General features: G+C 66.1%; 53 protein-coding genes and 1 pseudogene (1 of these 54 cut by a window edge). 26 read left to right on the top strand and 28 right to left on the bottom strand.

Annotation, left to right across the window (positions count from 1 at the left end):
• Window positions 1-1,756: Hsp70 family protein (locus D6M19_RS24955; RefSeq protein ID WP_123027967.1), on the bottom strand; the 1,756-nt coding region annotated here is incomplete at its 3' end.
• A gap of 232 nt (window positions 1,757-1,988) precedes the next feature.
• On the opposite strand from D6M19_RS24955, the gene D6M19_RS24960 reads away from it, so the two are divergent.
• The 4 genes from D6M19_RS24960 to D6M19_RS24975 all read left to right on the top strand — a co-directional run bounded on the left by D6M19_RS24960 (window position 1,989) and on the right by D6M19_RS24975 (window position 7,342).
• Window positions 1,989-2,531, top strand: coding sequence for an Rv0340 family IniB-related protein (locus tag D6M19_RS24960; RefSeq protein ID WP_123027968.1), 543 nt, complete (start codon window positions 1,989-1,991; stop codon window positions 2,529-2,531).
• Window positions 2,532-2,799: 268 nt separating this feature from the next.
• Window positions 2,800-3,855 (top strand): hypothetical protein, encoded by a 1,056-nt coding sequence (locus D6M19_RS35140; RefSeq protein WP_123027969.1) that lies wholly within the window; start codon window positions 2,800-2,802, stop codon window positions 3,853-3,855.
• 82 nt (window positions 3,856-3,937) lie between these two features.
• Window positions 3,938-5,797 (top strand): isoniazid-induced dynamin-like GTPase IniA, encoded by a 1,860-nt coding sequence (gene iniA, locus D6M19_RS24970; RefSeq protein ID WP_123027970.1) that lies wholly within the window; start codon window positions 3,938-3,940, stop codon window positions 5,795-5,797.
• Between the two features lie 57 nt (window positions 5,798-5,854).
• On the top strand, window positions 5,855-7,342 hold the full coding sequence (locus D6M19_RS24975; RefSeq protein WP_123027971.1) for a dynamin family protein: 1,488 nt from the start codon (window positions 5,855-5,857) through the stop codon (window positions 7,340-7,342).
• Here D6M19_RS24975 and D6M19_RS24980 read toward each other — a convergent pair.
• The 7 genes from D6M19_RS24980 to D6M19_RS25010 form a co-directional block, all read right to left on the bottom strand.
• Window positions 7,339-7,842, bottom strand: coding sequence for a hypothetical protein (locus tag D6M19_RS24980; RefSeq protein ID WP_123027972.1), 504 nt, complete (start codon window positions 7,840-7,842; stop codon window positions 7,339-7,341). The genes D6M19_RS24975 and D6M19_RS24980 overlap by 4 nt on opposite strands.
• Before the next feature lie 19 nt (window positions 7,843-7,861).
• Window positions 7,862-8,356 carry a hypothetical protein gene (locus tag D6M19_RS24985; protein WP_234835038.1) on the bottom strand — a complete coding sequence of 165 codons (495 nt, stop codon included), beginning with the start codon at window positions 8,354-8,356 and terminating at the stop codon, window positions 7,862-7,864.
• A gap of 40 nt (window positions 8,357-8,396) precedes the next feature.
• Window positions 8,397-9,329 (bottom strand): LLM class F420-dependent oxidoreductase, encoded by a 933-nt coding sequence (locus D6M19_RS24990; RefSeq protein WP_123027973.1) that lies wholly within the window; start codon window positions 9,327-9,329, stop codon window positions 8,397-8,399.
• Window positions 9,330-9,368: 39 nt separating this feature from the next.
• A complete protein-coding gene (locus tag D6M19_RS24995) occupies window positions 9,369-9,590 on the bottom strand; it encodes a hypothetical protein (protein WP_123027974.1) in 222 nt (73 codons plus the stop codon).
• A 7-nt stretch (window positions 9,591-9,597) separates the two neighbouring features.
• Window positions 9,598-10,053, bottom strand: coding sequence for a DUF5709 domain-containing protein (locus D6M19_RS25000; protein WP_123027975.1), 456 nt, complete (start codon window positions 10,051-10,053; stop codon window positions 9,598-9,600).
• A gap of 65 nt (window positions 10,054-10,118) precedes the next feature.
• A complete protein-coding gene (locus D6M19_RS25005; protein ID WP_123027976.1) occupies window positions 10,119-10,664 on the bottom strand; it encodes a hypothetical protein in 546 nt (181 codons plus the stop codon).
• Between the two features lie 35 nt (window positions 10,665-10,699).
• Complete coding sequence (locus tag D6M19_RS25010) at window positions 10,700-11,755, bottom strand: aldo/keto reductase (protein WP_123027977.1); 1,056 nt, start codon at window positions 11,753-11,755, stop codon at window positions 10,700-10,702.
• Window positions 11,756-11,842: 87 nt separating this feature from the next.
• On the opposite strand from D6M19_RS25010, the gene D6M19_RS25015 reads away from it, so the two are divergent.
• The gene (locus D6M19_RS25015; protein WP_123027978.1) at window positions 11,843-12,433 is read left to right on the top strand and encodes a TetR/AcrR family transcriptional regulator; all 591 of its coding nucleotides are present in this window, start codon (window positions 11,843-11,845) and stop codon (window positions 12,431-12,433) included.
• Between the two features lie 9 nt (window positions 12,434-12,442).
• Here D6M19_RS25015 and D6M19_RS25020 read toward each other — a convergent pair whose 3' ends face one another.
• From D6M19_RS25020 to D6M19_RS25035, 4 genes are read right to left on the bottom strand one after another with little or no spacing between them, the layout of a single operon-like run.
• Complete coding sequence (locus tag D6M19_RS25020) at window positions 12,443-13,237, bottom strand: meso-2,3-butanediol dehydrogenase (protein WP_206428631.1); 795 nt, start codon at window positions 13,235-13,237, stop codon at window positions 12,443-12,445.
• Window positions 13,238-13,271: 34 nt separating this feature from the next.
• Window positions 13,272-14,309, bottom strand: a complete 1,038-nt coding sequence (locus D6M19_RS25025) for an ABC transporter permease (protein WP_206428632.1) — start codon at window positions 14,307-14,309, stop codon at window positions 13,272-13,274.
• A gap of 11 nt (window positions 14,310-14,320) precedes the next feature.
• Entirely contained in the window at window positions 14,321-15,835 is a 1,515-nt protein-coding gene (locus D6M19_RS25030) for a sugar ABC transporter ATP-binding protein (protein WP_123027979.1), read from the bottom strand.
• Window positions 15,836-15,842: 7 nt separating this feature from the next.
• Window positions 15,843-16,850 carry a sugar ABC transporter substrate-binding protein gene (locus tag D6M19_RS25035; protein ID WP_123027980.1) on the bottom strand — a complete coding sequence of 336 codons (1,008 nt, stop codon included), beginning with the start codon at window positions 16,848-16,850 and terminating at the stop codon, window positions 15,843-15,845.
• A 285-nt stretch (window positions 16,851-17,135) separates the two neighbouring features.
• Here D6M19_RS25035 and D6M19_RS25040 point away from each other — a divergent pair, with 285 nt between their 5' ends.
• A complete protein-coding gene (locus D6M19_RS25040; RefSeq protein WP_123027981.1) occupies window positions 17,136-17,921 on the top strand; it encodes an IclR family transcriptional regulator in 786 nt (261 codons plus the stop codon).
• A gap of 1 nt (window position 17,922) precedes the next feature.
• On the top strand, window positions 17,923-18,672 hold the full coding sequence (locus tag D6M19_RS25045) for an IclR family transcriptional regulator (RefSeq protein WP_123027982.1): 750 nt from the start codon (window positions 17,923-17,925) through the stop codon (window positions 18,670-18,672).
• Here the strand turns inward: D6M19_RS25045 and D6M19_RS25050 are convergent.
• The 3 genes from D6M19_RS25050 to D6M19_RS25060 form a co-directional block, all read right to left on the bottom strand.
• The gene (locus D6M19_RS25050; protein WP_123027983.1) at window positions 18,666-18,965 is read right to left on the bottom strand and encodes a NifU family protein; all 300 of its coding nucleotides are present in this window, start codon (window positions 18,963-18,965) and stop codon (window positions 18,666-18,668) included. The two genes, D6M19_RS25045 and D6M19_RS25050, sit on opposite strands and share 7 nt — an antisense overlap.
• A complete protein-coding gene (locus D6M19_RS25055; RefSeq protein WP_123027984.1) occupies window positions 18,958-19,968 on the bottom strand; it encodes an amidohydrolase family protein in 1,011 nt (336 codons plus the stop codon). Before D6M19_RS25055 ends, D6M19_RS25050 begins: the two co-directional genes overlap by 8 nt.
• A gap of 61 nt (window positions 19,969-20,029) precedes the next feature.
• Window positions 20,030-21,103: an NAD-dependent epimerase/dehydratase family protein gene (locus tag D6M19_RS25060; protein WP_206428633.1), complete on the bottom strand. Its 1,074-nt coding sequence runs from the start codon at window positions 21,101-21,103 to the stop codon at window positions 20,030-20,032.
• A 178-nt stretch (window positions 21,104-21,281) separates the two neighbouring features.
• Here D6M19_RS25060 and D6M19_RS25065 point away from each other — a divergent pair, with 178 nt between their 5' ends.
• The 7 genes from D6M19_RS25065 (at window position 21,282) to D6M19_RS25095 (ending at window position 28,973) form a co-directional block, all read left to right on the top strand.
• Entirely contained in the window at window positions 21,282-22,127 is an 846-nt protein-coding gene (locus D6M19_RS25065; RefSeq protein ID WP_234835039.1) for a transketolase, read from the top strand.
• Window positions 22,124-23,128, top strand: coding sequence for a transketolase family protein (locus D6M19_RS25070; RefSeq protein ID WP_234835040.1), 1,005 nt, complete (start codon window positions 22,124-22,126; stop codon window positions 23,126-23,128). Before D6M19_RS25065 ends, D6M19_RS25070 begins: the two co-directional genes overlap by 4 nt.
• Window positions 23,129-23,155: 27 nt before the next feature.
• The gene (locus tag D6M19_RS25075) at window positions 23,156-24,628 is read left to right on the top strand and encodes an NAD-dependent succinate-semialdehyde dehydrogenase (RefSeq protein WP_123027987.1); all 1,473 of its coding nucleotides are present in this window, start codon (window positions 23,156-23,158) and stop codon (window positions 24,626-24,628) included.
• 264 nt (window positions 24,629-24,892) lie between these two features.
• Window positions 24,893-26,755: a molecular chaperone DnaK gene (gene dnaK, locus D6M19_RS25080; protein WP_123027988.1), complete on the top strand. Its 1,863-nt coding sequence runs from the start codon at window positions 24,893-24,895 to the stop codon at window positions 26,753-26,755.
• On the top strand, window positions 26,752-27,384 hold the full coding sequence (gene grpE, locus D6M19_RS25085) for a nucleotide exchange factor GrpE (RefSeq protein ID WP_123027989.1): 633 nt from the start codon (window positions 26,752-26,754) through the stop codon (window positions 27,382-27,384). Before dnaK ends, grpE begins: the two co-directional genes overlap by 4 nt.
• Window positions 27,385-27,405: 21 nt before the next feature.
• The gene (dnaJ, locus tag D6M19_RS25090; RefSeq protein ID WP_123027990.1) at window positions 27,406-28,578 is read left to right on the top strand and encodes a molecular chaperone DnaJ; all 1,173 of its coding nucleotides are present in this window, start codon (window positions 27,406-27,408) and stop codon (window positions 28,576-28,578) included.
• Window positions 28,578-28,973, top strand: a complete 396-nt coding sequence (locus D6M19_RS25095; RefSeq protein ID WP_123027991.1) for a heat shock protein transcriptional repressor HspR — start codon at window positions 28,578-28,580, stop codon at window positions 28,971-28,973. The genes dnaJ and D6M19_RS25095 overlap by 1 nt, the downstream gene beginning before the upstream one ends.
• A 5-nt stretch (window positions 28,974-28,978) precedes the next feature.
• Here D6M19_RS25095 and D6M19_RS25100 read toward each other — a convergent pair.
• Together D6M19_RS25100 and D6M19_RS25105 are read right to left on the bottom strand one after the other, a co-directional pair.
• A pseudogene (locus tag D6M19_RS25100) lies at window positions 28,979-29,551 on the bottom strand (DUF222 domain-containing protein); the annotation flags it as partial.
• Between the two features lie 156 nt (window positions 29,552-29,707).
• The gene (locus D6M19_RS25105) at window positions 29,708-30,607 is read right to left on the bottom strand and encodes an aldose 1-epimerase (RefSeq protein ID WP_123027992.1); all 900 of its coding nucleotides are present in this window, start codon (window positions 30,605-30,607) and stop codon (window positions 29,708-29,710) included.
• Between the two features lie 48 nt (window positions 30,608-30,655).
• Here D6M19_RS25105 and D6M19_RS25110 point away from each other — a divergent pair, with 48 nt between their 5' ends.
• The gene (locus D6M19_RS25110) at window positions 30,656-31,096 is read left to right on the top strand and encodes a nuclear transport factor 2 family protein (RefSeq protein WP_123027993.1); all 441 of its coding nucleotides are present in this window, start codon (window positions 30,656-30,658) and stop codon (window positions 31,094-31,096) included.
• A gap of 15 nt (window positions 31,097-31,111) precedes the next feature.
• Here D6M19_RS25110 and D6M19_RS25115 read toward each other — a convergent pair whose 3' ends face one another.
• A complete protein-coding gene (locus tag D6M19_RS25115; protein WP_123027994.1) occupies window positions 31,112-32,278 on the bottom strand; it encodes an FAD-binding oxidoreductase in 1,167 nt (388 codons plus the stop codon).
• An 18-nt stretch (window positions 32,279-32,296) separates the two neighbouring features.
• Complete coding sequence (locus D6M19_RS25120) at window positions 32,297-33,313, bottom strand: ABC transporter permease (RefSeq protein ID WP_123027995.1); 1,017 nt, start codon at window positions 33,311-33,313, stop codon at window positions 32,297-32,299.
• Between the two features lie 101 nt (window positions 33,314-33,414).
• On the opposite strand from D6M19_RS25120, the gene D6M19_RS25125 reads away from it, so the two are divergent.
• A complete protein-coding gene (locus D6M19_RS25125) occupies window positions 33,415-34,047 on the top strand; it encodes a TetR/AcrR family transcriptional regulator (protein ID WP_123027996.1) in 633 nt (210 codons plus the stop codon).
• On the opposite strand, the gene D6M19_RS25130 is transcribed toward D6M19_RS25125, so the two are convergent.
• Window positions 34,042-34,713, bottom strand: a complete 672-nt coding sequence (locus tag D6M19_RS25130) for a GAP family protein (protein ID WP_123028051.1) — start codon at window positions 34,711-34,713, stop codon at window positions 34,042-34,044. The two genes, D6M19_RS25125 and D6M19_RS25130, sit on opposite strands and share 6 nt — an antisense overlap.
• Before the next feature lie 165 nt (window positions 34,714-34,878).
• Between D6M19_RS25130 and D6M19_RS25135 the strand changes: the two genes are divergently transcribed.
• Both D6M19_RS25135 and D6M19_RS25140 read left to right on the top strand, forming a co-directional pair.
• Window positions 34,879-35,373, top strand: a complete 495-nt coding sequence (locus D6M19_RS25135) for a nuclear transport factor 2 family protein (protein WP_123027997.1) — start codon at window positions 34,879-34,881, stop codon at window positions 35,371-35,373.
• A gap of 86 nt (window positions 35,374-35,459) precedes the next feature.
• The gene (locus D6M19_RS25140) at window positions 35,460-38,642 is read left to right on the top strand and encodes a multicopper oxidase domain-containing protein (RefSeq protein ID WP_123027998.1); all 3,183 of its coding nucleotides are present in this window, start codon (window positions 35,460-35,462) and stop codon (window positions 38,640-38,642) included.
• Here D6M19_RS25140 and D6M19_RS25145 read toward each other — a convergent pair.
• From D6M19_RS25145 to D6M19_RS25155, 3 genes are read right to left on the bottom strand one after another with little or no spacing between them, the layout of a single operon-like run.
• The gene (locus tag D6M19_RS25145) at window positions 38,639-39,610 is read right to left on the bottom strand and encodes an antibiotic biosynthesis monooxygenase (RefSeq protein ID WP_123027999.1); all 972 of its coding nucleotides are present in this window, start codon (window positions 39,608-39,610) and stop codon (window positions 38,639-38,641) included. The genes D6M19_RS25140 and D6M19_RS25145 overlap by 4 nt on opposite strands.
• Window positions 39,610-42,339, bottom strand: coding sequence for a molybdopterin-dependent oxidoreductase (locus D6M19_RS25150; protein ID WP_123028000.1), 2,730 nt, complete (start codon window positions 42,337-42,339; stop codon window positions 39,610-39,612). Before D6M19_RS25150 ends, D6M19_RS25145 begins: the two co-directional genes overlap by 1 nt.
• On the bottom strand, window positions 42,336-43,142 hold the full coding sequence (locus D6M19_RS25155) for an FAD binding domain-containing protein (protein WP_123028001.1): 807 nt from the start codon (window positions 43,140-43,142) through the stop codon (window positions 42,336-42,338). Before D6M19_RS25155 ends, D6M19_RS25150 begins: the two co-directional genes overlap by 4 nt.
• A 393-nt stretch (window positions 43,143-43,535) precedes the next feature.
• Here D6M19_RS25155 and clpB point away from each other — a divergent pair, with 393 nt between their 5' ends.
• Window positions 43,536-46,082, top strand: a complete 2,547-nt coding sequence (clpB, locus tag D6M19_RS25165; RefSeq protein WP_123028003.1) for an ATP-dependent chaperone ClpB — start codon at window positions 43,536-43,538, stop codon at window positions 46,080-46,082.
• Window positions 46,083-46,210: 128 nt separating this feature from the next.
• Here clpB and D6M19_RS25170 read toward each other — a convergent pair whose 3' ends face one another.
• Together D6M19_RS25170 and D6M19_RS25175 are read right to left on the bottom strand one after the other, a co-directional pair.
• A complete protein-coding gene (locus D6M19_RS25170) occupies window positions 46,211-47,551 on the bottom strand; it encodes an RNA-dependent RNA polymerase family protein (RefSeq protein WP_123028004.1) in 1,341 nt (446 codons plus the stop codon).
• The gene (locus tag D6M19_RS25175) at window positions 47,535-49,607 is read right to left on the bottom strand and encodes a hypothetical protein (RefSeq protein ID WP_123028005.1); all 2,073 of its coding nucleotides are present in this window, start codon (window positions 49,605-49,607) and stop codon (window positions 47,535-47,537) included. The genes D6M19_RS25170 and D6M19_RS25175 overlap by 17 nt, the downstream gene beginning before the upstream one ends.
• 19 nt (window positions 49,608-49,626) lie before the next feature.
• On the opposite strand from D6M19_RS25175, the gene D6M19_RS25180 reads away from it, so the two are divergent.
• Window positions 49,627-50,403, top strand: coding sequence for a ribonuclease T2 family protein (locus D6M19_RS25180; protein WP_123028006.1), 777 nt, complete (start codon window positions 49,627-49,629; stop codon window positions 50,401-50,403).
• A 6-nt stretch (window positions 50,404-50,409) separates the two neighbouring features.
• Here the strand turns inward: D6M19_RS25180 and D6M19_RS25185 are convergent, their stop codons facing one another.
• Window positions 50,410-51,222: an enoyl-CoA hydratase/isomerase family protein gene (locus D6M19_RS25185; RefSeq protein WP_123028052.1), complete on the bottom strand. Its 813-nt coding sequence runs from the start codon at window positions 51,220-51,222 to the stop codon at window positions 50,410-50,412.
• Window positions 51,223-51,311: 89 nt separating this feature from the next.
• On the opposite strand from D6M19_RS25185, the gene D6M19_RS25190 reads away from it, so the two are divergent.
• The 6 genes from D6M19_RS25190 (at window position 51,312) to D6M19_RS25215 (ending at window position 55,644) form a co-directional block, all read left to right on the top strand.
• Window positions 51,312-51,905, top strand: a complete 594-nt coding sequence (locus D6M19_RS25190; protein ID WP_123028007.1) for a type 2 periplasmic-binding domain-containing protein — start codon at window positions 51,312-51,314, stop codon at window positions 51,903-51,905.
• Entirely contained in the window at window positions 51,892-52,422 is a 531-nt protein-coding gene (locus D6M19_RS34950; RefSeq protein WP_234835041.1) for a RodZ family helix-turn-helix domain-containing protein, read from the top strand. The genes D6M19_RS25190 and D6M19_RS34950 overlap by 14 nt, the downstream gene beginning before the upstream one ends.
• Window positions 52,423-52,516: 94 nt before the next feature.
• Window positions 52,517-53,311, top strand: coding sequence for a trehalose monomycolate transport factor TtfA (ttfA, locus tag D6M19_RS25200; RefSeq protein ID WP_123028008.1), 795 nt, complete (start codon window positions 52,517-52,519; stop codon window positions 53,309-53,311).
• A 13-nt stretch (window positions 53,312-53,324) separates the two neighbouring features.
• Window positions 53,325-54,101 (top strand): SDR family NAD(P)-dependent oxidoreductase, encoded by a 777-nt coding sequence (locus D6M19_RS25205; RefSeq protein WP_123028009.1) that lies wholly within the window; start codon window positions 53,325-53,327, stop codon window positions 54,099-54,101.
• 6 nt (window positions 54,102-54,107) lie between these two features.
• Window positions 54,108-55,007 (top strand): hypothetical protein, encoded by a 900-nt coding sequence (locus D6M19_RS25210; protein WP_234835042.1) that lies wholly within the window; start codon window positions 54,108-54,110, stop codon window positions 55,005-55,007.
• Complete coding sequence (locus D6M19_RS25215) at window positions 55,000-55,644, top strand: TrmH family RNA methyltransferase (RefSeq protein WP_123028010.1); 645 nt, start codon at window positions 55,000-55,002, stop codon at window positions 55,642-55,644. The genes D6M19_RS25210 and D6M19_RS25215 overlap by 8 nt, the downstream gene beginning before the upstream one ends.
• On the opposite strand, the gene D6M19_RS25220 is transcribed toward D6M19_RS25215, so the two are convergent.
• On the bottom strand, window positions 55,528-57,114 hold the full coding sequence (locus tag D6M19_RS25220; protein WP_123028011.1) for an MFS transporter: 1,587 nt from the start codon (window positions 57,112-57,114) through the stop codon (window positions 55,528-55,530). The two genes, D6M19_RS25215 and D6M19_RS25220, sit on opposite strands and share 117 nt — an antisense overlap.
• Window positions 57,111-57,550: the 3' portion of a TetR/AcrR family transcriptional regulator gene (locus tag D6M19_RS25225; protein WP_123028012.1), read on the bottom strand. 103 nt of this gene lie beyond the right edge of the window; 440 of the gene's 543 nt are visible here — the last part of the coding sequence; its start codon lies off the right edge, out of view; the stop codon is at window positions 57,111-57,113. The genes D6M19_RS25220 and D6M19_RS25225 overlap by 4 nt, the downstream gene beginning before the upstream one ends.

The raw sequence follows: 57,550 nt of genomic DNA on the forward strand, positions 1-57,550 counted from the left end.
TGTGGTCAGATGTGTATATGAGGCAGGGTTCCGGTTTGGGTGCCGGCGGGGACGTCGTCGTTGTCGTTGTCGTCGTTGTGGTGGTGGTGGTGGTTGTGGTGGTCGTCGTCGTGGTCGTGGTGGTTGTCGGCGACGTGGTGGTGGTTGTCGGCGACGTGGTTGTGGTGGTGCTCGACGACGGCGGAGGCGGTGGCGGCGGGACGACACTCGTGGTCGCCTGGCCGTCTGACCCCGTCACCGTGACCGTCGTTGGCTCCGCGGAGGTCGGCGGTGGCCCCGACGTCGGCTCGAGCGAGAACGTCGTGCTCGTCTCCGTGACCGGACCAAGCACACCGCTGTTGCCCGTCAGTGTGATCGCCAAACCGCCGATCGCGAGCAGCACCGCAACTGCCGCCGCTCCGAACAGAATTGGTGGTCGCTTGTACCACGGCAGCGGCGGCGGCTCGGCCTCGTATTGCGGTTCTTGGTCAGGGGTGAACGCCACCTGTGGCCGAGCGTCGGTTGGCCCCGAGTAAACGTCGGCGCTGTAGTCCTCGCCGGTGTACGGCACCGGATCGGTGCCGCGGTCGTCGTCCTGCGACCACGCGAGGGCGCGGTAGGTCGCCGATGGGGCACCATCGGCAGCCGATTCGCTTGCCGCGAGACCGGCAGCTCCCGCTGCCCATGCCGCGGGCGCAATACCTGTTGGCACGTCGGCGGCGGCCGACAGTCCCGTCGGGGCATCGGCGGCCAGATCCCGGTCGGCGAGGAGCGCAGCACCCGCGGCCACGTTCAGTTGCGACTGGGGTGTGGTGATGACCGGGACGCGGAACTGTTCGGACAGACGTTGGGTGACCAGCGGGATGGCAGCGCCACCCCCGACGGTTGCCACCGCGACGAGGCTGGCCGGGGCGATGTTGTTGCGCCGCAACGTGTCTTGGATCGCCGACAGCAGGCCCGCAAGCGACCCGGCGACGAGGTTTTCGAGCTCTGTGCGGGTCAGCCGGACATCGGACCGGAACCCGGGCAGATCGACGGGCACCACGGTGGCCGTCTCCGCCGAGAGGCGCTCCTTGGCCTGCCTGATCTCGTCACGCAGGAGGTTCAGCGACCCGACCGCCGCGGTGCTTGCCGGATCGTTGTTGTTGGCATCGGCGACGCCGGCGAGCACGTGATTGAGGATCGCCTGGTCGATCTCGTCACCGGAAAAGTCACCGTACCTTACGGTTTCGCCGATCGGCGCGAGGTTCGTACCCGCATCGGCAAGCGTGATGCTGGTTCCGCTGCCGCCCAGATCGACAAGCGCGATGACACCTGCGGGCAATCCGGGCGCGGTCTGCAGCGCGGTCAGCGCCGCGAGGGAGTCCGGGATCAACGCGGCGGGTACGCCGCCCGGTGACAGGTTCGGTTTATCCCGCAGCGCTCCGCGTAGCGCCCCGACCGTCGCGGGTCCCCAATGTGCGGGCACCGCAATGGCGACCGGCTGGCCGCCGCCCGCCGTGGTTGCAAGCGCGTCGAGAGCTGCGACAAGTACGCGTTCGCCGCGGTGGGAGCTGCCGTCCTCGGCGACCAGCGGTACCGGATCGCCGACCCGTTCAACGAAGCCGGTCAGCACGACACCGGGCTGGTTGAGCGCCGGGTTCTCCGCGGCGACTCCGACCTCGGGTGGGCGGTCGGAGAACAGCGTCAGCACCGCGCGGCGCATGACGGGCGGGCGGCCGACGCGCGCTGCGACGAGGTTGGTCGCCCCGATGGACAACCCGAGAGGATCGCTCATGTCTCGGTTCCCACGCAGACTCCTCACATTCGGCCGTCCATCACGATAGCGGCCGATCACGCGTCGAACAGGCAGATCCCCCTAACGGCGCAAAACCCCTAACGCCGGGTCCCCTAACGCCCTGGCGGCGGGGGCGGGTTTCGCACCGATCACGCCACACCTGCACCTGGATAGCATCGTTCTAACCGGCGGGCCGTCGCCCGAAGTATCCGCAAAGGAAAGAAGGTGTGTCATGGCAAACCCGCTACTCGACTTTGTGATGTCGTTGGTGCGGGACCCTGACGCTGCTGCCCACTACGCCGCTGACCCGGCGCAAGCCATCCACGCCGCCAACCTTACCGACGTGACCAGCGCAGACGTTAACGCGCTCATCCCGGTGGTATCGGAGTCGCTTTCGACGGCAGTGCCGAGCAGCGGGACGGACCTTCTCGACGGCGATGCGGGTGGCAACGTATGGAGCAGTGGGGCCGCGACCGCGGCATTCGACGCATTCGATGACCATGCGTCGATCCCCACGATCGACGACGGGCACAGCCTCGCGACAAACGTCATCCAACAACCCGACGATTCGCTACACGCGGGTCTGGACGCCCTTCACGACGCCGATGTCCCGGCGGTCGCGGACTTCGACGATCCGTCCGCGCAGCTCACAGGCGGAATCATCGACGATGCGCCGCTCGTGGGCGACGCCGGCGACCCCGACTGGCAGTCCCTCGTCGACGACGCCCAGCACCATCTGGACATCGGCGACACGGGATTCGACGTCTTCGACTAGATGCACAAGCACGTCCAAAACGGCGCGGCCACTCACGGCCGCGCCGTTTTCGTCTGCAGAAACACCGCTGACCTGGCTGAATGCCGCCATCCCCGACCATCCCCTAATCCCCTAATGGGGGATCCCCCAAGATCCCGGCATGGGGTCCCGTAGGGATAGGTGTCGACCCCGTTTCCGAGGGGTTGCCGGGTCCATAACGTAGTCCCCAGATCGCCGGACAGCCGGTGACGACCACAACAGAACACACCACTCACCGAAAGGCACTCCGATGACCAACCCCATCTCCTTCCTCTTCGACTGGCTCCTCGGCCTGACCCGCCCGGGCGCCGATCCCGCCGATGTCCGCGCCTTCGTCGCCAACCCGACGCAGGCGGCCTCGCAGGCAATGGGCACCGCGGTGACCCAGGCCCAGCTGACGCAGGCCGCTTCCGCGGTTGTCGCGCCGGCAGCCCTCTATGGCGGCGGCAATGCGGTCCAGGCTCTGCAGCACACGGTCGCCGACAACAACGGCCTGACCTTCGCGCCGCAGCGGACGTTCGCCCCCGAGACGGACTTCGCCAGCCACAACGACACCGCTTTCGCCAGCGGCAACGACATCGGCAGCCCGCGGGCCGGCGAGGACGTTCAGCAGGGCGTCGGCAACGTCGACCTGAGCTTCGGCGACTTCACCTTCGGTGACAAGAACACCGCCTCCGACGGCAGTGTGATCAACACCGGCAACGCCGGCGACATCGACAACACCAACGTCAAGGGCGACGGCAACATCACCGGCGACGACAACGACGGCAACAACACCGGCAATGTGCACGCGGGCCAGGGCTCCAACGTCAACGCAGGCGGCATCAACAACGACATCGATGACAGCGGCAACGACGTCAACACCCAGGCGGGTGGCGACGTGGCCACCAACACCGGCAGCGGGCAGAACACCCAGGTCGGTGACATCGACACCAGCGGCGGCGGCGCCGCGGGCGGTCACGGTGGCCACGGCGGCGGTGGCCTCATCGGTATCGGCAACGATGGCGGTGACGGCGGCGCGGCAGCAGGCGGTTCCGGCGGTGGCGTGATCATCGCCCCGACGCAGACCAGCAACAGCAACAACCAGTCCAACAGCAACAACCAGTCGGCGGGCGACGACATCAACAACGTCGACGCGGGTCATTCGCACGCTCCGGTGTCCGTCGGCAACGAGGACAACGACAGCACCGCCCTCGGCGGCGACGTGACGCACGTCGATCACGTGAGCGGACCTGTTGACGCCAGCCACGACGACAACTCGACGCACCACCACGTCGAGACGAACATCGACGCCGGCCTGTTCTGATCGGCAGCCTTAACCGCATAACACAACTGGCGGGGATCGAACTTCGATCCCCGCCAGTTGGCACGTCTACCGTAGGGGCACCATGACGCAACCCAATGACCCACGCAAGGTCAACGTCATCCTCGAGCTGATCGACCACACCCGCAAGATCGCCGACGCCAATGAGCGCGGGGACTTGGCCGAGCGGCTCGACAAGGCCCGGGTGCGCATCTCCGATCCCCAGATCCGCGTGGTGATCGCCGGTCAGCTGAAGCAGGGCAAAAGCCAGTTGCTTAACTCCTTGCTCAACGTGCCGGTGGCCCGTGTCGGCGACGACGAGACGACGGTGCTCGCCACCGTGGTGTCGTATTCGGAGCAGGTATCGGCCCAGTTGATCGTCGCCTCGCCCGATGGTGCCGAGCCCTCGGTGATTCCCATCCCACCCGCGAACCTCCGCAACGATCTGCGACGCGCGCCGGAAGCCGGTGGCCGTGAGGTGTTGCGGGTAGAGGTCACCGCCAGCAGTCCGCTGCTCAAGAAGGGCCTGGCGTTCATCGACACCCCCGGGGTCGGCGGCCACGGGCAGCCGCACCTGTCGGCCACCCTCGGCCTGCTGCCCGATGCCGACGCGATGCTGATGATCAGCGACACCAGCCAGGAGTTCACCGAACCCGAGATGAGGTTCATCCGGCAGGCCCAGGAAATCTGCCCGGTGGCGGCCATCGTCGCGACGAAGACCGACCTCTATCCGTACTGGCGCGAGATCGTGGCGGCCGACCAGGCTCATCTGCAGCGGGCCGGCCTTTCGCTTCCGGTGATCCCAGCCTCGTCGCTGTTGCGCAGCCACGCGCTGCAGCACAACGACAAGGAACTCAACGAGGAGTCCAACTTCCCGGCCATCGTCAAGTTCCTCAGCGAGAAGGTGTTGTCCCGTGAGGACGACCGGATCCGTGACCAGGTGCTCGCCGAGGTTCGCTCGGCCGCAGAGCATTTGACGCTGAGGGTGGAGTCCGAGTTGTCCGCGTTCAACGATCCAGACGCGCGGGACCGACTGAAGGACGAGCTGGAGCGGCGCAAGGAGGAAGCCCAAGATGCGCTGCAGCAGACGGCATTGTGGCAGCAGGTGCTCAACGACGGAATCGCCGACCTGACCTCCGATGTCGACCATGACCTGCGCGCCCGCTTCCGCGCGATCACCCAGCACACGGAGAAGGTCATCGACGACTGCGACCCGACCAATCACTGGGCGGAGATCGGCACGGAACTGGAGGACGCGATCGCCACCGCCGTCGGCGACAACTTCGTCTGGGCCTATCAGCGCGCCGAGGCGCTCGCCGAGGAAGTGGGCCGCACGTTCGTCGAGGCCGGACTGGACGCGGTCAAGATGCCGCAGATCGACGCCAGGGAGATGGGCGCCGGTTTCGGCGAGCTCAAGTCGCTTGGCCGGCTGGAGGCCAAACCGATCAAGGCCGGGCACAAAGTGGTCACCGGCATGCGCGGCTCCTACGGCGGCGTGCTGATGTTCGGCATGCTGACGTCGTTCGCCGGCCTGGGCATGTTCAACCCGCTGTCGCTTGGCGCCGGACTCCTGTTGGGCCGCAAGGCATACAAGGAGGACATGGAGAACCGGATGCTGCGCGTGCGCAACGAGGCCAAGATGAACATGCGCCGGTTCGTCGACGATGTCGCCTTCGTGGTCGGCAAGGAGTCGCGCGACCGGCTGAAGGGCGTTCAGCGCCAGATTCGCGACCACTACCGCGGCATCGCCAACCAGGCCACCCGCTCGCTCAACGAATCGCTGCAGGCGACGCTCACCGCCGCCAAGCTCGAGGAGAACGAACGCAACAGCCGGGTCGGCGAGCTGGAACGCCAGCTCAACATCCTTGGCCAGGTGACCGACCACGCGAACAAGCTGGCGGTGGCCGCACCAGAGCCGGCGCCACAGCCCGTGGGCAGGACCTAGCCTCGCCAACCCCATCAGCGGTGTTCAGCCCCGGTGAATAAGCTGATTGACACCGATATGAGCACGAGCGATCAGGTGCGCGCCATCCTGGGCGGCACGATTCAGGCCTACAGGGCTGATCCGGCGTACCGTCAGCGCCCCGACGTGCACAACGAGCTGGATCGGATCGGCCGCCGGCTCAACCAGCCCATCCGCATCGCGCTGGCCGGGACGCTGAAAGCCGGTAAGTCGACTCTGGTGAATGCGCTTGTCGGTGAGGACATTGCACCCACCGACGCCACCGAGGCCACTCGAATCGTGACCTGGTTTCGCAACGGCCCCACCCCCAAGGTCACCGCGAACCACCGCGGCGGCAGAAGATCCAACGTTCCGATCGCCCGCAACGGCGGTCTCACCTTCGACTTCGCCACCCTCGATCCCGAGGATGTCCTTGACCTCGACGTCGAATGGCCGGCCGCCGAACTGATCGACACCACGATCATCGACACCCCCGGCACCTCGTCGTTGTCGCGCGACGTCTCGCAGCGGACGCTGCAACTCCTGGTCCCCGAGGACAGCGTTCCCCGCGTCGACGCGGTCGTGTTCCTGCTGCGCACCCTGAACGCCGCCGATATCGCGCTGCTCAAGCAGATCGGCGAACTCGTCGGCGGTTCGGCTGGGGCGCTCGGCGTCATCGGCGTGGCGTCGCGTGCCGACGAGATCGGCGCGGGCCGGATCGACGCGATGCTGTCGGCGCGCGACGTCGCCAAGCGGTTCACCTCGGAGATGGACAAGACCGGCATCTGTCAGGCCGTCGTCCCGGTATCGGGGCTGTTGGCGCTGGCCGCGCGGACCCTGCGGCAGAGCGAGTTCGTGGCGCTGGAGAAGCTCGCCGCGGTGGACGCCGCCGAACTGGCAAAGGCGATGCTCTCGGTCGACCGCTTCGTTCGCGAGGACAGCGAGCTGCCGGTCGACGCCGCCACCCGCGCGGCGCTGCTGCACCGGTTCGGCATGTTCGGTCTGCGGATCTCCATCGCCGTGCTTCGGACCGGCGTCACCGACTCCGTCGGGCTGGCCGACGAACTGCTCGAGCGCAGTGGCCTCGTCGCGCTGCGTGACGTCATCGACCAGCAGTTCGCTCAGCGCTCGGATCTGCTCAAGGCGCATACCGCGCTGCTGTCGCTGCGCCAGTTCGTACAGAGCAACCCGATCTACGCGACTCCCTACATCCTCGCCGACATCGATCCGTTGCTCGCCGACACCCACGCCTTCGAGGAGCTGCGCCTGCTCAGCCAACTGCGGTCGCGCGCAACGACATTGAACGAAGACGAGATGGTCTCGCTGCGCCGCATCATCGGCGGCTCCGGTACCGACGCGGCCAGCAGGCTCGGCCTGCAACCCGGTGACCCCTATGACGGACCGCGCGCCGCATTCGCGGCTGCGCAGCGGTGGCGGCGCCGCGCGGACCATCCGCTCAACGACCCGTTCACCACCCGCGCCTGCCGGGCAGCGGTCCGCAGCGCCGAGGCGATGGTCGCCGAATACGCCGCCCGCGGCAGGGGTTAGCCGCCGGGAATCGGGATCTGTGGGATCTGTGGAATCTGGGGGATCTGCGGGTTGCTCGACGGCGGTGAGACCGTGACGGTGCTCGTGCTGATCGACGTGCTGACGCTGGGTTCGGTTGTCGTTGTCGTCGTTTCGGTGGACGGGGCCGTCGTCTCCGTGCCGTTGGTCGGGGCCGTCGTCTCGGTGACGGTCTGGGTTGGCGCGACTTCCGGCGCGGACGACGTCGTGGTCGCGGTTGTGGTGGTGGTCGTCGTCTCCGTGCTGCCCGACGAGTCATCCGACAACAGGCTCACCGACAGCCACACGATGAGCGCGACAAGCAGCGCGATCAGTGCGCCGAAGCCGATAAGAGCTGCGGGCTTGCGATACCAGGGCGTCGGCGGCTCGGGCGGTTGGCCCGGCTGCTGCTGATAACCGCCGTAGTCGCCGTAGTTGGCGGCGTAGGCCGTGGGCTCACTGTCCGAGTAGTAGTTCGGGTCATCGGGTCCATTTCCAGCCACGGGCACCGATAGTAGGCGCTCAGCCCAACGGCCCTGGACCCAGTGTGCGGGTGATGTTGAAGCGTGGCCGCCGGGAAGTGGGGCCGCCGGGGTTCTCGTCGTTCTGGCGCTCGCGCGGCCGGGTGAACGGCGGGCTGCCGCTGCTCTCGGTGCCGCTGCTGGTGGTGTCCGAGGAGCCCGAGGTCGTCGGCGGTCCTGACGGCCCGTTGATCTCGGTCGTGGAAATCTGCGGGGTGCTGGTGATGGTCGGGGTTGTGGTCGTCGCGGAGGACGCCGACTCCGCTGCGGTGTCCGAGAAGGAGGGGTCGACGAAGTTCAGCGGCGCGTCGGTGGGCTCGTCGCCCCCGCTCATGAACATCACCGCGGCAACGAGAACGCCGATGACCGCGACGCCTGCCGCGCTCGCGCCGACCACCGCGCGCGTCGAGTTGTGCCACGGCTCTGGCTGTTCGGCGCCGAACTCATCGACGAATTCGGCCTCGTCGAATTCGTCGTGAAGGTCGGGGCGTGCCACGGCAACCGATATTAATCCGCCGACCTGCAGCAACGACGGGTCAGCCCAGTTGCGAAACCACTTCGGTGGCGAAGAGGTCCAGGTGATCGAGGTCGGACATGTCCAGAAGTTGCAGGTAGACGCGCTGCACGCCGATCTCGGCGAACGCGCCGAGCCTGTCGACGATCTCGTTCGGCGTGCCGACCAGCGGTGAATCGCCGCGCAGTTGGTCCACCTCGCGTCCGATCGCCGCCGCCCGGGTGGCGACCTGGGCGTCGTCGCGCCCTGCACACACCACGAAGGCCGCCGAATAGGTCATCGAGTCCGCTGCGCGCCCGGCATCGGCGACTGTCGTGCGGACGCGGTCGAAGCAGGTCTTCACCCCGTCGGCCGGCATGAACGGGGCGTTGAACTCGGCGGCGAACTTCGCGGCTAGCGCGGGCGTGCGCTTGGCGCCCGCACCGCCGATGATGATCGGCGGATGGGGCCGCTGCACGGGCTTGGGCAGCGCGGGCGAGTCCACGACCGCGTAGTGCGTGCCTGTGTAGTCGAACTTCTCCCCGTCGGGGGTGGTCCACAGCCCTGTGATGATGTCCAGCTGCTCGCGCAGCCGCTCGAACCGTTCGCCGAGCGGCGGGAACGGGATCGCGTACGCCTTGTGCTCGGCCTCGAACCAGCCTGCACCGAGACCCAATTCGACCCGGCCGCCGCTCATCTCGTCGACCTGCGCCACCGAGATGGCCAACGGGCCGGGGTAGCGGAAGGTTGCCGATGTCACCATGGTGCCGAGCCGGATCGACGTCGTCTCGCGGGCGATTCCGGCCAGCGTGACCCAGGAGTCGGTGGGTCCGGGAAGGCCGTCGCCGCTCATCGCCACATAGTGGTCGGATCGGAAGAAGGCCGAGTAGCCCAGTGCCTCCGCAGCTTTGGCGACCGCTAGTTGGTCGGCGTAGGTAGCGCCTTGCTGGGGTTCGACGAATGCCCGAAAGTCCACGAGCTAGAGCCTAGTGCGGGCGCTGTCGGCGGCTCGGCGTCACTGCCAGGTGAGATCTGCATCCACGGTCTGGTCGTGTTCGTCACGCTCGTCGGCTGAGCGGGTGTCGATCGTGACCTCTTGCCAATAGGTCGGGCTGTAGAGATGAATGTCGTCGCCGCTGTTGACCCTCAGCACTCCGCTGGGCAACACCTGGTAGGTGACGTTGTCGGAGAACTCGTCGTCCTCGTCGTGGCCGCGGAATTGTATCCACATCTTCATGGTGCGGTCAGTCCTCTTCGGTGTCCTCGATGATGTGCATTGCCGCTTCTTCAGCGGATGCCGCGCCCCCGCTGATGCCGACATCCTCGGCGACCAGTTCTGCCTCGGTGTCTTCACCGAATCCCATGTCGGGTGCGATCAGGCGACCCGCCCGCATGCGGCCGACCTCGCGATGCTCGGGGAACTCGGTCTGGCGCTCAGCCTCGTCGGCGCTCTGCTGCTCGCCGCTGTCGGCGGTGTAGATCCGCGATGCCGGATCTCGTTCTTCTGATGCCAGAAGCTGATCCATGCTTTCCGACGGCCCGTAGGCGCCGGGCCCGTACGGCTGCTCGGGTGGTGAATAGCCCTCGTCGAGCACGTCGTCGATGCCACGGTCGACCAAGGTGTCCTCGGCCTGGAGCTGATCCTCGGGGTCCACGCTGTACTGACCGGCCGCGGGCCCGATTCCATATGAGGTGCTCATGGAGCTGATGATCGACCGCCGCGAGCAACGCGAGGTAGGGCCGTTCGGCCCTCGAGCCGGCGACGTTAGTAGGTTTCGACCTTGTCGATGCTGACGAACATGCCGTGCTTGGTCTGTTGGTTGGTGAACCGGGTGCCGTCGGTGGTCGCCACGATCGTCCAGCCGACCGCGCTGTACATGCGGTAGTCGATGGTCACGGCGGGGATGTCGCCGAGGTTGCCGACGATCCAAGCCACGCTCCCGTCGGCGGACAGGCTCACGCCGTTGGCGCGCACCCCGTCCTTTATCGGGGAATTGGTGAACAACGCCTCGCAGGCGACCGACTGCTTGTCGAGCTGGCAGCGCACCTGGCCCGACTTGGTCGCGATGAAGACGTAGCCCGCGTCCTGCGGCGGGAGCACCTCCGCGGCGGGCGGCGATGCAGGCGCCGATGGCGCGGTTTTCGTCGGTGGCGCGGCGGTGGGCCTGTTCGTGCTGGGCCGCGAGGTCGGAAAACTCGGCTCGCCCGCGCCGCTGGTCGGCGTCACGGGCATGCCCTCGACATCGGATTGGCAGCCGGACAGCAGCGCGCCCGCCGTCAACACAGTCGCCAGAACCGTCAAGGGCCTCATCTCGGACAAGGCTACTTAGCCGCCGGTCCACAGCCCTACTCTGACGCGCGCCTTGTCGGGAACAGCGGTGGGTTGATACGGGCGAAACCCTCCTGGCGGAAGTACGGAAAGTGTGGGTACGGCTGATCGCGCTGGCTGACTGAGTCCAGTCGGGCGATGTGGTCGTCGTCGAGTGACCATCCGACCGCGCCAAGGTTGTCGCTGAGCTGGCGCTCGTTGCGCGCGCCGACGATCACCGATGACACGGTGGGGCGGCCCAACAGCCAGTTCAAGGCGACCTGCGGGATCGTCTTGCCGGTTTCGCCTGCAATCGCGTCCAGTTCGTCGATCACGTTGAACAACAGCGCATCGTCCACCGGTGGACCGGCATCGGCGGTCTTGTGCAGGCGACTCAGGGTCGGTAGTGGGGAGTCGCGTCGGATCCGCCCGGTCAGCCGGCCCCAGCCAAGCGGGCTCCAGACCAGCGCTCCCACCCCCTGGTCCAGGCCGAGCGGCATCAATTCCCACTCGTAGTCACGGCCGATCAGCGAGTAGTAGACCTGGTGGGCGATGTAACGCGGCCTGTGTGCCGCATCGGCGGCCGCCAACGATTTCATCAGTTGCCATCCCGCGAAGTTCGACACCCCGGTATAGCGGATCTTGCCGTGGTCGGTGAGAGTCTCGAGGGTCTCCAGTACCTCGTCGGCCGGCGTGAATGCGTCGAACGCGTGCAGCTGAAACAGATCTATGCGATCGGTTTTCAGGCGCCGCAGCGCCTGCTCGACCGCGCCCATCAGGCGAGTTCTCGACGTGCCCGCATCGGCAGGCCCATCGCCCATCGGCAGGGCCGCCTTCGTGGATATCAGCACTTCGTCGCGCCGCCCGTCCAACGCGCATCCGAGGACTTCCTCGGAATGCCCCGCCGAATACACGTCGGCGGTGTCGAAAAGGTTGATGCCTGCCTCCAGGCACACGTCGATCATCGCCCTTGCCTCTTTGACGTCGGTATCCCCCCAGGCGCCGAAGAACTCGCCTGACCCGCCGAAAGTTGCGGCGCCAAAAGCCAATTCGGATACCACCAACCCTGAATTGCCGACCCTGCGGTATTCCACCCTGCCTCCTTAATAGGACGATGCTCCCATTAAGACTCTACAGGGATCGACTGCTTAAAGCGACCAGAGTGCCGTTAACATGTCTAGGTGGCTCCGAAGCGTCCTGGCGGCAGAACGGCGAACGTTCGCGTTGCCGCGCTCGACGCGACCGCCGACCTGCTGGTCAAGTCCGGCCTGGAGGGCGTGGACCTGGCCGAGGTCGCCCGAGCCGCAGGCGTCGGCAAATCGACGGTGTACCGGCGGTGGGGCACAGTGTCGGCACTCGTCACCGACTTGTTGGCGGATATGGCCGAAACATCATCACCTCGCCCCGACACTGGGAGCCTGGCGGGCGACCTGGGCCATATTGCCGCCCTGATCCAGCGCACCCTCGCCGATCCCCGGCAGGGCCGGCTGTTCGCGGCGATCATCGCGGCGGCGACGTGCAGTCCCGATACGGCGACCGCTCTGGCCGGGTTCTACCGCAGCCGAATCGACGAGTTCGCCGGCACCGTCACCGACGGCATCGTCCGCGGCGAGGCGCCACCCGGTACCGATCCCGCCGACGTCATCCGCTACCTATCCGCGCCGCTCTACTACCGGTTGCTCACCGGAAACGGCCCACCCGACGCCGCCGACGCGGTCCGCTCGACGCGGGCTGCGCTCGCCGCGGTCGCGGCGGGCGTGTTCGTCGGATAGCGGGACGACTCACTGCACGAAGTCTCCATTTGGCTGACCGTTCCATGCGGTGACACCGCCGTCGATGGGCAGGATCGCCCCGGTGATGAACGCCGCCAACGGTGATGCCAGGAAGACGACGACGGACGCCACCTCCTGCGGGTCGGCGATTCGGCCGAGCGGGATGAACTGGTTGAATGCTCCCTCGAGCGCGGGCAATTGGGCGAGGTTGTGCTCCAGCAGAGGAGTGCGCACAGGCCCAGGCGCGATGGCGTTCACCCGGACACCCCGTTTGCCGTAGTCGATGGCGAGGCTGCGGGTGAGGTTGATCATCGCGCCCTTGGCAGCGTTGTAGGCCGCGTAGTTGTAGTCGGCACCGATTCCCGAAACCGAGGCCGTGTTGACGATAGATCCGCCGGATTCGATCAGCGCGGGAAGCACCGACCTTGACATCCGGAACGCGCCGTCGAGGTCGACGGCCATCACCTGCCGCCATAGGGCGTCGTCGGTTTCCAACGCAGAGCCGACGGGCGCGATACCGGCGTTATTGAATAGCACGTCGATGCGTCCCCGCACTCCGGTCGCGTGGTCGAGAGCGGCGGCGATCGACGCGGCGTCGGTAACATCAAGCGCGACAGGGTGAAAGCGCCCCGGTGCGACGCCGCTGACGGTCCGCGTGAAATCCTCCAGCGACCCGGAGTTCAGGTCGCCGCCGACCACGTCGGCACCGCAGCGCAGGAACTGCAGGGCGGTCGCGGCACCGATTCCCGATGCGACACCGGTAACCAGGACGACCTTTCCGTCAAAGGTGGTGTGGTCGATCACCGCTGTGCGCCTTTCGATTCGGAGGTTTTCTCGCTCATGGGGTAGCAGGCCTGCGCCGCCGGAACGCGCTGAAGAGCCGACCGTCGGCAAGCACCGCGACGATGATGACGGCGCCGATGACGACGGGCTGCAGGTTCGGTGACACGTTGAGCAGCGTCAGGCCGTTGTTGACCACGCCGATGATGAGCAGGCCCACAAAGGTTGCCGACATCCTTCCGATACCGCCGGACAGGCTGGCTCCGCCGATGACGACCGCCGCGATCACGTTGAGCAGGTCGGTGGAGTTACCGGCGGTCGGCTGGGCGGCGTTGAGTCGGGCGCCGACTACCAGTCCGGCGAGGGCGGCGAGGAAACCGGCGATGGCGTAGACGCGTAACTGGATGCGGCGCACCCGGATTCCCGAGAGTCGGGCGACCTCGACGTTGCCGCCGATGGCGTACAGCGACCGACCGTCAGGGCGAAGCCGCAGCCATAGGGCCGCGATGGCGAATACCAGGATCATCAGATAGACCTGCAGCGCGATGCCCAGGATCCGGGTGTGCGCTATCGCCTGAAACCATTGGGGGAAGCCGAGGATCGGCGTGCCGTTGGTGACGTAGAGGGCCAGGCCGGTCGACGCGAACATCGTCGCCAACGTCGCGATGAACGGCTGGATGTTGCCGTAGGCAATCATCACACCGTTGATGAGGCCGATGAGGGTACCCAGCGCCAGGCCCGCAACGATGGCCAGCCAGAACGGCAAGCCCACCTTGGCGTGGAGAACGGCCACCATCATGAAACTCAGGCCAAGCGTTGACGACACCGACAGGTCGATGCCGCCGAGGATGATGACGAGAGTTGCGCCTGCGGCCATGATTCCGATGTAGGAGATCTGGACCAAGATGTTGACCAGGTTGTTCGGCGTGAGGAACACCGGTGACAACAGCGACATCGCGATGACGAGCGCCACCAGCCCGACGAACGGCCCCGATGTGCGGCCGACGCGCTGGACGATGCCGCTCCACGCGGGGGCCTTCTCGCCTGCAACGAGAGTGGCGGTCGGGAGTGAATTGTTCTCTGCAACGACGGACACTTCTTGACTCCTCACTTGTGCGCGGTGGACGCGCGGCCCGAAGGGACGGAAAGCTGCATGACGCGCTCAGGCGTCGCCTCGGATCGATCGAGTGATCCCGTTTGCCTGCCGCCGGCGATGACGATCACGCGATGCGACAGCAGCAGTACCTCGTCGAGTTCGGATGACACGACGATGATGGCGACGCCCGAGGCGGCCAGCGACCGGATGATGGTGTAGATCGCCTCCTTGGCACCGACGTCCACACCGCGGGTCGGCTCGTCGAGAATCAATACCTTGGGTGTTCGCACCAGCCACTTGCCGAGCAGAACCTTCTGTTGATTTCCCCCGGAGAGCAGCCCGGCCGGAGCATCGAGGTCTCCGCGGATCTCCAGTTCGCGCGCCATCCGGTCCCGAGTCGCCCTGATGACCGAGTACGTGATCAACCCCGACTTGGCGAGTTGTCGTTCCCATGGCAGCGTCATGTTCTCGCCGGCACAGCGATCGAGGTTGAGGCCCTGGGTCTTTCGGTCTTCTGGCACCATGACGATGCCCGACCTGATCGCGTCGCGCACCGAGTGGATGCGCGCAATCTGTCCGTCGACGACAACCTCGCCGCGCGTGCACTTGTCCGCGCCGGACAACGCCCGCACGATCTCGGTGCGGCCGGCCCCGACCAGTCCCGACAACCCGACGATCTCGCCCCGTCGCACGTGGAAGTCGATGTCCGCGAACCGTTCAGAGCTCAGCCCGCGTACCTCGAGCACGACGTCGTCGTCGTGGGCCGGGGGATCGATATCGCGTTGTGCCAACTCCCGGCCGACCATGGCGTGGATCATCTCGTTGCGGTCGACGTCGGCGCCGGCCCACTGGGCGACCTTGCGTCCGTCGCGCAGACAGACGATGTCGTCGGCGATGCGTGCGATCTCATCGAGCCGGTGGCTGATGTAGACGACACCCGACCCGTTGGCCCGCATGTGCTCGATCTGCTCGAGAACGCGCTCGGTTTCCTTGCTGCCCAGCGTCGCCGACGGTTCGTCGAAGATGATGAACGAGGGACGTCGAACGATCGCTCGCGCGATCTCGATCTCCTGCTGAGTCGCCGTGACCAGCCCCGCCACGGGGCGACGGGGATCGACCCGGACCCCGAGTTCGCGCAATACGGTGCCCGCCTGCTCGTACATCGATGGGTAGTCGACTGCGCCACGCCGGGTCGGCATACGGCCGAGGAAGATGTTCTCGGCGACCGAGAGTTCGGGGATCATCTTGATCTCCTGGTGGATGATCGCCACGCCCCGGCTGAGCGCATCGAGTGGATCGGCCGGTCTGTACGGGTGGCCCCCGATCGTCATGGCACCGCCGTCTGGGCGTTTGATGCCGGCGATGATCGAGCTCAACGTGGACTTGCCCGCACCGTTCTCCCCGATGAGTCCCGTGACACGTCCACGGTTGATCGTGAAGTCGACGCCGGTGAGGACAAAGACGCCTCCGTACTGTTTGCTCAGCCCGGTGGCGAGGAGAGTGTCGCCGGTCGACAGGTCGTCCATGGTGCCGCTATCCCTGATTGCCGTAATACTTTGCGGCGCTGGCCTGTTGAACGTTGTCCTTCGTCACCAGCACAGCCTGTTGGATCTGCTCTTTGGGGATGCTCGCGCCCTTGCCTTCGATCGAGAGGATGGCGTTCTGCACGGCGAGCTGGCCCATCAGGTAGGGCTGCTGGCTGATGGTCGCGGTGATCTGGCCCTTTTCGATCGCGTCGTACGCGGCGGGAAACCCATCGATCGTCACCATCGGAATGGGCGAGTGGTTGGCGGAGTCGGTCGCCGTGACAGCGCCGAGCGCCATGTCGTCGTTCTGGGCGAAGATGCCGTTCAGGTTGGGGTTCGCGGTGAGCACGTTGGCGAAAACGTTCGCGGCGGTGTTCTGGTCCCAGTTCGCGCTTGTCGTCGACACGACTTTGACCGACGGGCTGGCGGTGAGCACCTTGTCGCAGCCCTCGGTGCGCTGCAGCTGCGTCGAGGAGCCGGGCACCCCCTGCACAATCGCGATCTCACCGCGGCCGCCGATCGTCTTCACGAGGAACTCGCACGCCTGCTGGCCCATCTTCACACTGTCGCTGCCGATGTAGGTGACGTAGTTGCCTGCCGCAGGCACTTGGTCGACGGCGATGACCGGGACGTTGGCGCTGTTGGCCGCCCCAAGGCTCGCCCCGCCCGATGCGGCGTCGAGCTGGGCGAAGATGATTGCGCCGACTTGCTGGCTGGCCAGGTTCTGGACCTGGCTGACCTGTTGGGAGCTGTTGGAGTTGGCGTTGACGACGACGAGTTCGTAACCCCGCTTGTCGGCCTCGTCTTGCATCCCTTCAACCGCTGCGGCATAGAACTGATTGAGGAACGACATCGATACGCCGATTTTCTTGGAACCCGAACCGCCTGCCTGCCCCGATGTCATTGACCCGTCGGTGCTGCAGCCGGTCAGTACGAGCGCGGCGGAGGTCACCACCGCGGCGGCGCGGATGCTCCATCGTTGCGGCCTTTTGCGCGACGACAGTTTCCTAATCATGTCTTGTTGCCTTCCGTCGATGCTGTTCCTGTTATGAGGTTCGGAGTCCGGACTTTGAGGCTCGCGCCGTGTCGGGCCAATCCCGGACACTGTGCGGGTCCTCTTACTGATTTGTGGATCCGTGATCCGCGCCACTGGATAGAGTGAGTGAAGCGTAGCGCACATTCCGCCACTTGCCTATGTTTTTCGGACCTAATGTTCAGAAAATGATAATAATGATGCGGCCAGATTACGGCGACCGCTTGCCGGTTAGAGTTATGGTCCGTCCAGAATCCGGGAGGAACGATGGCTGCAGGGGACGTCGAGGGGGCGGGGATGAGCGTCATCTCCAAGACGGCGCGGGTGTTCACCGTCCTCTCGCGGTCGCCGGAACTGTCCATCGCAGCGCTGGCAACTGCGCTGGACGAACCGGCGACCTCGATTTACCGGATCGTCGGCCATCTCGAGGCGATCGGTTGGATCGAGAAAAGCCCGCAGCGCGGGCGGTATCGTCTCGGCCTCGACCTCGCCTCGATCGCCGCGGCCGTCGAGAACTCTCTCGACATTCGACAGCTGGCATCGCCCGTGCTGGCCGGGCTCAATGCCCAGACACACGAGAGCGCGTATCTGTGTGTGCCTCATGACCGGCGGGCCGTCTGCATCGAGCGTTTCGACGGGAACTTCATCCAGGCGGCGGAACTACCACGCGGCGGCTCACTGCCACTTCACCGCGGTGCAGCATCGCTTGCGATCCTCGCCTTCGAGCCCGACCACGTTCGGCGCGAATACATCGCTGCTCTCTCGAGCGCGGATGCGAATCCGTTCACCGAATCCGACGTCCTCGCGCTGGAAGAGACGCTCGCCCGGATCCGTGCCACCGGCGTCGCCCTCTCGGAAGGAGATGTGACGCCAGGCATCTCGACGGCTGCGGCTCCTGTCTTCGACCATCGCGGCACAGTGGTGGGTTCGATTTCCCTCAGCGCTCTGCGATCGCGCGTCGAGGCCAATGCGATCGACTTCGGGCCGCTGGTGTCCGAGGCGAGCCGACGGGTATCGGCCGGCCTCGGCTACTCCGTAGAGGCGAGCGCCTGACGTGGCCGAAAAGTCCAACCGCGTCCTGACGCACACCCGCGCGGTGGTCGGAGAGCTCGCCCGATCGGGCGCGCTCACGCCTGCCGACATCGCGCGCGAACTCGGCATTCCGCGACCGAGCGCCTACCGGCTGCTGACCGCGCTCACGCGCGAGGGGCTGACCGTCCAGGCTGACGATGGCCGGTTCAGCCTGTCCACGCGGTGGCTGTCCTTCGGAGAATCCGCGCTGCGGTCGGCGTCCTCGTGGTTCACGCGCGACGACCTTCTCGAGGAGCTGCGCGACACCACGGGCTTGACCGTGTTCCTCTCGGTACCCCGACCGGGTAAGACCGTCTGCATCCGCGCCTTGCACGGTCGCAGCTATAACATCCTGGTCCTGCGCCCTGGCGGCAGCCTCCCCCTCCACCTCGGCGGCGTCGGGCGCGTCACCTTGGCCTTCTGCGGCGAAGACGCCGAAAGGTACCTCGCCGATGCGCCATTCGACCCTGTCACCGACTACTCCCTCGTCACCCGCGCCGAGTTGGAGGACGACATCGCAACCAGCCGTGCCGACGGCGCGACGCTTTCGGACCAGGACGTGACACTCGGTGTTGCAGCGGTGGCCGTGCCGGTCTTCGACGGCGGACAGCTGCAATCCGCCCTCTCGGTGGCCGGACGCCGGGAGGACATCGTCGACAACGTGCCCGCCCTGCGGGAGCGGCTCATCGACATCGCGGCCCGGATCGCCTGCGGGCCTTCCCGGAGTCACTGATTGTCGACCCGCCGGGCGCCGAGCATGCCTGCGATGCGATCCAGCGTGCGTGCGGAGGCATGCACCTGGTCGGCGACCACCCTGCGGACACCGGGTACTTCGAGCAACGTGGTGCGGACGAGGCCCGCGTAGGTGACGGCAATCGACGGACACGTCTGGCAGACGCCATCGAACTGCACGTGCACCGTTCCGTCGTCGTCGAGTTCGGCACGCATATCTCCGGCGTGCCCGCGCAGGCGCGGCCGGATCACCCGGAGGGCATCGTCGAGGGTCCGAACGCTCGGCTTACTCATGGCTCAGTCCCGCCATCTTCGCATCCAGGTCGATACCGAGCGCGGCCGCGAAACTACGCCCGAAGATCCGCTCCTTGATGTCTGGTGTCAGGGCTGGATATCCGTATAGATCCTGAAGCTCCTCCGGCATTTCGAGATTCGCCCACATGTCGATGTACGCCTGGATGTCCGGCCAGATGAAGCCCTCGGAGCCATAGGCGAGACGGTCGGGGCCGATCCGCAGAAGCGCTTGTCCGATGCGGTGCAACATCGGGTACGGCTCAAGGAAGTACTGGTTGAACCAGAGTGGGAGCATCAGGTGGATATTGGGGAAGCGCCCCGCGATGCTGATGGTTTCGTCCACATACGGGTCCCCCATATGGTGAAGACCGAAGTTCAGGTCGGGAAAGTCGTAGGCCGCCATCTGAATGTCGTTGGGCCGAAACGCCTCGACCGGATGCATCCCGAGCGGATAACCCTTGTGGAACTGCACCATTTTGATCCCCAGTTCCAGCGCCTTCTCCCAGAGTGGGTAGGCGACGTCGGGGTCGTCCGCGCGCCAGAAGTGATCGCGATCCTGGTAGGTGTAGAACTTGAAGCTCACCGCACCCCATTCATGCACTTGGCGTTCCATCTCGTGGAGCGCGAAATCCAGTCCCTGCCAACTGGGGTCGACACCGCCGCAGAACAACAGGCGTTGCGGATTCACCTGCGTCAGCGCATGACAGAGTCTGGCGGGGCCAAGCGAGTCCTTCCACGGCCCGAACAACGGCACGGTCTGGACCATGGCGAGGTCGGTGTCGGAACGCTCGAACAGCTGCTCGTTCGCCCAGTCCGGATCGACCGGGTTGAAGAAGTCGGCCTTCGGGGCGGGGCCGCCCTTGCTCGCCATCAGCTCGTTGAACGCTGCCTGGTTCTCCCGATGCGCCACCACGTTGCGGCCATCGCTACCCGGGGCGATCTGCCGATCCGTGAAGTCCTGGGTGTGCACCACACAGTCGAAGACAACCATGCCGTCTTTCACTTCGTGTCCTCCTCACAGCGGACTGCTCTTGATCGAACTCGACGGTGGCTGCGACCGTCTGTCACCGCGAGTTCGCCACCGCATGATCATGCGGATCGGCCTTGGTCGCCCACAACCGTCGATAGGAACCACGCACGAGGTCATCGAGCAGGTCGGGCCCGACCGGCACCCAGCCGAGCTCCGCACGCGCCAACGAAGAGTCGACGCGGCTGTTGCTCGCGAGCGCAACGTCGACCCACCGTTCACCGAGCGCGGCATGGGCTTGTGTCAGCGACACCGAACGTGTGGGCACCCCCGCCAACTCGCCGATTGCCTCCGCGATCGCGCGCATCTCCAACTCCCCCGATGCGATGTTGTAGACACTGCCCGCCTTGGCCCTATCCAGCGCCAAGGCATAGACCTCGGCCAGATCGCCGAGAAACACATTGGCCCAACGGTTTGCGCCATCGCCGACATAGATGCTCTCGCCCGAAGAGATCGCGTGGCGAATCAGCAGCGGCAGCTGTTCGGAGGCGCCGTCGCCGTAGATCATCGACGGGCGAATGACGACTGTGCGGATGCCCTCCGACGCCGCGTCGACCACAATCTCGTCGGAGCGATACCGGGCCGCGACGACGGCGGCCGGCTCGAACTCGTCGGCTTCGCGGTAGACACGGTCGGACGCACGCCCGGCGGCCATGTCGGTGTAGACACCCGTGCCGCTTGTGCGGATGAACGTCTTGCCGGTGCCCGAAAGCATCGACAGCAGCGCCGAGGTCGACGGCGCATGGTCGGCCGTCGCCGTGTCGATCACGGCGTCGTAGCGGTCGACGTCGACGACGCTCGCGATCGCATCGAGGTCGCCTCGGACCGGCGTGATCCCCTGCGACCGGATCGTCGCGACGGCCACCTCCGAGCGCGCAAGGCCGCTGACCGCATGCCCGTCCCGCTGCAGCCGTCTCGCCACGGCCAGCCCGATGTAGCCGGCAGCGCCGGTCACGAGAACCCGCTGGGCAATCATCTGTTCTCCTCCTCGAACATCACGTCGCGTGCCTGGGTCCGTGGGAAACCATTCCCATGCGACCGTCCCCGGTTCTGCTGCTGCAGCGACTTGGGCGTCACGCAGCGCCTGGTCCAGCGACTGAGCCACCCTCACGCCGAGAAATGTAGCGTAAATCGGACGTGACGTCCATAAAAGTGTGCTCAGACGATTTGAATGGCACGCGCGATCCCAACCGTCCCGGCAGTTACCGGTGATTTATGGACAAGATGTCCGTAAAACAGTAAGCTCCAGGTTGTAGCCGATGCGCAGCACACCGATCACAGGAGAACCCGTGGCACAACCCAGCTTGACTAAGGAACGCATCGCGCTCCTCAAGGACCGCGCGAAGTTCGTCCGAACCGAGACCGTCCGACTCGTCGACATCGCGAAGACCGGACACTATGCGTCGGCGTTCTCATGCGCAGAGATCTTGGCGGTGCTCTACTACGACATCCTCACCCTGCGGCGGGGCGAACCGGACTGGCCGGGCCGTGATCGGTTCCTCCTCGGCAAAGGCCATGCCGCCGTGGGCCAGTACCCGCTGCTGACCGAATGGGGATTCCTGGACAAGGGGGTCCTCGACGCATACACGCGGCTGGGCAATCCCCTTGGCGATCACCCGGACATGACGAAGGTGCCTGGCGTCGACTTCTCGTCGGGTTCGCTGGGCCACAACCTGTCAGTCGGCCTTGGAATGGCGATGGGCGCCAGATACGCGCAGGAATCCTTCGACGTCTATGTGCTGCTCGGCGACGGGGAACAGGCCGAGGGTCAGGTGTGGGAGGCCGCGATGGCGGCCTCACATCACCGGGTGACGAACTTGATCGCGATCGTCGATCGCAATCAGTACTCGCTCGACGGGCGCACTGACGACATCAACGCTCTTGAACCGCTGAGGAGTAAGTGGGCGGCGTTCGGCTGGAGCGTTCACGAGGTGGACGGCCACGACGTCATCGCCCTCACCGAACTCCTGCGGTCGATCAAAACCGGTGAGCGAACCAAGCCAACCGTCGTGATCGCTCACACCGTCAAGGGTAAGGGCGTCTCGTTCATGGAATCCGAATTCGGTTGGCATCTCGGTTGGCTCGATGAAGAAGACGAAGCAGACGTCTATGAGGAACTGGAGGGAGCCAAGTGACCGCCGAATTGACAGAGAGTGCAACAGGACAACGAGGAGGTTCGTGGCAGCTGACCCAACTGCTCGATCAGGCGCCCGGATTCCACGCGTTGAGCGACACGCTGGCCGAGCTGACCGATCGCGGCCACCCGATCGTCGTCGGCACGGCCGACCTCAAATACTCCAACGGCCTTGTGCGCTACGCGGAGCGATACCCCGACCGGTTCATCCAGTTCGGCATCTCCGAGCAGAACATGCTCTCCGCCGCGGCGGGGTTGGCCTCGACTGGCCTTCAGCCATATGTCGCGACGTTCGCCAGCTTCTTGGCGCTGCTGTGTGCCGAGCAGATTCGCACCGATACCGCGTACACGAACCTTCCTGTCCGAATGGTCGGCCACCACAGCGGCGTCACTCTCGGCTTCTACGGCACGTCGCACCATGCGACAGAAGACCTGGCCATCACACGTTCCATCGCGAACCTCACGGTGCTGGCACCCGCCGATGCGACGCAGCTCAGCGCGATGATCCGCGCCGGTGTCGATGTCGCGGGCCCCGTTTACCTCCGCATCGGCCGTGGACGCGATCCCCGGGTCTACGCCGCTTCAGACCTCGCCGGCTTCGCAATCGGCAAGGCCATTACCCACAGCACCGGCCGCGACCTGACCATCGTGGCGACCGGCTCGATGGTGCACCCGTCGCTGGAGGCAGCGAAAACCCTATGCGGCGAACGGCTCTCGGTCGGCGTCATCGATATGCACACCATCAAGCCGTTCGACGCCGCCGCCATCGCCGCCCTGTCCGGTAACACCGGTGCCGTGCTGACCGTCGAGGAGCACAACATCATCGGCGGTTTGGGAGCGGCGGTCGCAGAGGTGCTCGCCCAGACCGCGAACGGGCCGACGCTGTTCCGTCACGGGATACCCGACGAATATGCGCCGGTGGGCCCCCCTACGCACCTGTACGCCCACTACCGCCTCGACGCCCGCGGCATCGCGGCGGTCGCGCGCGAGGTGCTCCGGTAAACGACTGTGCAGCCACATGGGGAAGGTATGGCCGCTTATGCGACCGGCATCCTGACCAAAGTTCCCGACCAACTCTTCATCGGTGGGCAGTGGGTTGCTGCCGAGTCGGGCGACACGATCGTCGTGAATGATCCCGCAACCGGGGCGGTGCTGGCCGAGATCGCGGACGGAACCGTCGACGACGGCATCAGGGCCCTCGACGCCGCGGTGGATGCCGGCGAGTCGTGGGCGCGAACCTCGGCCAGGGTTCGCAGTGAAATCCTGCGCAGCGCTTTCGATCTACTGCAGCGACGGCGCGACGAGTTCGCCCTCCTGATGACCCTCGAGATGGGTAAACCCATCGCCGAATCCCGCAGCGAGGTCACCTACGGCGGGGAGTTCCTGCGCTGGTTCAGCGAGGAAGCCGTCCGTATTCACGGCCGATTCGGGCCGACCCCCGAAGGCAATGGGCGGATGATCGTCACGCGGCGGCCCGTCGGCCCGAGCTATCTGATCACGCCATGGAATTTCCCGCTCGCGATGGCGACGCGAAAGCTCGCGCCCGCGATCGCTGCAGGCTGCACCGCGGTGATCAAGCCCGCGACCCTCACCCCGCTGACCACGCTCGCGCTTGTCGCCCTGCTCGATGAAGCCGGCCTGCCCGAAGGGGTGGTGAACGTCATCACCACCACGTCGTCGTCTGCGCTGTCACGAGCACTGATGGCTGACCCGCGGCTTCGCAAGATCAGCTTCACCGGGTCGACACAGGTGGGGGTGTCGCTGCTGAAATTGGCGGCCGACAACGTGCTCAACACGTCGATGGAGTTGGGCGGAAATGCACCGTTCATCGTTTTCGACGATGCCGATCTGGACCTGGCGGTCGACGCCGCGATTTTGGCCAAATTTCGCAACACCGGCCAGGCGTGCACCGCAGCAAACCGGTTCCTCGTCCAGGACGGTGTCGCCGACGCCTTCGTCGCCCGGCTCACCGCACGCGTCGCCGAGATGAAGATCGGCCCCGGTGTCGACACCGAGGTGACTATCGGGCCACTGATCGACCACAACGCGGTCGCGAATTCGGCCCGCTTGGTCCGCGACGCTGTCGACAAGGGCGCACGGCTGGTGCACGGCGGGTCGGCAGGGGAAGGGCCGGGAGCCTTCTTCGAACCCACCCTTATCGACCACATCACCGACGATATGGCGGTCTCCACCGAAGAGATCTTTGCCCCCATCGTCGGAATACGCCGGTTTGCCACTGAGGCGCAAGCGGTTCGGCTGGCCAACGACTGCCCGGTCGGGCTCGCCGGCTACGTGTACACGGAGAGCCTCGCGCGCGGGCAGCGCATGATCGATCTGCTCGACACCGGCCTGATGGGCCTGAACGTCGGTGTCATCTCGAACGCCGCGGCGCCGTTCGGCGGTGTCAAGCAATCCGGCCTCGGTCGAGAAGGCGGCGCCGAAGGCATCGAGGAGTATCTGGAGACTAAATACACCCTCATGCCCGAGCCCCATCGCGAGTAGGCCGTCGAAGGCGCGCCCGCGCGTCAGAGGCCCAGCGTTCTGCGCCGATTTCTGCAGGTGGGTCGTGATTCGCGCCGTCGGCACAGCCATGCTGCAGAAATCGAGGATTCGAGCTCCGGGAACAAACCGCGGAGACCGGCCGTTGTCCACCTTGACAAGTTGAGTCGATCAGGCTCAAGTCTGGTTTGACACGGAAGCGTGGGCAGGAGCAGACTTGAGCGCGGTCCACTCAGACCTTAACAAAGCTATTTCAGGAGGAACACCATGGCTCGTGCGGTCGGAATCGACCTCGGGACCACCAACTCCGTCGTCGCGGTACTGGAGGGTGGCGACCCCGTTGTCGTCGCCAACTCCGAGGGCTCCCGCACCACCCCGTCGGTCGTCGCGTTCGCGCGCAACGGCGAGGTGCTCGTCGGCCAGCCCGCCAAGAACCAGGCGGTCACCAACGTCGACCGGACCATCCGTTCGGTCAAGCGCGAAATCGGCACCGACTGGTCTGTCGAGATCGACGGAAAGAACTACACCCCGCAGGAAATCAGCGCACGCATTCTGCAGAAGCTGAAAAGGGATGCGGAAGGCTATCTGGGCGAGGACATCACCGATGCGGTGATCACCGTCCCCGCCTACTTCAACGACGCCCAGCGGCAAGCCACCAAGGAGGCCGGCCAGATCGCCGGGCTCAACGTGCTTCGCATTGTCAACGAACCGACCGCGGCCGCACTGGCCTACGGTCTGGACAAGGGCCAGAAGGAACAGACCATCCTGGTCTTCGACCTCGGCGGCGGCACCTTCGACGTCTCGCTGCTGGAAATCGGCGAAGGCGTCGTGGAAGTCCGTGCCACCTCGGGTGACAACCACCTCGGTGGCGACGACTGGGACGACCGGATCGTCGAATGGCTGGTCGACAAGTTCAAGGCGAGTGCAGGCATCGACCTGACCAAGGACAAGATGGCCATGCAGCGGCTTCGTGAGGCCGCCGAGAAGGCCAAGATCGAGCTGTCCAGCTCGCAGAGCACCTCGATCAACCTGCCCTACATCACCGTCGACGCGGACAAGAACCCGTTGTTCCTCGACGAGCAGCTGACCCGTGCGGAGTTCCAGCGGATCACTCAGGACCTGCTTGACCGCACCCGCCAGCCGTTCAAGTCGGTGATCGCCGACGCGGGCATCTCGGTTGCCGACATCGACCACGTGGTGCTGGTGGGTGGTTCCACCCGCATGCCAGCGGTGGCCGATCTGGTCAAGGAACTGACCGGCGGCAAGGAACCCAACAAGGGCGTCAACCCCGACGAGGTCGTCGCGGTCGGCGCTGCACTGCAGGCCGGCGTGCTGAAGGGCGAGGTGAAAGACGTTCTGCTGCTTGACGTCACCCCGCTGAGCCTTGGTATCGAAACCAAGGGCGGCGTGATGACCAAGCTGATCGAGCGCAATACCACGATCCCGACCAAGCGGTCGGAGACCTTCACCACGGCCGACGACAACCAGCCGTCGGTGCAGATCCAGGTGTTCCAGGGTGAGCGCGAAATCGCTTCGCACAACAAGCTGCTCGGCAGCTTCGAGCTCACCGGTATCCCGCCCGCCCCGCGCGGCGTGCCGCAGATCGAGGTCACCTTCGACATCGACGCCAACGGCATCGTGCACGTCACCGCCAAGGACAAGGGCACCGGCAAGGAGAACACGATCAAGATCCAGGAAGGCTCCGGCCTCTCCAAGGAAGAGATCGACCGGATGATCAAGGACGCCGAGGCGCACGCCGAGGAGGACCGCAAGCGTCGCGAGGAAGCCGATGTCCGCAACCAGGCCGAATCGCTGGTCTACCAGACGGAGAAGTTCGTCAAAGAGCAGCGCGAAGCCGAAGGCGGCTCAAAGGTTCCCGAGGACACCTTGAGCAAGGTCGACGCGGCCATCGCGGAAGCGAAGACGGCGCTGGACGGCACCGACATCTCCGTGATCAAGTCCGCCATGGAGAAGCTGGGACAGGAGTCCCAGGGTCTGGGCCAGGCGATCTACGAGGCCACGCAGGCCGAGCAGGCCGCAGGCGCAGGCTCGCCAGGAGGTCCGTCGGGCGCGTCTGACGACGATGTCGTCGACGCCGAGGTTGTCGAGGATGACCAGGAGAACAAGTGAGTTCCAACGATCCGCACGAGCCGGTGACCATCACCGACAAACGGCGTGTCGATCCCGAAACCGGTGAAGTTCGCGACCAGGCAACCGGACCGGCCCCCAGTGGGCCGGCACCGGGGCCGTTCGCCGGGGAGACACCCGAAGAGGCTGGCAAGGCCGCCGAGTTGCTCGCCGACCTGCAGCGTGTGCAGGCCGATTTCGCCAACTACCGCAAGCGGGCGTTGCGCGACCAGCAGCTGATTGCCGATCGCGCCAAGGCCGGCGTCATCGCCCAGCTGCTGGGCGTGCTGGACGACCTCGATCGCGCCCGCAGCCACGGTGACCTGGAGTCGGGTCCGCTGAAGTCGGTTGCCGACAAGCTGGTGACCGCCCTTGAGGGACTGGGTCTTTCAGGTTTCGGCGCCGAGGGCGACGAGTTCGACCCAGCCCTGCACGAAGCGGTACAGCACGAGGGCGAGGGCACTCACCCGATCGTCGGCACCGTCATGCGGCGGGGTTACAAGGTCGGCGATCACGTGGTGCGCCACGCCCTCGTTGGGGTGGTGGACACCGTGCCCGACGCCGGTGAAACGGCCGACAAGCCCGACGCTGCGCCCGAGAAGGACGCAGAATCAATCCAGCAGGACAACTAGACAGGTAGGAGGTGACGCGAAATGGCCCAGCGTGAATGGGTCGAAAAGGATTTCTACAAAGAACTCGGCGTCTCCTCTGACGCCAGCGCCAAAGAGATCAAAGGGGCGTACCGCAAGCTCGCCTCCGAATTGCATCCGGATAAGAATCCCGACGGTGCCGAGCGGTTCAAGGCCGTATCCGAGGCGTACAGCGTGTTGTCCGACGAGGCCAAGCGCAAAGAATACGACGAAACCCGAAGGCTTTTCGCCAACGGTGGCTTCGGCCGCGGCCGGTTCACCGGCGGCGGCAGCGGTAACTTCGGTGGGTTCGGCGGCGACGGTGCCGATTTCAATCTGAACGATCTGTTCGATGCGGCGGGCCAGACGGGCGGCGCGAACATCGGCGACCTGTTCGGCGGGCTGTTCGGCCGTGGCGCACAGCAGCCTCGACCCAGCAGGCCTCGGCGCGGCAACGATCTGGAGACCGAGACCGAGCTGTCGTTCATGGAGGCCACCAAGGGTGTGGCCATGCCCCTGCGGCTGACCAGCCCGGCGCCGTGCACGAATTGCCATGGCAGCGGGGCGCGTCCGGGCACCAGCCCGAAGGTGTGCCCGAACTGCAATGGCGCAGGTGTGGTCAACCGCAACCAGGGCGCGTTCGGTTTCTCCGAGCCGTGCACCGAATGCCGTGGGAGCGGCTCGATCATCGAGCAGCCGTGCGACGAGTGCAAGGGCACCGGCGTCACGACACGGACCCGCACCATCAACGTGCGGATCCCACCGGGTGTCGAGGACGGACAGCGGATCAGGCTCGCCGGACAGGGTGAAGCCGGGCTGCGTGGTGCGCCATCGGGCGACCTGTATGTGACCGTCCATGTGAAGCCGGACAAGGTGTTCGGACGCGATGGCAACGACCTCACCGTCACGGTGCCGGTCAGCTTCAGCGAACTCGCACTGGGCACAACGCTTTCGGTGCCGACGCTGGAGGGCAAGGTCGGCGTGCGGGTTCCGAAGGGGACATCGGACGGGCGCATCCTGCGGGTGCGCGGCCGAGGTGTGCCCAATCGGTCCGGCGGCTTCGGTGACCTGTTGGTCACCGTCAAGGTCGCCGTGCCGCCCAAACTCGAAGGTGAAGCGGCAGAGGCGTTGGAGGCGTACGCGAAGGCAGAGCGGGCCAGCGGGTTCGACCCGCGGGCCGGGTGGGCCGGTGCGTGATGGCAGGCAAGCGCCCCGACGACCGCGAAGCCGCGAGGACCTTCCTGATCTCCGTCGCCGCCGAGCTTGCGGGCATGCACGCGCAGACGCTGCGCACGTATGACCGGCTTGGCCTGGTAAGCCCGCAGCGCAGCTCGGGCGGCGGGCGCCGCTACTCGCAGCGCGACGTCGACCTGCTCCGCGAGGTGCAGCGGCTGTCTCAGGACGAGGGAGTCAACCTCGCAGGCATCAAACGGATCATCGAGCTGACCAACCAGGTCGAGGCACTGCAGTCCCGGTTGTCCGAAATGGCTGACGAACTGGCTCGGTTGAGCGCCAAGAAGAGTCGCGACATCGCGGTGGTGCCCAAGAGCACCGCGCTGGTGGTCTGGCAACCTCGCAAGAAAAACCGCTGACCCACCTAGTTGTTTGTTGGTGGTGGTTCCTGTGGTTGGAAGGGTTGGTACCACCACCAGTCGGCGCGTTCGCCGCTGGGCCCGGGGCATGGTGGGACGTCGGGCGGGGGTTTGGTTGGTGGACGGGCCAGCGATCCTGCGCTGAGTGGTCGCCCGGCGTTGTCGGTGACGACGAGTTCGTCTGCGGGTCCGGTGATGGTGATGACGCCGCGGTGGTGCAGCCGGTGGTGATACGGGCAGACCAGCACCAGGTTGACCAGTTCGGTGGGGCCGCCGTCTTCCCAGTGGCGGATGTGGTGGGCGTGCAGAGCGCGGGTGGCCCCACAACCCGGTACTGCGCAGGGGGGGTGGCGGTGTTCCAGTGCGCGGCGAAGCCGCCGGTTGATCAGCCGGGTGGTCCGCCCGGCGCCGATCACCTGCCCGTCGCGCTGGAACCAGACTTCACAGGTGGCATCACAGGTCAGGTAGCGACGCTCAGACTCCGACAGCAGCGGGCCCAGATGCAGCGCGGCGACGCGGTCTTTCACGTCGACGTGCATGACGGCGGTGGTGTGCTGTCCGTGCGGGCGGCGGGCGGCGGGCGACGTCGGACTCGGCAGCACGCACCGCCGTCGCGGCGGGAGCTATGGTCGAGGACATGACCCATCATCACACCCGGGTACGACAAATCTGGACTACCTAGGAGTCGGTTTCACGCCAATCGCGAACCCAAAGAGTCAGCGTGGGTTGTGCTTTCACCTAACCTGTATGGAGAAGCGGGTGGTTTCCGGATTGCCCGCGGCCACGCGGTAGGTGCCGCGGGTGAGCGCGTCCGTCGGCGCCGCCATCGGCTCGATAGCGACGAGTTCGTCGCCCGGTGGGGCGAACAATTGCGCTGCCGGATAACCCTTCTCGAATGTGACAGCGATCAGCCGGCCCCCGCCCTCGATCGTGAACACGGCGCCTTCGGGCACGTTGTCGAAGCCGTCGTCATACGTGACGTTCTTCAATGGCTGGGTGGCGCCTTCCCAGTCCTCGGCCTGCCCGGTCGGCAGGCCTCGGCTGTCGACGAGCAGGGTGCGCATGCTCGGTGTGGTCAGCGTCCAGTCGTCGCGCGGCACGCCAGGAATCTGGAAATACGGGTGGTACCCGAAGCACAATGGCACAGGCGCCGCCGTCGTCGGCGTGACCGTCGTCTCGATGGTCAGCGTCTGGTCGTCCAGCGTGATCTGCTGCGTCAGCACGTGCGGGAAGGGGAACGAAGCCAATAGCTCCGGCCGCTCGCCGTAGTCCAGAACGGCAGTCAACGCGTTGTCCGATCTGTCGGTGACCAGCCAGCCGGGATAGGCCGCCAACACGCCGTGCATCGGCGCGCCGTGTTCGTCGGCGCGAACGCCGCCGCTGCCAACGGTCAAGGAGACGACGGTTCCGTCGACCTCATACGTGTTGGCGCTCAGGCGATTTGCCCACGGGTAGAGGAGCGGAATCCCCATTGTCTTGCCGTTGGCCACATAGGCCTCAAGCCCGCGGCGTTGACCGAGAAACTCGACTCCGTCGTCGGCGAGGGAAGTGCAGATCATCCCCGCCGCAGGCACGTACGTCGCCGACAGTGATGACCACGGGTCGCGAAGAGTCACTGACTCGAACTCCGGCATGGACGCGATCCTGCCATGCGGCACCGACCCGTCCTGTTAGATCGAGAAATGAGCGCTGCCCAGCGATATGACGAGATAGAAACGCGAAACCTCGCAACGGTGCAGGCGGGCTTCGACGCGTGGCGGAACGGCACGGGCAACATCTATGACGTGCTGGCCGACGATGCCACCTGGGAGATCACCGGCAACTCGGTGGCAGCCGGCGTCTATTCCAGTAAGGAGGAGTTCCTCGCCAACGTGGTGCGACCGTTGATGGCGCGGATGACGACTCCGTTGACGCCGACCGTCCGCGACATGTACGCCGACGGCGACACCGTCATCGTGCTCTTCGACGCCGAAAGCACAGCGCGCGACGGCGTGCCCTACCGCAACACCTACTCGTGGTACTTGACGTTGCGGGACAACTGGATCGTCATGGTGACGGCGTTCTATGACAGCATCGCGTTCGACGACATCTGGCAGCGAGTGACACCGGCGGCTCAGTCGTAGACGATCAATACCCCTTCAGCCGGCCAACGGATCGTGCTGGATACGTTCGGGCGGAGCGCCTTTGGCGATAAGCGCTTCCTTTGTCGCGGTAACCATATCCGGGCCGCCACAGATCAGGATCTGTCTGTCGCCCCAGTTTCCGTACTTCGTCACCACCTCGGGCAGCCTGCCGGTCTGCCGCAGATGAAGTCCGCGCGGCGGCTGCACGTCGGGGTAGTCGGCGGCCCACGGCGGGTCGGAGCGGAACTCCGAAACCGGCGACACCGACAGCCAGGGGTTGTGTGCTGCGAGCTGCCACAGCGTGCGCAGGTCGTACAGCTCGCACGGGTACCGCCCGCCGAAGAACAGATGCACCCTAGGGTTCACCGCCCACTGGGTGAGCTCCATGATGAGCGCCCGCAGCGGCGCCAGCCCGGTGCTGCCCGCGACCATCAGCACGTCGCCGCCGTCCCGGTCGATCTGCATGCCGCCGTGCGGATTCGACAGCCGCCACCGGTCGCCGGGCCGGGTTTCGGCGACGACGGTCGGACTGACCATTCCGCCGGTGACCGATCGGACGTGGAATTCGATGGCGCCGCTCGGGTCAGGGGGCATCGCCGGGCTGAGGTAGCGCCAGCGGCGCGGCCACTGCGGCACCTGCACGGTGACGTATTGGCCCGCGAAGTAGGACAGCGGCTGGTCCAGTGCAAGACGCACCACCGAGATGTCCCTCGACACCCGGTTCAGCTCGACGACGGTGCCGTCGCAGAACGGCGGGCCCTGTTCTGCGTCTGCAGCGCCACGCATGACGCCGATGAACAGCTCGAGGGCGGCGCGGGCGGTGTCGTCGAGCTTGTCGTCCCAGTTCTGGCTCAACTGTCTGCGCAGCGTCGTGTATAGCGCCTCGTGCATGCTGAAGTAGTGGCTTCCGACCACACCGTACTTGCGATGATCGCGGCCCAGCTGAGCCAGAAACGCGACGGGCTCCTCGGCGCGTTGGTCGACGAGCTCGCCGAACAGCCACGTCATCGCCTGGCTGAACACCGTGAACTGGCTGCCCAGATCGGGCGGGAACAGATCGCGCACCGCCATGTCGATGGCGAACCACTTGGTGTAGAACTGGCGGACCAGCTCCTGGCCGCCGAGGCGTGGATCGACCGCGTCGCGCAGCATCCGCAGCCCGTCGCGGTCGTCGAGTCCCACGCCGCTTGAGTGTAGGTATCAGCCGGGCAACCGCCCACCCTTGCCGTCACGCACCGCGGCAATCACGATCAACCCGGCTCCCGCGATCGCCCAGCCGGCCAGCACGACGATCGCCATCGTGGCGCCCGACCCGCCGAAGAACGCCGTCGAGCGCAGCAGTGTGGCGTTGGCTCCCTGCGGCAACCACTGCCCAAGCGCACCCCATCCGCTGGGCAGGAGCTCGGGCGCGCTCGCCAGCCCCGAGAGCGGGTTGCCCAGCAACAGTGCAAGCAGGGAGCCTGCGGCCAGCCCGGCGCGGCCGAACAGCGAGCCGAGGCCCAGCATCGACAGCCCGGACGCGAGTGCCCCGAGCGCGAGGCCGCCGGCAACCCCCCAGAAGTTCGCGTCAATCGAGCCGAGCACGAACCGCAGCAGCGCCGCGATCGTCGCTCCCGCCAGCCCGGCGAACACCACAGCGGCCGCGAACCGGGTCCACACCGCACGTCGCAGCGCGAGCACGAGCACGACGGCGGGCAGCAGGCCGGCCAGCGTGATGGGCAGCGCGGATGCCGCCAGCCCGGCGCCGCGCGGGTCGGCGGAGGTCGGCGGGGCGACGTCTTCGGTGTGCAGCGCGACCCCCGCGTGTTGGGCGATGCCGCTGCCGACCTGATTCAGCAGCTGGGCGACGGTCGGGCTCGCGCCGGTCGCGATCAGCAGGGTGCGGCCGTCCGGGCCGAACGAGATGCCGCCGTAGACATCCCGATTGCGGATGGCGTCGCGCAGCGCCGCCTCGCCGGGGTAGTAGGTGATCGCGAATGCGCCAGGCGCGTTGTGCTCGAGGATTTCGGCAACTTGACCGCTGGCCGCCTGCGGGCCCGCCGCACCGATCGGGACGTCGTGCGGCTTCGAACGCGCCGCAGGCAGGGCGAACGCGATGGCGACGATCGCGATCACCACGACCAGCACTGCGACGATGCCGGTCGCGCGCAGCGCGGCGGGGGGTTCATGGGCCTGGGCGGCGTGATGGGTTGGCCTCGGGAGCGATTGCGTCGTCATTGCTCACTCGCTTTTCATCCGACGTTGAATTTTCTGTCAGCGGTGAGCGTAACTCCGCAATGACCAGATTTCAACAGTCATTGAAATGATATCGTCGGCGGATGGCTCCACCTGCGAAGACGACGAGCCGCCGCCGGGGTCGACGGCAGGGCGAGCCGGTTTCGCGCGAGGCGGTACTGCGCGCGGCCAAGCAGCGGTTCGGGGTGGAGGGGTACGAGAAGACCACTCTGCGCGCGATCGCAAACGACGCGCACGTCGACCCGTCGATGGTGCTCTACCTCTTCGGGTCGAAGGCCGAACTCTTCCGGGAGTCGCTGCGGTTGATCATCGACCCCGACGCGCTCATCGCGGCGCTCGCCGACGGTGACGGGGATATCGGCACCCGGATGGTGCGCACGTACCTGGGAATCTGGGAGCACCAGGACACCGCAGCGAGCATGGTTGCGATGCTGGTGTCTGCGACCTCGAACCCCGATGCACACGAAGCGTTTCGCGCCTTCATGCAGAGCTATGTGCTGACCGCAGTGGCGGGTGCGCTCGGCGGCGGCGAACAGGCCCGCCTTCGGGCCATGTTGGCCGCGACCAACCTGGTTGGTACGGCGATCCTGCGCTACGTGATGCGCGTGCCGCCGCTGGCCACGCTGCCTGCTGACGACGTCGTCAAGCTGATTGCGCCTTCGGTGACCCGTTACCTGACCGCGTCGGCGCAGGAACTGGGTCTGCCCGAGCTATAGACCGTGAATTCCCTTGTACAGCACCAGAAGACCAATGACGATCAGAATGGCGGCGACGAGCGTGGCGTGCTGACGCTCCATCCAGTCCTTCAGCCGGGTCAACGGCTCGTCGAGGCGATCTCCTACCACCGCATAGGCGAGGATGGGGATCGCCACCGTCGAGCCTGCGAACAAGACGTACCAGGCTTCGGCAGCCCACACCGCAGGGGAGCGCAGCCCGGCAGAGCCAATGGCCAAACCCGCTGCGGCACAGATGAAGAGCACCTTCGGGTTGATGACCGTCAACGCCGCGGCGGCAAGGCCCGCGCGCAGCGGCGTGAACTTGCTCATGCTGTTCATCCAGCCTGGGGTGTGGTCGGACTTCTTGCGGGTGAACCAGCGGTAGAGACCGAAGACGATCAGCGCCGCGCCGATCACGATGCGCGCCCACGACGCCCAGCCGGGTGGCTTCTCCTTCAGCCCGCCCGCCAGGCTGGAGACCTCGACGAAGATCGTCGTCAACGCCGCCAGCCCGAACAGCCAGCCGGCCAGAAACGCCAGACCCGTCGGCCTTGGACGCGGCGTGTGCAGCACCAGCACGGCCGGGATGATCGACAACGGCGAAAGCGCGACGACCAGCGCCAGCGGAATGAGCTCGGTCAGTACCGAGCCCCAATTGCCAGACATCGACTGCCCTTTCGTCGCGCTACCGAGGAGAAGGTAGCAAGGCGTGACGTCCGCGGCGGCAATTGCGCAGGTTTGTGATTTGCCGCCGTCGTGGTTCGACGTGGCGGGTGACTCGGTCGCTGATTTGCCGTCATACACGCTGCCGGGCTGACATACTCACCTCCCATGACGCGATCCGCAACGGCGAAATGTGCGGCCGCTTTTGCGCTGACCGCCGCCCCGGCCGCCGTTCTGACGGTTGTACCGCAGGCCACTGCGCTGGCGGACAGCTGCTCGGACGTGGCATCCAACTCTGCGATGGCGATCGACACCGGTGCCTGCGCCGACGTGCTCGCGCAGGAGAGGCGTTGGTTGACCGCAATCACCGAGGGCGACCGTGTGACCGTGGATTCGATTCTGGCGCCGGGCTTCAAGCACATCAACTCCGATGGGATCCTGCTCGACCGCGCGCAGGAGATCGCCGGTCTCGAGAAGGTGTCGTTCACAATGAACCCGACCGACCAACTCGTCGACATCGCAGGAGACACGGCGGTGATTCACGGCGTGAACACCCTCATCGACGGCGGCACGGTGCTGGCGCGGGAGCGGTTCACCGACGTATTCGTGCTACAGAACGGAACCTGGATGGCGCTTTCCGCCCAGGAGACCGCCCAGGGATAGCTCGTTCCCGCGGATTTGCCATGTGTATATCTGCGGCTCTGTACTGTTTTGCCTGCATCCTCACCCACGTCTGAATGGGGGGCGCCATGCGCCGTCTTCGCGGCAAGCCGGTGCTCGTCATCGCACTGTCGGTCGTCATATCGATGACCGCGATGATGACGGCATGCAGCAAGGAAAAGACCGCGCCGGTGCCCGCGGCCGGTGTCAATGCCGGGCCGGAAGGAAAGCCTGCGCCGTTTCGGGAACCGGTGCGCCTTTCGAGCAAGGACGGGGTGCTCGAGGTGCGGTTGTCGGCGCATCAGAGCACCGTCAACCTCGACACGGTCAAGCAACCCGTGACCAACTTCCTCACCTACGGCTACGACCTGATCAAGGGCACGAGCTCGGACGGCTCGACGAAGAGCGACAACGTCTACCCGGGCCCGACGCTGCGCGTGGAACCCGGCGAGAAGCTGATCGTGCACTACGACAACGACCTTGAGAACCTGACCATCCAGGACTACTACGATCCCGCCTTCACTCCCAAGGGAGGCGAAGTACCGATTTATCCACCGACGCTCAAAGAGTCGCCGCTCAACCTGCACACCCACGGCCTGCACGTCAGCCCGTCGGGCAACGCAGACAACGTGCTGCTGTCGATTCCGGCAGGCCTTGGCAACACCTATACCTACGACGTCCCCAAGACCATGCCCAACGGGTTGTACTGGTATCACAGCCACCGCCACACGATGACCTCACAGCAGACCTACTACGGACTGGCGGGCCTGCTCGAGATCGGGCGGCCCGACGGGAACCTGCCGCTGGTCACCAAGAACAATATTCCGGTGCGCGACATGGCGATTCAGTACAACTTCGTGTTCGACCGCAACGGTAACGGTCACCAACTGAACAACTACAGCTGGCCGCAGTTCGTCAGCACACTGAAACCGCCCGAGGGTGCACAGCTGGCGGACGGCACCTATCAACCGAGCCTGGCCCCGGTGAACATTGCCGACACCACCGCCGGCGCCCAGTACCTCACGCCATGGTGGGCCGGTCCGCTTTCGCCACACAACAACCGAGGCCAGACCCAGTTCATCCCGTCGAATCTGATGTCCTTCGACAGCCCGACGAAGAAGGTCGCCGAGAATCCGGCAATGCCGGAGAACGAGCGCGACGTGCAGTTCACCGTCAACGGCCAGTTCCAGCCGGAGCTGAAGATCAAGCCGGGCCAGACCGAGATCTGGGCGGTGGCCAACATCAGCGACATCGCCTACATGACACTCCAATTGACCGAAACCGCCACCGGCAACCATCCGAAGTTCTCGATCGTCGGCCAGGACGGCAACCCCTACACGCGGGTGGGCCTGCCCGTCTACGGGGACGGCACGACGCTCAGCATCCCACCGGGTTCGCGCTACGCGATCGCGGTCACGATGCCAGCCGAAGGCGACCTGGTACTGGAGTTCCCGCCAGATCCCCATGCCAAGCCGATCGTGAATCCCGGTGTGCTGTATACAAGCAACGGCACCAAGAATCCGCCCGCGGAAATCGGCACCCTCACCGTGGATCCGAAGTACCTCGCCTTCGGCGACGGCTTCTTCGTGTTCCCCACCCAGACCCTTATTCGCGCCACACCGGACACCAGCGGGCAGGGGCAGACAACGGCTTTCGAGCCGGGGCAGAACCTCGACGCGTACACCTCCTTCGTGGACACGTCGGTGATGACGCCCGCTGTCAAACGGGCGCTGGCGATCACCGACGGAATCGGCACCGACAAGGCCAGCAACAACGACCCTAAGGCCGTTGTCTACATGTTCGACGACAACACCTTCCCCAACATCCCGCTCATCCAGCCACGGCTCAACTCCGTGGAGGAGTGGTTGATCACAAACCTCAACAACGACGCCCACCCGATGCACATCCATGTCAACGACTTCCAGGTGATGGCGATCGACGACCCGAACAGGGGCAAGACGGGTGTTCAGCCGTGGGGGCTGGACAACGTCAACGTTCCCGCACCGATCTTCGACGACCGCCATGTCGTGAGCACCCCCTCGTCGTTGACCATCCGACAGGAGTTCCTGGAGTACGCCGGCACGTATGTGATCCACTGCCACCGCCTCAACCACGAGGACAACGGCCTGATGGCTCTCATCAACGTCATTCCCGAGGTGTCGACGTACGCGGTGGCGGTTCCGGGATTGAACGGAAAACCTGCCTCGGTTCAGGTTCGGGATGCCAACGGCGACAAGGTTCTCCAGACCGTCACCCCGTTCCCGGACTTCGAGGGCACGCCGTCGGTTGCGATGGCCGATGTGAACGGCGACATGATCCTCGACCTGGTCGTCGGCACAGGCAAGGGAGCGGCTCCAGAGGTGGTCGTCTACGACGGCAATGACACTGCTGACGGCCTTTTCAAGACCGAGCTGACCCGGTTCGCCCCGTTCGACTCCGGCTTCACCGGCGGGGTGACCGTCGCGGGCGCCGACATCGACGGAAACGCCTTGGCCGACAACATCATCGTCGGCTCGGGGCCGGGGATGGAATCGCAGGTGAAAGTCTTCTCGTCGAGCACCCCTTCTGAATCGGGCAAGGCCCCCGACGTGTTCTCCACATTCACGCCGTACCCCGGGTCCCAGTCCGGCGTCGAGCTGGCCACCGGCATGGTGGAGGCCGGGTCGGGCCGGGAGAGCGTCGTCACCGCACCCGGACCCGGTGACGCGCCGCTGGTCAAGTCTTTCCGGTGGGACCTGTTCACCCCGACCGCCCGGGCACAGGCCAATGGTACTGCGACGCAATCACATTCGAACAAGCCCAATGAGCCGAGGATGACGTCGCAGATCATGGCGTACGACGAGTACTACAAGGGCGGCGTTTCGTTGTCGACCGGCTGGGTCGCGGGCCCCGAGGGGGGCGCGAAGAGCATCATCACCGGGCAACTGGCGGGCGAAGGCACGGTGCGGGTCTGGTCGAACGGGTCGCGCCTCGACGGGCAGCCCGCCATCTACCTCGACAACCCGAACCATCACGAGGAGAACGTCTCCTACGGCCAGATCGCGGAGTTCACACCGTTCCCAGGCGCCAAGCCGGGCGTCACCGTGGCCACCTCCAGCACCGTCTACGGTGCCGACCTCCTGGTGGCGGGCATGACGCCGGGCGGTCAGGAGGTTCGCAAGTTCACCCTCGGGCGGCCGACACCGGATGCCAAGACTGTCGCGCCCAAGCAGATCGCGGCGCTGCCGGTGATTGCCGGCGTCGCGTCCGCAGCCCCGGTGGCGGGCCGCTAGGGCAGGTGCCAGAAGACCCTGGTGACAAGGTAGAACACCACGCTCCAAAATGCCAGGGCGGCAACGGAAATACCGATACCTCGCCAATTCGTTTTGGTCGCAGGGACATTTGGCGGCGGTCGCAGCCAGTGCTTCAGCAGCGGGTTGACGTAGTAGGGCATCGTCAGAAAGGTCATGGCGAAGCTGGAGCAGAGGTTTCCGACGAGCAGGTTCAGCCACAGCGGCATTTTCAGCGGCCACAATAAGAGGGACAGCAGTACGACCGTCGGGTAGAGGCCCACCCACACCGCGATGGAGGTCTTGATGTCTGATGGAGGCGGCGTGTCATTCCCGTGCTCGTCGAACGCGAACCAGCTGCCGAACGAGTTGTCGATGGTGCGGGAATGGAAGTCGGAGAACTTCTCGCCCTCCGCAAGCAGTTGCTTACGCTCGTCTGACACCAGCCAGCGGTCCAGGTCGTCGGCGGTGTCGAAACGATAGAGGGTGGTCCACTCCTCCTGTACGCCTGCGACCGGACGGAACAGCTCAGTGCCGCGAAACCCGGGAAACTTGCTCTCCGCCAGGTTCATTTGCGCCTGCCAGGCCAGGAAGTCGTCCACGTTGTCCGGGTCGACGCGGTGACTGACCGCGACGGTGACCAACGGGTCGCGATGTTGTGCGCCGCCGCCGAGTACCTGCTGGGTCGCAGGCCCGTCGAGAAACTCGTGTCCGCCTGCCAACCGGTCCTGTCGGGTCCCGCTGTTGAGCCACGCCTGGACGTGGGCGATGCTGTCGAACCGGTACACCACGACCCACTCGGACTGAACGGCCGTCGGCGGATTGATCTCAGCGCCGAGGAAGCCGGGGTACTTGGATGCTTCTCCGTTCAGGTCTTTCTGCCACGCTTCGAAGGCCTGTTCGCAGCCGGGCCGCACGTTCTGACCGATGATGACGGTGGCCGCGGTGTCGGTGGGGTTCCTGGTGTCCATCAGCTGCCGATCAGTTCTGGTGAATCAGCGGGTTCGCCGGACAGTCTGCGGTAAATCCGCTCCGGCGTCAGCGGCAACTCACGGTAGCGGACGCCGGTGGCGTGGTGCAGCGCGTTGGCCAGTGCGGGGGCCACCGGGTTGACGTTCGATTCGGCAATTCCCTTGGCGCCCATTGGCCCGACCGAATCGGTCGACTCGACGACGATCACCTCCGTGCGGGGGATGTCGGCGTAGGTGGGGATGCGGTAGTTGCGCAGGTTTGGGTTGACCATCACCCCGTTCTCGTCGACGTGAAAGTTCTCGGTGAGCGCGAAGCCGATGGCCTGCGCCACCCCACCTTCGACCTGCCCGCGCACCTGCGCCGGGTTGATCACGACACCCGCGTCGGTGGCGTGAACGCTGTAGAGGATCCGGATCTCACCGGTCGCCCGGTGCACGGCGATGCGGAAACCGTGCGCGTTGGACGTCACGCTCCGCGGGGACCCGTATGCCTTGCGGGAAACCGAGAATCGGATCCGGCGTTCCCGGGCGGCCGCCAGCAATTCGGTCAGCGGCACCCTGGCTTCGCCACACGTCACCGCGTCGTCTTGCAGCGAGCATTCGGCCGGGTCGACACCGGCATGACCGGCGGCGAATCGCAGGATGGCATCGCGAAGCGCGGTCGCGGCCTTCTGCACGGCGTTGCCCGAGACGAACAATCCCGCGCTTGCGAACGCCCCCGTGTCGAACCCGGTCCTGTCGGTGTCGGACTGCACCAGGTGCACCCGCGACGGCGTCGTACCAAGCACGCTGGACGCGATCTGCACATGAGCCGTCGACGTACCCTCCCCGAATTCGACGGTGCCGACGGCGATCTCGTACACGCCGTCGTCACGCAGGGTCGCCCACGCCTCGGAGATGTGCTCGGTCGGCGGTGCGGTTTCATGGATCGAACTCGCGGTGCCGGTACCGATCAGCCAGTCCTCGCCGAGCGCATGCCCGTTGGCGCTGCGTTGCAATGCGGCGTCGACCCTGTCGATGCATGCGAGAAGGCTGTCTTCGGCGAACATCACGTCGTCGGGATGCTCGCCGACGGCCAGCAGCGCGTCGCCGGGCCGGATCACGTTGCGTCGCCGCAGCTCCATCGGATCGAGGTTCAGCGCCAGCGCGAGCTCTGTCATGGCGGATTCGACAGCGAAGCTCGGCTGCGTCATGCCGTATCCGCGCAGCGCACCGCTTGGCACCGTGTTGGTGTAGACCGAGAAGCCGTCGAATTTCTTGTTGGGACAACGGTATTGCATCATCGCGGCGCCGCCCGCGAACAACGTCTCGCCACCGTGGTTGCCGTAGGCGCCGGTGTTCGACACGTTCCGGAATCCGAAGGCCGTCAGCGTGCCGTCGGACTTGGCGCCGAGCTTGACGGTGATCGTCATCGGGTGCCGCGGTGACGCGGTGGTGAACTCCTCCTCGCGGGTGTATTCCCAGCACACCGGCCGCCCGATGTCGATGGTCGCCAGCGAAACCAGATCCTCTGAGATCACCTCCTGCTTGCCGCCGAACCCGCCGCCGACCCGTTTGCAGAACACCCGGAGCTGGTCGGGTCGCAGATCGAACAGGTGCGACAGCTTGAGCTTCGCTATCGACGGCGACTGCGAGCTGGTCCGCACGTTGAGCCTGCCGTCCTCCATCCAAGCGATGGAGCCGTGCGTCTCGAGGTGTGCGTGCTGAACGCGCGGAGAGAAGTAGGTGCCCTCGTGGATGACGTCTGCCTCGGCGAAGCCGGCTGCCACATCGCCGATCTCGCCGCGCAGCTCGATGAGGATGTTGTGTTCGGGGTCGTGGATGAACGGGTCGTGGGTTCCGTGTAGCTGGGGTGCGCCTTGTTTCATCGCCTCCTGCGGATCGAAGACGGCGGGCAACACCTCGTAGGTGACCTTGACCCGGCGACATCCCTCTTCGGCGGCGCCGATCGAGTCGGCGACCACGGCGACGACGCGCTGGCCGACGAACCGCACGACCCTGTCGAGGATCAGGGTGTCGTCGGGGTCGACGAGGTGGTCGGTGTGGATCGCGGTGTTGAACCGCTTGCCAGGGACGTCTTCCCACGTGTAGACGCGGTGCACGCCGGGCACCGCCAGCGCGGCGGTCTTGTCGATCGACACGATGCGGGCGTGCGCGTGCGGCGAGTGCAGCACCTTGAGGTGAAGCATGCCGTCCATCTCGGTGTCCATCGTGTACTCGGCGCGACCGGTCACCACGTCGGTGCCTGCGGGGGCTCCGACGCTGGTGCCTACCGCCTGGCCGGGGGCCGCTTCCTCGATCTCGACGACGCCGTTGACGGCATCCTCGATCGCGCGGTATCCCGTGCAGCGGCACAGGTTTCCTTTCAGCGCGCGCGGCAGGTCCTGCTTCTGCGCGTCGGTGAACGTGGCCGCGGTCATGATCATGCCCGCGGTGCAGAACCCGCATTGGAAGCCGGGGGCGTCGCGGAACTGTCGCTGCAGGGGGTGCAGGTCGTCGGGTGTGCCGAGGCCCTCGATGGTGGTGACCCGACGTCCCTCGGCGCGAAACGCCGGCGTGATGCAGCTGTGCACCGGATCGCCGTCGAGCCAGACCGTACAGGCGCCGCAATCGCCTGCGTCGCAACCTTTCTTGACGCCGTGCCAGCCCAGCGAGCGGACGAACGTGCGAAGGCACTGCCCGGGTAGCGGTTCCTCGTCGAAGGCCGCGCCGTTGACGGTGTACGTCATGCCAGCTCTCCCCGTAGCTCTTCTGCGAAGTGTCCGGCCAGGTGCTCGCGGTGCTCTGGCGTCCCGTTCGGATCGTCGAACCACAGGTCGTGCGGAATCGACTCGATGCTGTGCCGCAGCGTGTCGACATCGGGAAAGGAGTTGAACGCGAGCCGTATTGGTCGGGTGGTGCCTGCGGTGATGGTCAGCAGGAGGTCGCCTTCGCCCTGGGTCGCGATCATGAAAATGGTCGACCGGCCCAGTTGGGTCAGGGTGAATCGCCTGTGGGCGTGGCGCTTTCGCAATGCCTGAGCCGGGATGTCGATCTTTCGCAGCAGTTCGCCCGGCGCGAGGATGTTCTCGTGGTTGCCGGTCACGAAATCGACCGCGTCGACGCTGCGCTCGGATCCGTCCCTGGCCTGCAGTGTGTACGTGGCCTCGAGCGCCACAGTCATGGTGATCATCGGTCCCGCGGGCAGAGACATGGCTATGTTGCCGCCAACGGTCGCGGCGTTCCACACCTTGAACGAGGCGAGGAAGGCCTCGCAGCTGGTGGTGAACAGCGGGGCGGCTCGCCAGTCGTCCGGCGCGGAGAACTCGTAGAGCCTGCGCACGGTGCACATCGCGCCGATCTCGAGGCCCGCCTCGGTGGCGGTCAGCCCGTCCCAGCCGAGCGGCATCAGGTCGATGAGGCGGCGCAGGTCAGGTTGCTCATCGGAGAACAGCCAGGTCCCGCCCGCCAACCAGGCGTCGCCGTCGCGCCAGCCGCTGCCCGGTCGCTGGGAAGGGTGCCTGACGACCTCGGTGATGGTGTTGATGTCCACGTCAAGGCCCTTCGGGAATTGGGAACGCGGAACGTAGCCGGCAACGTCGCTTAGCTGACTCTAGCGAGAACTGCCCAGCATCAGGGGTAATAGACGCAAGCGATTCGCCACGTCAGGTCGCGCCTCCGGAGGATCCGGCGCCGGGTGTGCCGCCGTTACCGGTGGCGTAGCTGGGGTTCGCGAGGCTGTGCACAGATCGCTTCTGGGGCCCGTTGCACGATCTGTCGGCAGCCTCGGCGATGAAGACTATGAAGAAGGGGCCATATGGCTCTAGATGGCAATCGGGAAAAAAGTTAAAGTTGAGCGGAACAGACTCAACCTTGACGACGTTGATGAATACGACCAGCATTTTTATTCAGACTTGAAAGACTTGAGAACAGATCGGAGGCAGTCGTGGATTCGTTCAATCCGACGACCAAGACCCAGGCTGCGCTGACCGCGGCCCTGCAGGCGGCGACCACCGCAGGCAACCCGCAGATCATGCCTGCACACCTGTTGATGGCATTGCTCACCCAGAACGATGGCATTGCCGCCCCCTTGTTGGAGGCCGTCGGCGTCGAACCCGCGACTGTCCGCACCGAGACGCAACGGCTGCTCGACCGGCTGCCAACCGCCAGCGGCGCCAGCTCGCAGCCGCAGTTGTCCCGTGAATCCATCGCTGCGATCACGACGGCACAGAACCTGGCCACCGAGATGGACGACGAGTACGTCTCGACCGAGCACCTGATGGTGGGTCTGGCCACCGGCGACTCGGATGTCGCCAAGGTGCTCACCGGCGTCGGCGCGTCGCCGCAGGCGCTGCGCGAGGCGTTCGTCAAGGTGCGCGGCAGTGCCCGCGTCACCAGCCCCGACCCCGAGGGCAGCTACCAGGCGTTGGAGAAGTACTCCACCGACCTGACCGAGCGCGCCCGCGAAGGCAAGCTCGACCCGGTCATCGGGCGCGACAACGAGATTCGCCGCGTCGTGCAGGTGTTGAGCCGGCGAACCAAGAACAACCCGGTGCTGATCGGCGAGCCAGGTGTCGGCAAGACCGCGATCGTCGAGGGCCTGGCCCAGCGCATCATCGCGGGCGACGTCCCGGAGAGCCTGCGCGACAAGACCGTCGTCTCGCTGGACCTCGGGTCAATGGTCGCGGGATCGAAGTACCGCGGCGAGTTCGAGGAGCGGCTGAAGGCCGTGCTCGACGACATCAAGAACTCCGCGGGTCAGATCATCACGTTCATCGACGAGCTGCACACCATCGTGGGTGCGGGCGCGACCGGCGATTCGTCGATGGACGCGGGCAACATGATCAAGCCGATGCTGGCCCGCGGCGAGCTGCGCCTGGTCGGCGCCACCACCCTCGACGAGTACCGCAAGTACATCGAAAAGGACGCCGCGCTGGAACGCCGTTTCCAGCAGGTGTACGTCGGTGAACCGTCCGTCGAGGACACGGTCGGCATCCTGCGTGGCCTCAAGGACCGCTACGAGGTGCACCACGGTGTGCGCATCACCGACTCCGCGCTCGTCGCGGCGGCCACGCTGTCCGACCGCTACATCACGTCACGCTTCCTTCCCGACAAGGCCATCGACCTTGTCGACGAAGCGGCCAGCCGCCTGCGGATGGAGATCGACTCAAGGCCCGTCGAGGTCGACGAGGTCGAGCGCCTGGTGCGCCGCCTCGAGATCGAGGAGATGGCGCTGGCCAAGGAGTCCGACGACGCCTCCAAGGCCCGGCTGGAGAAGCTGCGCGCGGAATTGGCCGACAAGAAAGAACAGTTGGCCGAGCTGACCACGCGCTGGCAGAACGAGAAGAGCGCCATCGACGTGGTCCGCGAGCTCAAGGAGCAGCTGGAGTCGCTGCGCGGCGAGGCCGATCGTGCCGAGCGCGACGGCGACCTGGCCAAGGCCTCCGAACTACGCTACGGCCGCATCCCCGAGCTGGAGAAGAAGCTCGACGCGGCGGTCCCGCAGGCCGAAGCCCGCGAGGGCGTCATGCTCAAAGAGGAGGTCGGGCCCGACGACATCGCCGACGTGGTTTCGGCGTGGACGGGTATCCCGGCGGGCCGGATGCTCGAGGGCGAGACGGCCAAGCTGCTGCGCATGGAGGACGAGCTCGGCAAGCGCGTCGTCGGCCAGAAGGAGGCCGTCCAGGCGGTGTCGGACGCGGTCCGTCGCAGCCGGGCGGGCGTCGCCGACCCGAACCGCCCGACGGGGTCGTTCATGTTCCTCGGCCCGACCGGCGTCGGCAAGACCGAGCTGGCAAAAGCGTTGGCGGAGTTCCTCTTCGACGATGAGCACGCGATGGTCCGCATCGATATGAGCGAGTACGGCGAGAAGCACTCGGTGGCCCGACTCGTCGGTGCACCTCCCGGCTACATCGGCTATGACCAGGGCGGTCAGCTGACCGAGGCGGTGCGAAGGCGGCCGTACACGGTGATCCTGTTCGACGAGATCGAGAAGGCTCACCCCGACGTGTTCGACGTGCTGCTCGCCGTCCTCGACGAGGGCAGGCTGACCGACGGCCAGGGCCGCACGGTCGACTTCCGCAACACGATATTGATCCTGACGAGCAACCTCGGGGCAGGCGGCAACGAGGAGCAGGTGATGGCTGCGGTGCGCTCGGCGTTCAAGCCGGAGTTCATCAACCGGCTCGACGACGTGATCATCTTCCATTCCCTCCAACCCGACGAGCTAGTGGAGATCGTCGACATCCAGCTGAAGCAACTCGACAAGCGGCTGGCTCAGCGCCGGCTCACCCTCGAGGTGTCGCTGCCGGCCAAGAAGTGGCTGGCCGACCGCGGCTTCGACCCGCTCTACGGGGCGCGCCCGCTGCGGCGGCTGATCCAGCAGGCCATCGGCGACCAGCTCGCCAAGCTGTTGCTGGCAGGCGAAGTGCACGACGGCGACGTCGTGCCGGTCAACGTCACTCCCGACGGCGACGGGCTTGTGCTGGGCTGAAAAGTGGGCGGCGCGGGATGAAACGCCAAAATTGAAGGGCCGAAAGCCGCAACCTCTGTAGCCCTTCGCAGTGACCGCCCGAAGGCGGGATCCGCGCCTGGCTCAACAGTAGCGGGTGCCCGAAGCGGTCACCGCAAGTTGCGCAAATGCACGAGCGAAACCAGACCCATGTCCCGGTAAAGAGTGGCGGGCGGCAGTTGCCGGAAACCGCGCACACCGGTTCGCCGGGTAGCGACCTGGACGATCTTGCGCGCTATCCGGAAGTCCAGATCCTTGAGCGATCCCCGATCCGTGGTCGTGTCGAGAATCGAGGACAAGCCCGCGACGGCGAAGGGACTCGTTACGTCGAGCATGACGTTGGTGGCCGCGACGAGGTGACGGGCTCGCTCGTCGACGGGCTCGTCGAACAGCGCAGGCCCAATGGCGTCCATTCGGCGTGCAACGCGGGCGACGAAGCGGCTCAGCCGGTGCGGTCCCAGGCTCAGCGTGCCCGCATGGCTGACGGTCAACCCGAGGCAGTCGACGCGGTCGCGCCCGAGATAGGCGGGATCGTCGGTCGACGGCCTTCCGTTGCCGCTCAATGCGGTGCGCAGTTCCTTCGACAGCTTTCGTTTGACGCCCAACCCGCCCATCAGCGAATCGATCCTCGCGTCCGCCTCATGCAGGGCGGCGAGACCCGAATGGGCGATGATGAAGTCGTCGTTGTACCGCGCGTAGAAGATTCCGTCGATCGCGGTGATCGCCTCGTCCATCGGTACGACCGCCAGATTGCCGAGCAACGGAACCAGCGGGGTTCCCATCGCGACGCCGTGCAGCCGGACGAACTCCGTTCCGTCGTCTTCGCGCACCACGGGCCGGACCAGTCCGGTGATGAGATCCCATGTGGACGAGCTGATTTCGCCGTTCTTGCTGCCGAGTGTCGCAACGGTTCTCAGTATTTTCCATAACGCGGCGTCGGGCCCGACGGGGAGATTGTCACCGTATTTCTCGAAGTCGGATTGCAGGACATACAGCGGGGGCCCCTTGGTGCCCGCTCGTTCGCGATGGGCGCGGATGTAGTCGGCGAACGTCTGCATCGCGCCCACATTCGTCACGCCGGCCAGATACGAGTAGACGCCGGGCAGGCCGTGGCATTGCGCGTTGTGTGTCAGGAGTTTGAACAGTGCCGAGCCGACGACGTGGTCGATGAAATCCGCCAGGTGCGCCTCGCGACGCTTGCCGCCGGTTTCCAGGATCCACAGGTCCACCGGCCGGGTCTGGAACTCGCCGCTGGTGACCCGGTGGGCGATCGCCTTGGCCAGGGTTTGCCGTTCGGCCGCCGTGCTGAAGTACGAGACGCCGCCGAACGCCTCGGCGAATCCGGCGCCACGGTCACGGCGCTTGGCGAAGATGCGCAGGATGGTGTCCTCGTAGGTCCTGGGATTCGCGAGTTCTGTCTCGACATCTATCGGTTCACCGGCTGTGAACATGGCTCACATCCCGCGAGCTTGCGCACGCGTTCCATGTGTTCACGGTTCGCCGCCAGCGTCGCAACCCGTCGGTGTCGAACTCGGCGGGCAGTACCAGGATCGCGCGCAGATTGCCTTCGTAGAAGACGGGTGTCATCCAGCGGTCGGCCACCTGGGTCACCACGGCGCCCTGCCCGAGGCTCTTCATCGCCGACGGCAGCAGTCCCACCAGGAGATTGTGCGCCAGCCTACGCGCGGCCCGTTGTCCCGCACGCGTCTGCAAATCAACGACGGTGCCGTCGGCGAAGGCCGCGCGAAACTCGGCCACGAGGATGTCAGGGCCTTCTGACAGGTCGTCGACGGGCTGCAGCCAATCCTTTTCGATGGCGCGATCCAACGCGGCGCGCCCGGTTCCGGTTGCGGTGGACAGTATTTCGGCCCGATTTGCAGCGCCGCCCGTCGCCGACTGCAAGGTCAGGTGCGGTTGGCTGTCTGCGTCGTCAGATGTGATTCGCTGGTAGAAAACGAGAGTAGACGACGAACGAAATGCCAGATGTCCTGCGCTGTCGAAGGTTTCCCGCATCACGCTGATCGCGTCTGACTTCTGTCGCGAGTCGATCCACTCCGGGATCGAGATCCTGCCGACGCGCACGGGCAGCGGCTCGACGGCCAGCGCCCGGATCCAATCACCCAAAGACAGCAGCGTCGGCAGCGACGTACTGCGGTCGCGCAGATGTTGCACATTGATGTGAACGACCAGCAGCACGATCATCGCGGCGGTGATCTGGACGAGGTCCGACGCTGGGTTGACGTCGATCCACACGAGTGCGAACAACACTGCGGAGAACAGGAAGCTCACGTTAAGGGTGCGGAACTGGCCTTCGGCGAACAACCGGATCTGGTAGGCACCGATCAGGCTGCGTAGGACGAAGAGCGGAAGAAGCGCAAGCAGGAAGCTGAACGGTATGTCGGGCAGCACCCACAGCACCAGCGGGATGGCCAGCGACCAGAAGAACAGGGTGATGACGGGCGTCATCCACAACAGCTGGTGGAAGAACGACAGCCGAAACTGACGGAACGCCGGAATTCGGCGCAGGCGAACGAAATCGAAGTAGAACACCGCGGTGGCCTCGTACGAGCCGCGGAACAGCGGCAGCACCAGATAGAAGAACTGAAACACATCGACGTCGCGCCAACCCGCGAAGCCCGCGGTGAGGTCGAAGGCGCGGGTGTTCGTCGAATAGATGCCTGCGATCAAGAGGACCGCCACCGCGTCAAGGCGCAAACCCAGACCCGACAGCGTCGCCTCGATGCCGAGCCGGGGTGGGATGGACGGCAGCAGGTCCCGAATCGAACGCCCCGCGAATTTCGGCCACAGTCCGGTCAGCCGATACGCACGAACCGTGTAGTGCACCGTGATCCAAATGCTGACCGCATTCGACGCGATGATCGCGATGACGATCGCGCCCGCCGGAAAGAAGAAAACACCGATCCCGATCACCACAAGCGACACCGCGGTCGGGGCGAACATCGACCACAGCGGGCGGTAAACGCGCCGCGTGGCGAACATGCCGGAGTGCAGCACCCGCACGGGCATGCGCAAGGCAAGCTCGATCAGGATCAGGAACGCGTAGAGAGAACCGAGCGCGTCCGCCTCCGGCGGGAACAACAGCGCCAGTGCAACGCCGCCGCCGATGATCACCACGGTTCCCGCGACCGCCGAAAGCACGAGCCAGCGCCCGATTTCGCGTTCGATGCCGTCGGTATCCCCCGACTGAGCCAATGCCCGCAGGCGCTCGCGCATCACCTCGAGCAGCCCCCACCATGCGCCGCTGACGATCAGGCTGCTGACCCGCAACATCATCACGGTGAATGCGGCCAGTCCGCCGAGGCTGGTGAGGATGATGAGGAACTCCGCGACGTGGATCGCGTACCGCGCCCCGTCGAGCAGAAGCGCATAGCGCATCCGATAACCGAAGTAACCGACGATCCTGCCGGTGAGAAGGCTCGCATACAGCGAGACGGCGCGATCCTCTCTGCGGGCCGCCCGCTCGAGCCATCGATCGATCTCGTTCATCGAAGAGATAGGCTGCCCCATGCGGCGAGGCGATGTGGTGGTGTTGTCGATATCCTGCGTGCTTACCGCCATTGCCGTCGCGGCGGTCACCTTCAGCGTCCGCGTCCTCGACCACACACCCAGTGGCGCCGAATTCGATTCCGCCCAAAGCGGCTCGAGTTGGCTCGTGCTGACGTGGGGTCCCAGTCTCTGTGCGGCGGAGCCGACAAATGCGGGATGCACGTCCGGTCACGTGGGGACGCAGGGGCCGACGTGGCTCCTACACGGGCTGTGGCCGCAGCCGGCCGACAACCAATACTGCGGTGTGCCGAAGGAGATCGCCAGGCGGGCCAGCGATCTCAAGGGATCTCACATGCCGTCGGTGGACATCGGCGGCGACGTGCGCAGCACCTTGCGATCGCTGATGTCGGACGAGGCGAGCCTGGCGCCCCACGAGTGGTACGCGCACGGCACCTGCTCCGGTGTCTCACCGGACGTGTTCTTCTCCGATGCCGCAGCGCTGACCGAGCAAGCCCGCAAGGTGCTCGACCCGATGTTCACCGAAGCACAGGGCGGCCGGATAGCGCTGAGCGACGTTCGCGACAAGTTCGATCGGGAATACGGCGCAGGTGCGGGCGACCGCCTCCGCCTGAGCTGCCGCAATGTCACCGGCCAAGGCGGCGTCGTTTACGAGCTGCATCTGTCGCTTCCTTCGGTCACCGAGATCAGCGGTCCCGATGGCACCCGCCCCCTGAAGGACCTGATTCTCGATGGCCCCCCGCTGGGCCAGGGGTGCCGCAACGCGAGCGTGCCCTGATCCCGGTCAGAGCCGGATCTCGCCCAGCTCGAACTCGCGGGTCTGAGCGCCAGCGTCGAGGATCGCCTGCAACCGCTCGCGTGCGACCGGTTGCGCAAGGGCGTCCCGGAACAGCTGATCCTCGACCCGCAGGCCCATCGTCACATCGCCGATGGCCGCGTCGACTGCCCGTTTGGCGCGAGAGATCGCCTCGAGCGGCGACGACGCGATGCGGGCGGCCAGCGTGTCGACGAACCGGCGCAGTTCGTCTGCGGGCAGCGCGCGGTCGACGTAGCCCCACGACTCGGCGGTCGCCGCGTCGACGTCCATGCAACCGAGGATGACCTCGAGCGCGCGCCCGCGGCCGACGAGCCGGGGCAGCCGCTGCGTTCCGCCGCCGCCGGGGATGATCCCGACCGCCACCTCGGGCTGGCCGAGGCGGGCCTTGTTCAGCGCGGCGTAGCGCATGTCGAAAGCCATCGCGAACTCGCTTCCTCCGCCGCGGCAGACGCCCTCGATCACCGCGATGGTGGCCTGCGGCAGCGTGCTGAATTGTTCTGTGAAGGCGTGGAACATCGACAGCTCGTCGTGCAATGACGTGTCGTCGGTCGGCAGGCCGGCAATCAGCTCCACGTCGGCGTGGGCGATGAAGAATTCCGGATCGGCCGAGTCGACGATCAGCACGCGGACGTCGGCGTCGGCCGCCACCTCCCGCGCCAGTCGGCCGATCTCCCCGATCAGCGGCACGTCTAGCAGGTTGATGGGTGGATGGTCGATGGTCGCCCGGCAGATGCCGCCGTCGACAGCGACGTGAAGTAGTTGGTAGTCGTCGTAGGCCATAGCGAGACGGTATGCGACGTGGATCACAAATTGACGTTTCCGTTTGAACGGCACTGGGCACCCCCTCGATTGACGAGGAGGTCAATGAAATGTCTGAACTGGTGTGGGTTCTCATTGCGGTCTTGGTCGTGGGTGCGGTGATTGTCGTCGGGTGGTCGCTGAGCCGACGCCGACGGTCCGCGCGCCTGCAGGAGCATTTCGGACCGGAGTACGAGCGCACGGTCGGTGAGCTCGGCGAGCAGAAAGCCGCCGAAGCCGAGCTCGTCGCACGCGAGAAGAAGCGCAAGAAGCTTGACATCGTCGAGCTGACGCCGGAGGCCCGGGCCGAGCACGTCGCCACCTGGCAGACGGTGCAGACCGCCTTCGTCGACGCCCCCACCGACGCCGTCGGGCGGGCCGAGCGCCTTGTGACGCGGGTGATGCGCGAGCGCGGCTACCCGATCGACGACTTCGACCAGCGTGCCGCCGATATCTCTGTCGATCACCCCGACATCGTCGAGAACTATCGCGGCGCCCACGCGATCTACCAGTCGCAGCAGGGCGGCGAGATCGACACCGAAGACGCCCGGCAGGCATTCGTGCACTACCGCGCACTTTTCGACCGGCTGCTCGGGTCCGAGCCCGAGCCTCAGCCCGAGCACGTCAACGACGAATACAGGAGGCAGACACATGACCACGCATGACATGCAGCCCGAAATGGTTGACCCGGCAGTACGCGCCGATCGGCCCGCAGAGGCGCAACGCCTCGAACCGCCCCTCGAAACCGGGGATGCCACACCAAATTTCGAGGCACCAGCCGACACGGCCCAGGCTCCCGTCGACACGGCCCAGGCACCAGCCGACACGGCCCAGGCTCCCGTCGAGACGGCCCCGCCCGCCGACATGGCCCAGGCTCCCGTCGACGATCCTGTCGAGACAGCGGGATCGTCTGACCAGATGCTCTTCGCCGACGGCGAACTGACGGACATGCGTTCACGTTGGACCGAGGTGCAGTCAGCCTTCGTCGACGATCCGCGCGACTGCGTTCAGAAGGCCGACAGCCTGGTCGCCGACGTCGTCGACAAGCTCACAGCGGGGTTCTCCGGGGCCCGCGCGCACCTCGAGGAGCAGTGGAGTCGAGGCGAAGAGGTCTCGACCGAGGACCTGCGAATCGCGCTCAAGCGGTACCGGGAATTCTTCGAACGCCTGCTCGCGGTGTAGTACTGGGCGATTGTGGCGGGTGAGGCCACGCGTAATTGGGTTGTGACCTGCTCGAGTTCTGGCTATATGCCCCTGAGCAGATAGGCTAGGCGTAATGGTCCCCCTCTGGTTCACGCTGTCTGCGCTCTGTTTCGTGGGTGCGGCGGTGTTGCTCTACGTCGACATCGATCGTCGGCGCGGCCTGGGGCGCCGACGTAAGTCGTGGGCCAAGTCGCACGGCTTCGACTACGAGCATGAGTCCGACGACCTCATCCAGCGGTGGAAGCGCGGCGTCATGTCCACGGTCGGCGACATCAGCGCCAAGAACGTGGTGCTCGGGCAGATCCGCGGCGAAGCGGTGTTCATCTTCGACCTCGAGGACGTCGCGACGGTTATCGCCCTGCACCGCAAGGTCGGCACGAACGTGGTGGTCGACCTGCGGCTCAAGGGCATCAAGGAACCGCGCGAGAACGACATCTGGCTGCTCGGCGCGATCGGCCCGAGGATGGTGTATTCGACCAACCTCGACGCCGCCCGGCGCGCCTGCGATCGCCGGATGGTGACCTTCGCCCACACCGCGCCCGACTGCGCCGAGATCATGTGGAACGAGCAGCACTGGACGCTGGTCAGCATGCCGGTCACCAGCACACGGGCCCAGTGGGATGAGGGCCTGCGCACGGTACGCCAGTTCAACGACCTGTTGCGGGTGTTGCCGCCGATACCGCAGACCGGCGTCGGCGCCGCTGCGGGCCAACCTGCCCGCAGGCCCGCCGCACCTGGTCGTCCCGTCAAGCCGGCCCCGACAGAGGCGCGCTACGCCCAGCCACGTGCCGACGCCGAGCGCTCGGACCCGGCCATCCGCCGTCAGCCACCACGAAACGGCCGCCAGTCACCGCACTATCAGCGGTAAGTAACCTGTCTGCATGCCGCGTCCCGTCGCTTTGATCACCGGACCGACATCCGGGCTCGGTACGGGTTTCGCGCGGCGCTACGCCATCGACGGATACGACCTGGTACTGGTCGCCCGTGACGTCGAGCGGCTTGAGCGGCTCGCGGCAGAACTGCGCGATGAGGCAGGCGCCGCCGTCGAGGTGCTGCCCGCCGACCTGGCGGAAGCCGCCGACCGCGCCAAGGTCGCCGACCGGCTGTCCGCCGGGGTTCGGGTGTTGATCAACAACGCCGGTTTCGGCACCTCGGGCGAGTTCTGGACGGCGAGCCTGCAGGTGCTGCAGGCACAGCTGGACGTCAACGTCACCGCGGTCATGGCGCTGACGCACGCCGCGCTCCCGCCGATGCTGGCCGCGGCTGAGGGCACCATCGTCAATGTCGCAAGCGTCGCGGCGCTGCTGCCGGGGCGCGGATCCACCTACTCCGCGTCGAAGGCGTGGGTGGTTTCGTTCACCGAGGGCCTTTCCAACGGCCTTGTCGGCACGGGCGTCGGCGTGCACGCGCTGTGCCCCGGCTTCGTGCGCACCGAGTTCCACACGCGCGCGGGCATCGCGATGGACGACACCCCGTCGTTCATGTGGCTGGAGGTCGAAGACGTTGTGCGGGACTGTATCGCCGACGCCGCCAAGGGCAACGTCGTCATCATTCCCGGCGTGCAGTACAAGGCGATGACCACCGCGGGCCGGCTCGTGCCACGAAACTTGGTGCGGCGCATCAACAGATCGGTGGCCAAGGGCCGTGGCCGCACCTGAGTCTCGGTGCGCGCACTAGTCGCCCTGCTGTCGGCGGCCATGCTTTTGATGACGTCGGCATGCTCGGGCGATGACGGAAGCGGCCACCCGTATGGCGTGCAGACGGCGACGGTGGGCGAATCGCTTGCCGTGCTCGGCTGGAACATGTCGCTGTCCAACCTCCGGTTCGACGGCGACTACGTCCTCTTCGACATCGACGCGTCGCCGACACAGGCCGACGCCCCGCACGCCAAGCCGTCAGACATCCGGTTCGGCCTGTACGGCGCGCTGGCACATCCGTTGGAGGCCAACGCGATCGGCGGCTGCCGCGACGTCACCAGCCTTGCGGTCCAGCCCGCGGCCGCCCCGACGCCGGACCGGCTTTCCGGCACGGTGTGCATCGGCCCGATGCGCGACCAGGCCCAGGTGCGCGGCGCCTACGTGTACTCGCCGAAGGACCGGATGGCGGGCACCACGGTCTCCTACGGCGCCGCCTACCCGGTGGGGGTGCCGCAGACCAACGAGAACGACGCCGGCCTGTCGATCAGCACGACGAGCGTCGAAGCGTTCCGTGCCGACGGCGCACAGCTCGACGTCAGCGCCCTGGGTGACCCGACCGCGTTCAACGGCAAGGGCTATATGCTGCTCGGCCTCGAAATCACTGGCCTGGCAGCGCGATACCGCGATGAGTCGGCCACCCGTGGCGGCCCGATGATGGTGCTGGTCGCGCCGACGTTGCCCGCCCCAGGCCTGTCCCACGCGTGCGACATCTACGGTGCATCGCTTCTGGTGCTGCCAGACGCTTCGCTGGACGCCGTCGCGGTGCGGGCGTCGTTGTGCACGCAGGGTGAGATGGAGGCCGCAGCGCTCTACGCGTCGGTGTCGCTGGTCGGCACACACGCCGGATTGTGGACCACCGATGAGTGAACTTGCGGGGCCGACCGAATGGGGTGAGAGCACCGGTGTCGGTCCGTGGCAGGGTCCGTTGCCCGACGATCCCCGATACGACGCCGCGCTGTTGCGCGACGGCGACACCCGAAACGTCGTCGACGCCTACCGGTACTGGACCAGGGAGGCGATCGTCGCCGACATCGACGGGCGCCGCCATGCTCTGCACGTGGCGATCGAGAACTTCGGCAACGACGCCAACATCGGCTCGGTGGTGCGGACCGCCAACGCATTCGCCGTCGACACCGTGCACATCGTCGGACGGCGCCGCTGGAACCGCCGCGGCGCCATGGTGACCGACCGCTACCAGCGTCTGCGCCACCACGACACGACCGCCGAACTGCTGGAGTTCGCCGCGGACGCCGGGTTGACCGTCGTCGCGGTGGACAACGTCCCCGGCGCGCAGCGCCTCGAGGAGACCGGGTTGCCCCGCAGCTGCCTGATGGTCTTCGGGCAGGAGGGCCCCGGCATCACCGATGACACCAAGGCAGGCGCGGACTTAACCGTGTCGATCGTGCAGTTCGGTTCCACACGTAGCGTCAACGCGGGCGTCGCCGCAGGCATCGCCATGCACACCTGGGTCGTTCAGCACGCCGATCTCGGACTCGCCTGGTAGCCGGGCGCGCAACAGGATCCATACCGCCGCCGCGGAGATCAGCATCAGTGCGGAGCCGACACCGGAGGCGATCGCCAGGCCGCTGGTGAACGCCTCCTTGGCGGCGGTCAGCAGCGCTTCGCTCTGGGCGGGGGGCAGCGCCTCCGCGGCGTGCAGTGCCGCCGACAGTGAGTCGCGGGCATGCGATTCGACGGCGGGCGGGATGCCTGCCGGAACCGCGAATCCACGGTAGACGCTGGTGACGATGGAACCGAGGGTCGCGATGCCGAGCGCCATGCCGAGTTCGTACGCGGTCTCCGAGACGGCGGCCGCCGCGCCCGCGCGCTCCTTCGGAACGCTGGCCAGGATGACATCGCTGGCCACCGTGAACGCCAGACCGAGCCCGACGCCGACGAGGAACAGCGCGATGCCCAGCGGCGGGTACGGCGTCGACGGCGTGAGGAACGCCAGCGACGCCATCGCGACGCCGACGAGGGCCAGGCCCGCGGTGAGCACGGCCCGTGACGACCAGTAGCGCACGGCGACGCCTGCGAGCACGCCGAACACCGTCGCGGTTACGGCGGCGGGCAGTTCGGCGAGGCCCGCCTTCAGCGGCCCGAATCCGTGCACCAGTTGGAAGAACTGCGAAAGGAAGAACACCAGGCCCGAGAGGCCGAGCACCGAAAGCAGGTTCGCGGTGACGACGCCGGAGAACGCGCGGTTGCCAAACAACCGGACGTCGATCAGCGGTGCGGGCAGCCGCAGCTGTCTGCGGACGAACAGGATCAGCGCGGCGGCACCGACCGCGCCCGCGGCGACCACGTCGGGCCGAATGCCCAGCGCTGCGCCTTCCTTGATCGCGTAGACGACGCCGAGCATGCCGATCATCGACAGCGCGACACTGGCCAGGTCCCACGGTCCTGGCTTCGGGTTGCGGTGCTCGGGCAGCAGGATGACGCCGCCGACCAGGAGCACCACCATCACCGGGACGTTGATCAGGAACACCGAGCCCCACCAGAAGTGTTCGAGCAGGATCCCGCCGACCACGGGGCCTAGGGCGGCGCCCGCCGAGAAGGCAGAGGCCCAGATGCCAACGGCGACACTGCGTTCCCGTGCATCGGGGAAGATTCCGCGGATCAGCGCGAGGGTGGCCGGCGCCAGTGTCGCGCCCGCCACGCCGAGCAGCGCGCGCGACGCGATCAGCATCTCGGCGCTGGTCGAGTACGCGGCGAGCACCGAGATCAGCGCGAAAGCCGTTGCACCACAGAGCAGTAGCTTCTTGTGACCGATTCGGTCACCGAGGCTGCCCATGCTGATCAACAGGGCGGCGAGCACGAACGAGTAGATGTCGCCGATCCACAGGATCTGGGTAAAGCTGGCGCCAAGGTCCTCCCCGATGAACGGGGTGGCAAGGGCCAGCACGGTGCCGTCGACTCCGATCAGGAGGACGGCCAAGGTAAGGACGCCGAGGGCGAACCAGCGGCGGGTCATGAGGTGCTCACTCCATGCAGTAGTAGTTCGGTGATGATGCGTTCGAAATCCCGGCCCGCGACGCGGCCGACCTGGATGGACCAGCCCGCGCCTGCGACGAGGCTGTAGAGCGCCTCGGTGAGCCAGGTCGCGGTGAGGTCGGGCCGAAACTCGCCCGCGCGCTGCCCGCGGGTGAACAGCACGGTGATCTCGGCGTCGATGGCCGCCCAGCCGTGCATCGACTGGTCGATGTCGATCTCCTGACTCTGGCTGTAGAGCAGGGCCAGGTAGGGCGACACCCGCTGAAAGGCCGTGATCAGCCTGCGCAGCGCGTCGGTGGCCGAATCCTCGTCCAGACGCGCGGTTTTCAGTGCCTTCCACATCTCGTCGATCGCGAGTTCGTCAAGCGCCTGCATCAGCGCGGGCTTGCCCGAGAAGTGGCGGTGCAGGGTGGCGC

The sequence above is a fragment of the Mycolicibacterium stellerae genome, from assembly GCF_003719305.1.
In the GTDB taxonomy this organism is placed as follows: domain Bacteria; phylum Actinomycetota; class Actinomycetes; order Mycobacteriales; family Mycobacteriaceae; genus Mycobacterium; species Mycobacterium stellerae.

Bases quoted from the DNA above. Each gene is read 5' to 3' on its own strand.
- D6M19_RS24960 (WP_123027968.1), top strand. From the start codon at position 1,989: ATGGCAAACCCGCTACTCGACTTTGTGATGTCGTTGGTGCGGGACCCT.
- D6M19_RS35140 (WP_123027969.1), top strand. From the start codon at position 2,800: ATGACCAACCCCATCTCCTTCCTCTTCGACTGGCTCCTCGGCCTGACC.
- iniA (WP_123027970.1), top strand. From the start codon at position 3,938: ATGACGCAACCCAATGACCCACGCAAGGTCAACGTCATCCTCGAGCTG.
- D6M19_RS24975 (WP_123027971.1), top strand. From the start codon at position 5,855: ATGAGCACGAGCGATCAGGTGCGCGCCATCCTGGGCGGCACGATTCAG.
- D6M19_RS24995 (WP_123027974.1), bottom strand. From the start codon at position 9,590: ATGAAGATGTGGATACAATTCCGCGGCCACGACGAGGACGACGAGTTC.
- D6M19_RS25000 (WP_123027975.1), bottom strand. From the start codon at position 10,053: ATGAGCACCTCATATGGAATCGGGCCCGCGGCCGGTCAGTACAGCGTG.
- D6M19_RS25005 (WP_123027976.1), bottom strand. From the start codon at position 10,664: ATGAGGCCCTTGACGGTTCTGGCGACTGTGTTGACGGCGGGCGCGCTG.
- D6M19_RS25030 (WP_123027979.1), bottom strand. From the start codon at position 15,835: ATGGACGACCTGTCGACCGGCGACACTCTCCTCGCCACCGGGCTGAGC.
- D6M19_RS25035 (WP_123027980.1), bottom strand. From the start codon at position 16,850: ATGATTAGGAAACTGTCGTCGCGCAAAAGGCCGCAACGATGGAGCATC.
- D6M19_RS25040 (WP_123027981.1), top strand. From the start codon at position 17,136: ATGGCTGCAGGGGACGTCGAGGGGGCGGGGATGAGCGTCATCTCCAAG.
- D6M19_RS25050 (WP_123027983.1), bottom strand. From the start codon at position 18,965: ATGAGTAAGCCGAGCGTTCGGACCCTCGACGATGCCCTCCGGGTGATC.
- D6M19_RS25075 (WP_123027987.1), top strand. From the start codon at position 23,156: ATGGCCGCTTATGCGACCGGCATCCTGACCAAAGTTCCCGACCAACTC.
- dnaK (WP_123027988.1), top strand. From the start codon at position 24,893: ATGGCTCGTGCGGTCGGAATCGACCTCGGGACCACCAACTCCGTCGTC.
- dnaJ (WP_123027990.1), top strand. From the start codon at position 27,406: ATGGCCCAGCGTGAATGGGTCGAAAAGGATTTCTACAAAGAACTCGGC.
- D6M19_RS25095 (WP_123027991.1), top strand. From the start codon at position 28,578: ATGGCAGGCAAGCGCCCCGACGACCGCGAAGCCGCGAGGACCTTCCTG.
- D6M19_RS25105 (WP_123027992.1), bottom strand. From the start codon at position 30,607: ATGCCGGAGTTCGAGTCAGTGACTCTTCGCGACCCGTGGTCATCACTG.
- D6M19_RS25110 (WP_123027993.1), top strand. From the start codon at position 30,656: ATGAGCGCTGCCCAGCGATATGACGAGATAGAAACGCGAAACCTCGCA.
- D6M19_RS25120 (WP_123027995.1), bottom strand. From the start codon at position 33,313: ATGACGACGCAATCGCTCCCGAGGCCAACCCATCACGCCGCCCAGGCC.
- D6M19_RS25125 (WP_123027996.1), top strand. From the start codon at position 33,415: ATGGCTCCACCTGCGAAGACGACGAGCCGCCGCCGGGGTCGACGGCAG.
- D6M19_RS25130 (WP_123028051.1), bottom strand. From the start codon at position 34,713: ATGTCTGGCAATTGGGGCTCGGTACTGACCGAGCTCATTCCGCTGGCG.
- D6M19_RS25135 (WP_123027997.1), top strand. From the start codon at position 34,879: ATGACGCGATCCGCAACGGCGAAATGTGCGGCCGCTTTTGCGCTGACC.
- D6M19_RS25140 (WP_123027998.1), top strand. From the start codon at position 35,460: ATGCGCCGTCTTCGCGGCAAGCCGGTGCTCGTCATCGCACTGTCGGTC.
- D6M19_RS25145 (WP_123027999.1), bottom strand. From the start codon at position 39,610: ATGGACACCAGGAACCCCACCGACACCGCGGCCACCGTCATCATCGGT.
- D6M19_RS25150 (WP_123028000.1), bottom strand. From the start codon at position 42,339: ATGACGTACACCGTCAACGGCGCGGCCTTCGACGAGGAACCGCTACCC.
- D6M19_RS25170 (WP_123028004.1), bottom strand. From the start codon at position 47,551: ATGTTCACAGCCGGTGAACCGATAGATGTCGAGACAGAACTCGCGAAT.
- D6M19_RS25175 (WP_123028005.1), bottom strand. From the start codon at position 49,607: ATGAACGAGATCGATCGATGGCTCGAGCGGGCGGCCCGCAGAGAGGAT.
- D6M19_RS25180 (WP_123028006.1), top strand. From the start codon at position 49,627: ATGCGGCGAGGCGATGTGGTGGTGTTGTCGATATCCTGCGTGCTTACC.
- D6M19_RS25185 (WP_123028052.1), bottom strand. From the start codon at position 51,222: ATGGCCTACGACGACTACCAACTACTTCACGTCGCTGTCGACGGCGGC.
- D6M19_RS25190 (WP_123028007.1), top strand. From the start codon at position 51,312: ATGTCTGAACTGGTGTGGGTTCTCATTGCGGTCTTGGTCGTGGGTGCG.
- D6M19_RS34950 (WP_234835041.1), top strand. From the start codon at position 51,892: ATGACCACGCATGACATGCAGCCCGAAATGGTTGACCCGGCAGTACGC.
- ttfA (WP_123028008.1), top strand. From the start codon at position 52,517: ATGGTCCCCCTCTGGTTCACGCTGTCTGCGCTCTGTTTCGTGGGTGCG.
- D6M19_RS25205 (WP_123028009.1), top strand. From the start codon at position 53,325: ATGCCGCGTCCCGTCGCTTTGATCACCGGACCGACATCCGGGCTCGGT.
- D6M19_RS25215 (WP_123028010.1), top strand. From the start codon at position 55,000: ATGAGTGAACTTGCGGGGCCGACCGAATGGGGTGAGAGCACCGGTGTC.
- D6M19_RS25220 (WP_123028011.1), bottom strand. From the start codon at position 57,114: ATGACCCGCCGCTGGTTCGCCCTCGGCGTCCTTACCTTGGCCGTCCTC.